This is a genomic window from Aneurinibacillus uraniidurans (assembly GCF_028471905.1).
In the GTDB taxonomy this organism is placed as follows: Bacteria; Bacillota; Bacilli; order Aneurinibacillales; family Aneurinibacillaceae; genus Aneurinibacillus; species Aneurinibacillus uraniidurans.
Window position 1 is genome coordinate 3,180,001 of the sequence record NZ_CP116902.1, and the last position, 47,500, is coordinate 3,227,500.

Below are 47,500 nucleotides of genomic sequence, written 5' to 3' on the forward strand. Positions count from 1 at the left end.
TATCTCAGCGGCGACTTTATTATCTTATAACATTCCACAGTGTTTGGCAAGTACTTTTTTAAAAAGTTTTTTGCTGTTTGTCCTGCTTCATGTTACCGTCGCTTTTGATTAGCGACAAAATTTATCTTATCACAACACAAGCATATCTTGCAACAAAACTTCATAAAAAATTAAAAACTCTAGGCTATACTATTTATTTGTACTTTTTTCGCAGTTATTTATGATAGTACGGAAAGGGGATCGATAAGTCTCATTCCCCTTTCTGCATACTAATGTGAAAAATCTATACATCTATACTTATGTTCTCACTACTTTTACATGCCCTAGCCTTAGCCATCCTATACTTCTGTAAATCATCATGATTTTGAAACACTGGAAGACTAATATGAAAAGTAGTTCCTTTACCAACTTCGCTTTCTACCTGAATATCCCCTTGATGGTTTTTTATAATATTGTAACTTACCATCATTCCTAGACCTGTTCCCTTTTCTTTCGTTGTATAGAACGGTCGTCCAAGTTTCGCTATTCTGTCCCTTGGTATCCCACAGCCTTGATCGCTCACAGAAACGATAACATTCTCACGCTCTCCTACTTTCACTCTAACCGTTACTTTTCCCTGACCTTCCATAGAGTCAATTGCATTCTTTAACACATTAATAAAAACTTGATTTAAGTGATTCGCCTCACACTGAATATTATGAATATTTAGTTCGAAATCTAGTTCTACCTCAATATTCTTGAGAATAGCCTGCTGATTTACAAGTGTGATGCTTCTATTTATTATGGAAATTATATTTTCTTGTTGGTACTTGATCTTTTGTGGCTTAGCCAGCATCAAAAACTCAGTAGTAATCTCTTCGATGCGCTTTAGCTCTTCCATCATAATTTGAGCATAGTCCTTTCTTTCACCTATATCCCTATGAAGCAATTGCGTAAACCCTTTTAAAGAAGTTAATGGATTTCTGATTTCATGCGCTACCCCTGCCGCTAATTCCCCAATAATGTTTAAAGTATGTACCTTTTGAATAACTTCTTCCGCATGCTTTCGTATTGTGATATCACGGGAGATAACTAAAAGGAATTGTCTTTCACCATTATGATGAAAAATAGGGATTTTAATTACATCAAAAATGGTCGTTTCCCCATCCTCATTTACAAAAACCTCTTCAAATCGAGTTTCTCCTCCATTCTTCCATGCCTGCTCATCTGTTTTTTCACAATGGAGAAGTTCATCATATGAAAGAGCGCAATAAGGCTCTAACTCCACATCGGTTTTTCCTTTATAAATATCACCTTCCATTCGAAAAGTTCGAATAGCAGCCTGATTGGCAAAAAGCCAACGACCGTCTTTATCCTTAAGATTCACAAAATCAGGAATCGAATTCATAATAATCTGTAAAAATTGTTCCTGCCCCGTTTCAGAAGCAATGTTTTCTATTATCCGCTCCTTCATTATATGATCCACCTACACATTAACGAGTAGTTTCAAGAAACTCGATCCATTCCCCATCTACCCCCGCGAAGAAAATATATCGGGAACCGTCTGGAAGCGTTTCGATCTCCTCTGTCAACAAGAACTTTACATTTAAACTTTTCAAGCGCTCGATTTCCTCATCAAGGTTGTCCACTTTAAAACAAATATGATGTACTTTTCCCTCTGTAGGCAAATCACTGTTATAGCCTTGAATTAGCTCCACGATTGTTTCTTGCGATTCTTCAAATCCGAGAAACGCTAATGTAAGATTGGGATTAGGATGACCCATTCTTTTGATTAGTTCTAGGCCAATAACCTCCTGATAAAACTGAATGGATTTCTCAATATCTTTTACCATAATTCCAACATGTTCGATTCTTTTCACAGCCATTTTCTTTATCTCCCTTTCTTTTTTCCTTTTATATCCTTTATATTAACATTTACTTACATAGAATATGAACATTTTTTACAAGAATTAAAGCATGGTACTCGTTCTTTTTACATGCGATAAGCTATAAGTTCATGTTGAATACTTGCAACCATCTTCATGAAAAAAGCCGCCTATCTATGTAAGCGGCCTTCTCCTCTATAAAAATCTCCGATGACACTTCTTTCCATCATACGTGAACAGCACACGTCGATCTTCAATCCGCGTCTCGATATGCACGGACTTCCCCCACAACTTATACACATACGGTAGTGTTTTTTCCAAGTATTTCACATCCAGTTCCATTCCCTCGAACTGATGCAGGAGATACAGTTCCCCATTCTTCAAATAGTCTCCGTCCTGTACGAGAATGTATGGGAATCCTCCGTTTACTCGGCTTGTGATTAGCTGATCTCGCACCGTCTCCCATGTTTTACTTGAAATGGACCAATCATTTCCCTGCTTCGCAAACACGTACATATCCAGTTTATCGACCAGGTCTTTCGTCAAGTAATTGCGGATAAATGATGTATCACTGTCCATTTCCCGCACTTCAAAGATTTGCTTCCGCCCGCTCCCCGGATTACGTCCAAACCGTTCCTGCTCTTCCTGGGTCGGATTGTTCCAGCGTTCTTCGATGTCTTCAAAGATTTTTACACCCAGGTAATACGGATTGATGCTAGTACGTGATGGCTGCACGACACCTGCGTTCAGTTTGGCGTATTCAATCGTCTCTTCTTCGGTTAAATTCATTTCACGTAAGATGCGCTGATGCCAGTAGGACGCCCAGCCTTCGTTTTTCAAAAGTTCTTATTTTTTCTTTATATACATAGATATTTCTATTTTTGCTTCTCATTCCTCGACTAAATGTCTTCTTATAAATCCGGTAATTACATAAAAAAGAGGTTATCCCTCAAGCGGTTCAATTGCTTGCAAGATAACCTTGTTCCTCTTTACTTAAATTAGCTCGGAATTCTGGAGAAGTCGCTGAACAAGAGCGGCAACCTCAGATCTTGTGATGTATTCTTTTGGTGCCAATTGCTTTCCGTTTCTACCAGATATAAGCCCTGCCTGCAGGCAATCTGCCAGGCTGCTCTTCGCCCACTCTGACGCTTTGTTCGCATCCGTGAATGGCTGCAACAGTTCTCCGGCTTCTTTCGCCTGAAGTTTCGTTTGAAGACCGGTTGTTTTCATCGCCTTTGCGATAATCACCATCGCCTGTTCCCGTGTGATTTTATCATTCGGACGGAATGTACCATCTGTAAATCCACCGATTAATTTCGATACATAGGCCGTTTGAACCGTGCTACTGTACCAATCCGTAGTCTTTACATCCGTAAATGGACTGGAACTGCTCTCTGGTTTAAGTCCAAGACCTCGAACGACAATCGCTGCAAACTCCGCACGTGTAATATCTTGGTCAGGATTAAACTTATCGTTACGTACGCCGCCTATCACCATCCGGGAGCCCATATCATTTACGGTTGCTTTCGCCCAGTGATGCTCGACATCCTGGAATGCGACCGGATGCCAGACGACAGAGTACGTACTGTTCGTCAAGCTGTTCACCTTAACATAATACTTCCCATCGATCGCAACAACTTTCGTTGGAACATGGCGTACGGTTCCATCAGAGTCCACTACAATCGCCGTTGTAATTTTATTCGGGTCTACACCATCTGGAATCGCAATCGTCCGTTCCACATACGCGTTAAATTTAGCAACATCAATCGTTCTATCTCCATATGTGCCTGTGACCGTAAAATTGAGCGGCGGGGCAACAATCGTAAATTTTCCTTTCGCTGCGGCGTTTTCCACCACTTTCATCGTTTCCGCTGTCGGTTTGGCGATTTCGATATGGATTTTAATATCTTGAAGAGCAACACCCTTTCCAACTTGATCGGATATCGCATCAATATTAATTTGCTGGGCAGGTAGAGTATACGTCGCATTCTCGGTTTTAATTTCCACAACCGCCTGCTTTTGTTCCATGTTTTTAACCATCTGGCCCGTTAGTTCGCCGACTACGACATCGTTCTTCGTATTAACCGGAATCGTAATCACGATATGCTGCCCTTCCGCTGCCAGTTTCTCTTCTAACTTCTTCGCATCCACTGCGACAGTCGTTACCGTCTGACCATTCACTTTGGTTGTGGTTGCGGTTCCTACATTTTCAACCTTTTCATTGACCAACACGTCAACTCCGTTGTTTGGCGTACTTGGAGTAGAGCTACCGCCACCACTTCCTCCACCCGTAGATGGTATAACAACTTTTGTAATCGTAATCGTGTACGTCTTCGTTGTCATGCCATCCTGAGCTTTAACCACCACAGTGATGGTGTTTGAACCGACGGTCAAAGCGATCCCACCAGAAGCAGTACCATTCGTCACCACAGTGCCGTTCACCGTAACCGTTGCGTTCGAGTCCGACAGAGTCGGCGTGACCGTCAGACTGGTAACCGAGTTCCCTACGCTGACGGTATACGAAGTCGTACCGGAACTAAAAGCTGGTGACAAGGTGCCTTGACTGAAAACGAGATTGCTCAAGTCTGCATTAGTAGAAAGAGCCTCTGCACGCGTTACCGTAATCGTGTACGTCTTCGTCGTACCATCCTGAGCTGTAACCTCCACGGTGATGGTGTTTGAACCGACGGTCAAAGCGATCCCACCAGAAGCAGTACCATTCGTCACCACAGTGCCGTTCACCGTAACCGTTGCGTTCGAGTCCGACAGAGTCGGCGTGACCGTCAGACTGGTAACCGAGTTCCCTACGCTGACGGTATACGAAGTCGTACCGGAACTAAAAGCTGGTGACAAGGTGCCTTGACTGAAAACGAGATTGCTCAAGTCTGCATTAGTAGAAAGAGCCGCTGCACGCGTTACCGTAATCGTGTACGTCTTCGTCGTACCATCTTGGGCTGTAACCACCACGGTGATGGTGTTTGAACCGACGGTCAAAGCGATCCCACCAGAAGCAGTACCATTCGTCACCGCGGTGCCGTTCACCGTAATCGTTGCGTTCGAGTCCGACAGAGTCGGTGTGACCGTCAGACTGGTAACCGAGTTCCCTACGCTGGCGGTATACGAAGTCGTACCGGAACTAAAAGCTGGTGACAAGGTGCCTTGACTGAAAACGAGATTGCTCAAGTCTGCATTAGTAGAAAGAGCCGCTGCACGCGTTACCGTAATCGTGTACGTCTTCGTCGTACCATCTTGGGCTGTAACCACCACGGTGATGGTGTTTGAACCGACGGTCAAAGCGATCCCACCAGAAGCAGTACCATTCGTCACCGCGGTGCCGTTCACCGTAATCGTTGCGTTCGAGTCCGACAGAGTCGGTGTGACCGTCAGACTGGTAACCGAGTTCCCTACGCTGACGGTATACGAAGTCGTACCGGAACTAAAAGCTGGTGACAAGGTGCCTTGACTGAAAACGAGATTGCTCAAGTCTGCATTAGTAGAAAGAGCCGCTGCACGCGTTACCGTAATCGTGTACGTCTTCGTCGTACCATCTTGGGCTGTAACCACCACGGTGATGGTGTTTGAACCGACGGTCAAAGCGATCCCACCAGAAGCAGTACCATTCGTCACCGCGGTGCCGTTCACCGTAATCGTTGCGTTCGAGTCCGACAGAGTCGGTGTGACCGTCAGACTGGTAACCGAGTTCCCTACGCTGGCGGTATACGAAGTCGTACCGGAACTAAAAGCTGGTGACAAGGTGCCTTGACTGAAAACGAGATTGCTCAAGTCTGCATTAGTAGAAAGAGCCGCTGCACGCGTTACCGTAATCGTGTACGTCTTCGTCGTACCATCTTGGGCTGTAACCACCACGGTGATGGTGTTTGAACCGACGGTCAAAGCGATCCCACCAGAAGCAGTACCATTCGTCACCGCGGTGCCGTTCACCGTAATCGTTGCGTTCGAGTCCGACAGAGTCGGTGTGACCGTCAGACTGGTAACCGAGTTCCCTACGCTGGCGGTATACGAAGTCGTACCGGAACTAAAAGCTGGTGACAAGGTGCCTTGACTGAAAACGAGATTGCTCAAGTCTGCATTAGTAGAAAGAGCCGCTGCACGCGTTACCGTAATCGTGTACGTCTTCGTCGTACCATCCTGAGCTGTAACCTCCACGGTGATGGTGTTTGAACCGACGGTCAAAGCGATCCCACCAGAAGCAGTACCATTCGTCACCGCGGTGCCGTTCACCGTAATCATTGCGTTCGAGTCCGACAGAGTCGGTGTGACCGTCAGACTGGAAACAGCATTCCCTACGCTGGCGGTATACGAAGTCGTACCGGAACTAAAAGCTGGTGACAAGGTGCCTTGACTGAAAACGAGATTGCCTAAGTCTGCATTGGTAGAAAGAGCCGCTGCACGCGTTACCGTAATCGTGTACGTCTTCGTCGTACCATCTTGGGCTGTAACCACCACGGTGATGGTGTTTGAACCGACGGTCAAAGCGATCCCACCAGAAGCAGTACCATTCGTCACCGCAGTGCCGTTCACCGTAACCGTTGCGTTCGAGTCCGACAGAGTCGGCGTGATCGTCAGACTGGTAACCGAGTTCCCTACGCTGGCGGTATACGAAGTCGTACCGGAACTAAAAGCTGGTGACAAGGTGCCTTGACTGAAAACGAGATTGCTCAAGTCTGCATTAGTAGAAAGAGCCTCTGCACGCGTTACCGTAATCGTGTACGTCTTCGTCGTACCATCTTGGGCTGTAACCACCACGGTGATGGTGTTTGAACCGACGGTCAAAGCGATCCCACCAGAAGCAGTACCATTCGTCACCGCAGTGCCGTTCACCGTAACCGTTGCGTTCGAGTCCGACAGAGTCGGCGTGATCGTCAGACTGGTAACCGAGTTCCCTACGCTGGCGGTATACGAAGTCGTACCGGAACTAAAAGCTGGTGACAAGGTGCCTTGACTGAAAACGAGATTGCCTAAGTCTGCATTAGTAGAAAGAGCCGCTGCACGCGTTACCGTAATCGTGTACGTCTTCGTCGTACCATCTTGGGCTGTAACCACCACGGTGATGGTGTTTGAACCGACGGTCAAAGCGATCCCACCAGAAGCAGTACCATTCGTCACCGCGGTGCCGTTCACCGTAACCGTTGCGTTCGAGTCCGACAGAGTCGGCGTGATCGTCAGACTGGAAACAGCATTCCCTACGCTGGCGGTATACGAAGTCGTACCGGAACTAAAAGCTGGTGACAAGGTGCCTTGACTGAAAACGAGATTGCTCAAGTCTGCATTGGTAGAAAGAGCCGCTGCACGCGTTACCGTAATCGTGTACGTCTTCGTCGTACCATCTTGGGCTGTAACCACCACGGTGATGGTGTTTGAACCGACGGTCAACGGAACCATGTAAGCAATTCCGCTGGTCACTGCATTTCCGTTCACTGTCACGGTTGCATTGCTATCTGCTAGCGTTGGTGTGACATTGATGCTGGACGTACTGTTGCCCACACTTGCTGTGTAGCTCGTCATACCTGCCGTAAATGTCGGACTAAGGGTACCTGCACTCAACGTTAAACTGCTCAAATCCGCATTGCTCGACAACGAGGCAGCACGCGTGACGGCAATGGTATAGGGTTTGGTCGTACCATCTTGAGCTGTAACGACGACCGTGATGGTATTCGATCCCTCATTTAGAGGAATGGATCCGGATGAGCTACCACTCGTCACCGTAACCCCATTTATCGTTACGGTTGCTGTTGCATCCGCTACCGTAGGAGTAACAGTAGTGCTACTTGTACTGTTCCCTACACTTGCGGTATAGTTGGTCGTCACCGGTGAGAAGGCTGGGCTTAACGTGATATCAGAAAGCGATAGGTTACTTAAATTTGCATTGCTACTTAAGGGAGAATGAATATTACTGAGGTTAATATTGTCAAACCCTAGAAAAAAAGTATTATCTCCTACATCTGGTCTGAACGCTGTAATTTCAACACTAGTGATATTTTGGAATCTGGCGTTATTTGAAGCGCTAATACTAGTACCGCCTCTACCTCCAATGGGATAATATATAGTGCCTTTACTTGTCGAACCGTTTTTGGCATCTATATAGACATACTCTGATTGCCCAATAACCTCTAGAATATCCATTGAATCCAGATTAAACAAGTTTCCACTCTGAAGAGAAATAACCACCTTGACAGCCCCAGGGCTATAAGGATCAACATAGGCAAAATTTCCAGTAACATTGCCCGCTCGATTAACTCCATAATTTGAGCCGTCATCACTTATCAGTGCTCCCCCGGTAGTCTTTAACTGAATCGTTTCTCCAGATTTGGTCTGAGATACTGTTTGTGATGAATCATAGTTAGACCCTTCAAAGTCAAAAATTAAATTGCTCGATTGTACTTTTGATACAGTCACTTTGTAAGTCTTGGTTGTACCGTCTTGAGCAGTAACGACAGCCGTGATGGTATTCAATCCCACATTTAGAGGAATAGATCCGGATGAGCTACCACTCATCACCGTCGCGCCATTGACTTTTACTGTTGCTGTAGGATCAGCAACTATTGGTGTGACTGTAATGCTACTTATACTGTCTCCTACACTTGCGGTATAGGTAGTCGTGCTGGAGTCAAAATTAGGGGTTAATGTCCCGGCACTCAACGTCAGGGTACTTAGGTTCGCGTTTAAAGATCGTGTGACCGTTACCTGATACGTCTTCGTCGTACCATCTTGAGCTGTAACGACTAACATGATGGTATTCGATCCCTCATTTAGAGGAATGGATCCGGATGAACTCCCACTCGTCACCGTCGCGCCATTGACTTTTACTGTTGCTGTAGGATTAGCAACTGTTGGTGTAACTGTAATGTTACTTGTACTGTTCCCTACACTTGCGGTATAGGTGGTCGTGCTGGAATCAAAATTAGGAGTTAATATCCCGGCGCTCAACGTCAGGGTACTTAGGTTCGCGTTTGAAGACAAAACTGTAGCATCTCGTGTGACCGTCACCTGGTACGTCTTCGTCGTACCATCTTGAGCAGTAACAACGACCGTGATGGTATTTGATCCAACATTTAGAGGAATGGATCCGGATGAGCTACCACTCGTCACCGTAACCCCATTTATCGTTACGGTTGCTGTTGCATCCGCTACCGTAGGAGTAACAGTAGTGCTACTTGTACTGTTCCCTACACTTGCGGTATAGTTGGTCGTCACCGGTGAGAAGGCTGGGCTTAACGTGATATCAGAAAGCGATAGGTTACTTAAATTTGCATTGCTACTTAAGGGAGAATGAATATTACTGAGGTTAATATTGTCAAACCCTAGAAAAAAAGTATTATCTCCTACATCTGGTCTGAACGCTGTAATTTCAACACTAGTGATATTTTGGAATCTGGCGTTATTTGAAGCGCTAATACTAGTACCGCCTCTACCTCCAATGGGATAATATATAGTGCCTTTACTTGTCGAACCGTTTTTGGCATCTATATAGACATACTCTGATTGCCCAATAACCTCTAGAATATCCATTGAATCCAGATTAAACAAGTTTCCACTCTGAAGAGAAATAACCACCTTGACAGCCCCAGGGCTATAAGGATCAACATAGGCAAAATTTCCAGTAACATTGCCCGCTCGATTAACTCCATAATTTGAGCCGTCATCACTTATCAGTGCTCCCCCGGTAGTCTTTAACTGAATCGTTTCTCCAGATTTGGTCTGAGATACTGTTTGTGATGAATCATAGTTAGACCCTTCAAAGTCAAAAATTAAATTGCTCGATTGTACTTTTGATACAGTCACTTTGTAAGTCTTGGTTGTACCGTCTTGAGCAGTAACGACAGCCGTGATGGTATTCAATCCCACATTTAGAGGAATAGATCCGGATGAGCTACCACTCATCACCGTCGCGCCATTGACTTTTACTGTTGCTGTAGGATCAGCAACTATTGGTGTGACTGTAATGCTACTTATACTGTCTCCTACACTTGCGGTATAGGTAGTCGTGCTGGAGTCAAAATTAGGGGTTAATGTCCCGGCACTCAACGTCAGGGTACTTAGGTTCGCGTTTAAAGATCGTGTGACCGTTACCTGATACGTCTTCGTCGTACCATCTTGAGCTGTAACGACTAACATGATGGTATTCGATCCCTCATTTAGAGGAATGGATCCGGATGAACTCCCACTCGTCACCGTCGCGCCATTGACTTTTACTGTTGCTGTAGGATTAGCAACTGTTGGTGTAACTGTAATGTTACTTGTACTGTTCCCTACACTTGCGGTATAGGTGGTCGTGCTGGAATCAAAATTAGGAGTTAATATCCCGGCGCTCAACGTCAGGGTACTTAGGTTCGCGTTTGAAGACAAAACTGTAGCATCTCGTGTGACCGTCACCTGGTACGTCTTCGTCGTACCATCTTGAGCAGTAACAACGACCGTGATGGTATTTGATCCAACATTTAGAGGAATGGATCCGGATGAGCTACCACTCGTCACCGTAACCCCATTTATCGTTACGGTTGCTGTTGCATCCGCTACCGTAGGAGTAACAGTAGTGCTACTTGTACTGTTCCCTACACTTGCGGTATAGTTGGTCGTCACCGGTGAGAAGGCTGGGCTTAACGTGATATCAGAAAGCGATAGGTTACTTAAATTTGCATTGCTACTTAAGGGAGAATGAATATTACTGAGGTTAATATTGTCAAACCCTAGAAAAAAAGTATTATCTCCTACATCTGGTCTGAACGCTGTAATTTCAACACTAGTGATATTTTGGAATCTGGCGTTATTTGAAGCGCTAATACTAGTACCGCCTCTACCTCCAATGGGATAATATATAGTGCCTTTACTTGTCGAACCGTTTTTGGCATCTATATAGACATACTCTGATTGCCCAATAACCTCTAGAATATCCATTGAATCCAGATTAAACAAGTTTCCACTCTGAAGAGAAATAACCACCTTGACAGCCCCAGGGCTATAAGGATCAACATAGGCAAAATTTCCAGTAACATTGCCCGCTCGATTAACTCCATAATTTGAGCCGTCATCACTTATCAGTGCTCCCCCGGTAGTCTTTAACTGAATCGTTTCTCCAGATTTGGTCTGAGATACTGTTTGTGATGAATCATAGTTAGGCCCTTCAAAGTCAAAAATTAAATTGCTACTTGCCTGAACGGGAAAAGCAGTAATAAAAAACATAATTGAAAACAACACCATGAGAATAGCGAGATTTTTCCTCATAAATGCAAATGAGTGAAATATCTTCCACCTATTTTCTATTAATCTTCTTATTAAATTCATATATTCCTCCGATAGGCTGAACCTAATAGATCATTGTGCATACCACTGGGCCCCCAGGGCTCCTACCTGCTGCGCCTAGTGAGTTGTAGTTGCCTCCTAGGGCACGAGTAGTAACGTATTAACTACCAGTGCGACAGTCGTTATGTGTGACTAATTCACACTATCGATAGACTTTATAATATTTCCACTGTACGTTACGTCGGTCCATCTACATTGCCCGTATGTGACTCTCGAGATCCCATCAGTCACACCTGAATTCACTTTAGATTAATACCCAGCCAACGCTGCCAATATAATATAAACACTAAAGACTGATACAGAACATGCCCCCCTCCAAGATATTGAGTTTTGAAAGAACAGCACAATCGGATTGAAACGCCTCCTCCCCCTTGTCGCATGATGTCTGTTCAATCCCGAATCGGCTAAATCCCCCAAGTTGCGAAAGTTGAGTTAGGTAAAACAAAAACCCACAAACTCTCATCCGTAAATCACTTTTAATTCGACCGGACACCTTCTTTTTCAACTTTCATTGTAATAAGTTCAAAAGCTGATCCATTAAATGGAGCCAATCATTCAATGCAATGTTCATAATTTTCGATAAATGGTTTCTAAAATCCTGCAATCAATCTACGATGCTTTTTGCCGCGAAAGAAAAGCTACTCATCTAACTTCAAAACCGAGTGGAGCTATTATATACATCGTTGAACCGGCTAGACATTAATTCTTACTTATACTCCCTAGTTTTAAGTATATATAAAAATATAGATGCCCCCTCTATATTCAAAATGCACATTACTTTTTTGAACAAGAAACCCCTAATAACCAAGATAGAAATATTATAAAAATGAAATTCTTCACCTAATCACCGAGAGCGTTTATTTATTGAAATCACCGTCTATAATAATAAACAACAACAAGTCCAGAATTTCCTAAGGACAAGGCTTCATTCAGTCATACCAATCTCGGTAACTGGGTAGGGTCGGGATAGCTACCCTCACCTAAAACCGAGATTGTGCAAATTACTTTTACTTATTTACACCTAACAACCGAGAAAAGCAGCAAAAAATAAATCCCCCGTTTTCCATACGGAGGATTTAAAACAACAGCTCAAGTTGCGTCGTATCGACTTTGCGTCTGTCCAGATCATAACGAGTTTTAAATTCAATGTTATGGTTCTTATCAATTGAAATGTATTCAACCAGATGGGTAAGCATTCTTCGCAATGTAGTCTGATTGATTTCATCACGCGGTTTCAAAATATCCTGGATAATAAATCCCCAGGATTCCGGCTTTAGGTCAACCTGTTCAATAGACTGAATCTGTTTTGTTTTCGTCTTAATTTGCTTCTCCGTCATTTCAATACGCTTGCTTATATCTATCCGATACATTGTGATAAGATTAATCATTTTTTTGCTCTTATCATCTGGATTACTTCTCATACGCTCTATAAGTTCAGCTTTAATTCGGTTTAGCTGAATGTTGTATTCACCAAGCTCTTGTTCCAACTTAGAAACCTCGTCTTTCATTCTTTGTATATCGATTTGGAAGCTCTTTTGGATATGAGAAAAAATATACGAGGCATTAATCCGAATATCATTCAGAATTTTGTCGATAGCGTATTCGTGAAAAGAATCGGCTTCAATCTTTAATCTACAAGTTTGGCAAAAGTATATCCGTTTCCCGTACTTCTTTCCGTTATTTCCGGATGAAGTTTGATCTTTTGGTTTTAGCTTTACATTGCATTCTTTACAGATTGCAATATTCGCAAAAAGGTAAGAGGTTTTATATTGCTTGGGAGGAACCTTTCTCTCTCGCCTTTCACAGTACAGCTTCCAGCAAAGCTCCCAATCTTCTTTTGAAACAATCGGTTCAATATATTCAGAGTGAACAATAATCCAGGTCTCTCGGTCAGCGAATGTTCCTTTTCCGGGTCCTGTTCGTTTACCCCAGCTCATATAACCGGCGTAGAAAGGATTGGTTATAATGCTTCGTACTTTTTCTTTTGTCCATTTATCATCGCTGTTTTCTAGAGAAAGAGAATTTGCAATGGATGCAAATCCTTCATTCTTTTTGTACATATCAAAAATTCGCCGAATGAACTCAGACTCTTCTTGATAAGGAGTGAATCGATATTCGTTTTTAAGGTAGCGGTAGCCGTATGGAGGATTTCCGCCTGTCCAGTATCCCTTCTTGGCACGGACGATTAACCCTGCTCGCGTCCTTTTAGAAATTTGGTCTACTTCATATTTGGAGATACCATCCTGGGCAAGTTGGGCGATAATATCTCCTTTTTCATCATAGAGTGTTTCCGTACTGCTGATTACAATGGGAATTCCATAGATCCTTATGGTTTCCCGAATGTATTGGTGCTCCAGAGGATGCCGGGCAAGACGATCATTATTATAAACAGCGATAAACTCAAAGCGGCGCTGCTCCGCATCTGCAAGTAGTTCCATTAGCTGCTTTCTTTGTGTTACTTTATTTTTCTTTGCTGATACTCCAGCATCCAGGTACTCCTTTTCAATGGTACAGCCATATTTTCGCACCATTTCATAAACAGAAACCTGTTGCATATCCATCTCCTGTTTATTTGTAGAGTGCCTGCCATAAAAAACACCACGCATTCCTGGTTTGAGCACAGTAGACAAGTTCATGGCGAAACAATCGCCTCCTTGATCTGAAGAAATGGATGCTTAAATGTGATTTCAATATAGAGAGGATAAACCATGACCTGATGGATGACATCGGAGAATAGCTCTTTTACTACTTTCTCATCGAGTTCCTGAATATTTTCCTTACTTGCAAAGTGCTCGTCCTGCTGTTTGATTTTATTTCTGATTTCTTCAAGTTCACCTATACAGAACTGAACACGTTCTTTTAGACGTTTTTGTTCTGCAAATTTGTCATAACCATTTACAAGCGCTTGCTCTAGCGATTCTTTTTTAGAAGGGTCTTTTTCACAAAACCATTTTTCTGTTCGAGTAATCAGGTGCCTTCTTGTTTCACTCAATTTGTTTTCAATACCGCGTAACTGATCTTCAAGAGCAGCACGGTTGCTCTTTTCAAAACGAACAAACAAATCCTGAAGGTGACTGGAAAGTAGCTCTCCAAAAAAGTTATAGCATCGATCTAGCATTTGTTGCTCAATATCGGCCTTCTCGAGTTTAATCGCGTTGTGCTTTTTGCAGATGTACCGAGCATTTTTAGCTTTTCCGACAAGTGGCTGCAACAGAAGAGATTGTTCCTGTCTTTTTACTTCTTCATGACATTCTCCACAAAATAAAAGCGATTCTAAAGGGAAAAACACTTTCGGAATCTGTGTTCGGTTTTTAGCCTGCTGGATTAATTCCAGTTGATACTGAGCTTTTTCCCAGTCTTCTTCATTAATGACGGCGAGGTGGTCCACTCTTTTTTGTAGCGTTTCATCCTCATAATTCATTACACGCAACCCCATATAAAGCGGGTTGGTTAAGACACTGCGAACACTTTGAGATGTCCATGGCTTGCCATCGCGAAGCTGGTTATTCTCATTCAGGTCTTTGGCGACTTCTCCTGTTGAATGACCATCATTAAACCGTTCATAAATTGTTTTTACAATAGAGAGTTTTTCTTCATCTCGGGTAATTTTCTTCGATGCAGAGTTGTAGGAGTAGCCGAACGGAAGGGTTCCAATATATTTACCATTTAGGAAATTTGCTTTTGTTCTTGCTCGGATACGCTCAATAATTTGTTCGCCTTCACGCTGTACCATCCCGGCCATGATGTATTCAAATAACTCACCGACTGGAGTGTAATAGATGGGGATTTCATTTTCAGCCGTGAAAATTACTTGTACATTTTTCTCTTTTAACAGTTCATAAATCTCAAGGTATTCAATCGCTTTTCTCGCCAAGCGATCTCGTTTGAATACAAATAACGTACTTACTTTATCATTCCGAATGTCCTGTAAAAGCTTTTTCAATCCGGCACGCTGGACAATTGTCGTTTTTCTGGCTGACACTGCTTTATCTACATACTCTTCTTCAATGGGGATGATATGATGAATTGAACTTTCAAATGCCATGTATTGTTGCATATCAATGGAGTTCACCTGAATTTCTGTTGAACTTCTATAGTAGGCGACAGCTTTCATAGCAACCTCCTTTACTCTGCCTAGTTCATTTTATGTTTGGTTGCTTTTAGCTAGTCCACTTTATCAGCCTGTTTTAACAAGGTCTGCTTTATGAGATCGATATAAATTTCAAACCACTTCTGCGCCGCTTCAGGGTCATGTACATAGCTTACGGAACGAACTGTATACGTTGGTGTCTGCTTTTTCTTGTCTGATTTCTTCACAAAAACTTTCCTTTCAGGAGGAATACGATGATAAATAAATTCGGTCAAAGAGTTCGTACCTTGCGACTTCAGCAGGGAATTGGTCTAAATGCTTTAGCTAATCGACTCAATGTTTCACCGGCTTATCTTAGTAATCTGGAGAACGGAAAGACGGAGACCGTTAACCTTTCTTTTTTACATCAGTTACAGGAAGAACTAAACCTAGATATTTCTATACTGCTGGGATCGGCTGATGTGGAAAACCATCGAGACTACGATGAATTTGGCTTTCGTCTTCAACATGCTAGTCTTGCACTAAACAAGCTACAAAAACTTAATCCTTCCTTTGCCGAGTACTTACTTGCCAGTATCGAGCGGGGTGTTTCCTTGTTCTCAGGCCAACAAGAGCACCCGTCTCAATCTGAAACATCCCAGGACTATCACTAGGATTCACTACACGAGAAATTTTATTCATAATAAAAAACAACTGTTTACCATCATGAATAAAACAACCAAAAAGAAGAGAGTCTAACCAGTAACCGGTTGACTCTCTTTTCTGTCTGTAAACATTACTTTAATTCGACTGGCTTCTGCTTCTCCGAGCTCATTCTCTAATAAATGTGCTGCGGCCATTTCCTTGCAAGTCTGTTCCCAAAGCAACATTCTTTCTTTAATTCTGCATAAAAGTAATTCGTCTGCTACTTCATATATGTTACAGAAGGAAAGCATTTCAGATTCGTCACTAATCGAGAAACGAACTTTTACATCTCTCATGGCTATCCCTCCCTTGTCTACATGCTATGTAAGAACAGCTAAGGGACAACCCTTAAATTTTTCTCATTTCATGTTAAAGGGGAGTGAACCATATACATAGGACAAGAACTCAAAAAAAAGCCTGGTGAACTCATATGAAACATGAATTTGAACAAATCAACGCGAAAAGTATCGCCCTATATTGTCGAGTTTCTACGGACGAGCAAGCACGAGAAGGCGTTTCCCTTGATGAACAGCAGGAGCGACTGAAGGCTTATTGTCGAGCTATGGGATGGAGTACAGAGCCAATTTTGTTTGTGGATGATGGATATTCAGCTAAAAATATGGACCGTCCTCAATTAAATCGTTTGCTCCAAGCCGTTGAAAAAGGAAGCATATCTCGAATCCTTGTTACGAAGCTTGATCGGTTAAGCAGACGCCTTCTTGACTTGTTGAAGCTGATTGATGTATTTCAGGAATATGATGTTTCTTTTGCCTCTATAAGTGAATCATTCGATACGAATACTCCATCTGGACGCCTCACTCTTCAAGTCTTAGGAGCCGTCGCAGAGTTTGAACGTGAACGTATACGTGAGCGCGTATTTGAAAATATGATTCACGCAGCAAATCAGGGGAAGTGGCTAACACAAAGCCCTTATGGTTATCGGTTAGAAAATAAAGAGCTAGTTATTTATGAACCTGAAGCGCAAATTGTCCGTGATGTATATGATATGTACTTGAATCAGGGGATCGGTTATCGAGGGATTGCCAGGAAACTGAATGATGCTGGCATTCTATCTAAACAAAAAAAGGAATGGTCGCTCCGGGCTATAAAACTGATGCTGACCAATCCAGCTTATAAAGGAACCCTTGTCTGGAATCGGGTAGATACAAGCAAGTCAAAGCGCAATCTAAAGGATAACAGCGAGTGGGTAGTAGTCGATGATGCACTCCCAATTATTATTGATAAGAAGACCTGGGAACGTGTACAGCATCAAACCAATAAAAAACAAATGGCTCCCCGTGCTCAAACAAGTCCACACCTTCTTGGTGGACTTTTGAAATGTGGGAAATGTGGTTCTGGTATGAGCATTGGCTGGTCGGGATCAAAAAATAAAAGATATCGTGTATATGTTTGCTCTGCCCATAAAAATAAAGGTACCTGTACAAGTAAACAATACCGAGCAGACGAAGTCGAAGAATGGTTTAAAGAAGGATTGCAGCAGTTGTTAAATATGATCGGTTATCAATCATTTCCTCAGTTGATCCAAAAAGCAACTCAACAAAACGAAGAAAATTTAGAGCAAAAAATTCGTACAGCGAAAAACCGCTACAAACGAAAAGTAGAGGCATACACCGCCGGATTGATTGAACTTGAGGATCTAAATGAGGAAAAACAGCGTTTAGAAAAACTTATAGAGGAAGCAGATCAAAAAAGTTCAGTGTCTCAAATCGATATTTCAGATGTAGAGGAAATGGTTAAAGAAAAAATTAAAAATGCTCTCGATGCTATTGATATATTACCCGTTCCAGAAGCGAAGTCTTTAATCAAAACTATCGTTGAAAAAGTAATTATACCCGGGGAAAAAGATATTGAAATCGTTCTACGTATAAATTAGCTATCTATTTAATCTCTTCTAACCAAAAAGGGATATCCCGCAAGCTGCTCTATTGATGGCTTGCTGGATATCTCTTTTGTTTTACGCATCTTTTGGTAACTAAATCAACTCGGATTTCTGTAGAAGTCTTTGAACAATCGCAGCAACCTCAGCTCGAGAGATGAACGCTTTCGGTGCCAATTGCTGACCATTTCTACCAGATACAAGGCCTGCTTGCAAGCAATCTACACCCCCATTCTTCGCCCAGTGCTTCTCTACATCTTTAAATTCCAGAGGATGCCAGACAATCGAATACGTACTGTTCGTCAAACTATTGATTTTAGCAAAATACTTTCCATCAATCATAACTACTTTAGTCGGTACGTGACGAGCCGTTTCATCCGGGTCAACAACGACGCCTGTTGTAATCTTGTTCGGGTCTATTCCGTCCGGAATGGCGATGGTTCTTTCTACGTACGCATTGAACTTAGAGACATCGATTGTCTTATCTCCATATGTTCCTTTTACCGTGAAATTGACGGGTGGGGCTACAATGGTGAATTCACCTTTTGCTGCCGAGTTCTCCACGATCTTCGCCGTTTCCGCTGTCGGTTTGGAAATCTCGATCTTTACTTTAATGTCTTGCAGATTCACACTCTTACCGATTTGCTCGGATACGGCGTCAATGTTAATCTGCTGGGCATGTGGTGGGACCCCTCTATAAGACTTATGACTGCTCGCTATACCCTTCTTGTTACATATCCTTATGCCTGGCAATTTAAAAAAGCTGACGTCGGTAATCTACGACGTCAGCTTGCCGCTTAGGGGCTTTTTTCAATTTCTATAAAATAGGGTCTTAACTACGAAGGGATGGTTCTTTTTTGACTTATGGAGTGTGACCTCCGAGGTACTGCGGCGTGCTCGGGAAGATGTTCCATTCCCCGTACAGGTTGAACGAGCCCGAACCTGCATGAATGCCAGACTTGCGGATAATCGTTCCACCATTTGGCATGAATTGACTGTGCGAGGTCGGATCACCAAGCACGTCGATTACGACTCCATTTTTCTTCAGAACAAAGCCTGTAGTAACAACATCATTGCCCAGATCGTACATCGCTAGTTCATCATTGAAGTACGTGACAGCAGGGGCAATGTCGAACAGATCATAAAATATCCGGTCAATGAAGAGATACGGCATACCCTTCCAGAGCGGAAACAACGCTTTGGTATATGAGCTTTCCTGTCCAGTCTTGAGCTTATATTGATGGACTTCCAGTTCATAGCCGGACACTTTCTGCGAGGTGTCGCCAACAGGGTTATAGAACAACTGAATCGCCGTGCGCCCGTTACCCAGGTCCATATATTGTGAGAAGTACAAGTCCTCAGCTCCTTGTGGATTGACAGTGACATGCAGCACGACTGCCGAGCCGTTTGCACCGATCACCCACACCGACCGCGAAGCGTCGCCGTTCCATGTCCAGAGCTTTCCGTTCAGCGCCACGGGTCCGATCAGGGTCGAGTCAGGGGTGCCTTCGTATATTTGGAACTTGGTTTGGTCCGGGAAGATGCTCGATAGATCGTAGCTGATACTGTCCTTCACACCCTGTTTCGTCCGAATCTCCACCTGTCCGTTCGGAGCAAGCGGCGCGTTGCGCACGGCGAGGTCGTAGGTCGTCGTGCCTCCCTTGCCATCGTCTGCGGTGATCTGTACCTTCGTGCTGCCCGCGGTCGAATCTGGTGTCAGCGTGAGGAGATTTCCAGAAACGGATGCAGCGACGATGCCAGACGTTTGCGGAACGGCGGTAAAGGTCAGTGCATCGCCGTCCGGATCTTCAAACAGTTGAGTCAGGTCGAACGTCCGGGCATTGGTCACTCCGGCAGTCAGGACTTGTTCGTAGATGGAGCTGACAACTTCCGGGGCTTGGTTTTGCCCCGTTGGAGCCGCTTTGACCTCTACCAGAATGGATGCCGTTGCGGTTCCCCCTCTGCCATCACTCACCATCAAGGTTACCTCTGTTTGGCCTACACCGACCGGTGTTAATGTCAGTGTATCTCCGCTCACCGTTACCGTTGCGATGCCATGGTCGTTTGTATCTGCTGTCAACGTCAGCGGATCATTATCCTCATCATGCAAGTAACTCGATAAATCCAGCTGCTGTGCATTCCCTCCCACTTGTAGGGTTTGCTTCGCTATCGAGTCAACCGCCGGATTGTGATTGGTTACAGATGCTGCCTTCACCTCTACCGGAATGGATGCCGTTGCGCTTCCTCCTCTGCCATCGCTCACCGTCAAGGCTACCTCTGTTTGGCCTACACCAACTGGTGTTAATGTCAGTGTATCTCCGCTCACTGTTACCGTTGCGATGCCATGGTCGTTTGTATCTGCTGTCAACGTAAGTGGATCATTGTCCTCATCGTGCAAGTAATTAGATAAATCCAACTGTTGGGCATTTCCCCCTACCTGCAGAGTTTGCTTCGCTATTGAGTCAACCGTCGGATTATGATTCGTTACAGATGCCGCCTTCACCTCTACCGGAATGGATGCCGTTGCGCTTCCTCCTCTGCCATCGCTTACCGTCAAGGTTACCTCTGTTTGACCTACACCAACCGGTGTTAATGTCAGTGTATTTCCGCTCACCGTTACCGTTGCGATGCTATGATCCTTTGTATCTGCTGTCAATGTCAGTGGATCATTATCCTCATCATGCAAGTAACCAGATAAATCTAGTTGTTGTGCATTTCCCCCTACCTGTATGGTTTGTGAAGGAATAGTACTAATAGAAGGTTCGGCATTCGGTAATGCGGTTACGTTTAGTTTGAATACTTGCGTAATACTACTGCCAGCATTGGATGCTGTAACTGTCACTGTTGCGATACCCACCCGCAAAGGATGTAGAGTTAATGTACTGTCTGACAAACTTAATGTGGCAATATCAGTATTATCGATAATTGCTGTATAGTTTAAAGGATCATTAGTCGTATTTACAAACAAAGAGTTAAGATTAAGAGTGGGATTACTCGATCCTAACTGTACAGATTGATCAGGAATCGAATCGTTAACGGACAGAGTGAATGAAGCCGTCGTTTTCTTTCCAACTTGATCATCGGCAACAACTGTAATTTTCGATGTCCCTTTCCCTTGCGGCATAACTGTAAGAATATTTCCTGTAACAGACACCTTGGCAACACTATTATTCTGGGAAGCAGCCCCAAATTTCAAAGTAGGTTGCTCATCATCTTTCAGATACTGAGATAAATCGATCGTATAATTTCCATTTGCAAGTAAAATGAGTTGAGGGTCAACAAAATTCTTAATTAGCTTTGGTGCTGTGTTCCCTCCACTAGAACCACCAGATGAACTACCTCCCGATGAACTTTGTGAGGCAGATGATGACGTAGTTACCCCGCTAACCGCTGATGAAGGTACACCCGTAGCAAGTGTCACGCCTCCCACTTTACTTGATGCTCCTGTCGTTACCTGAGACTGCGGATTATTAACTTGAAGTTGCCCGACTGAACCAGAATTATTTAGCGCCACTGATCCAGAACCATTCACTGTTACAGTAGCAATATCTGCATTACCAGCTACTGTTACTGGGCTTGAACTCGCTACAACAACTTGCTGAACAGTTCCTTGCACGTTAACTGTTTGTGCACCCTCACTAATCGTCATTTGTTGTAGCTTCGCTGTCGGGTCTACTTCAATCGTTGCATTCGTTCTTACATCCATACTTTGTACCGTTGTACTACCTGAAGAGACGACATGTACGTCCTGCTTCGTAACATTAACAGATTGCAGCTGTGAATCCTCAAACTCGACTGTATTTTCATCCCCACCTTCAATTCTTGCCATGCCTTTCACTGTTAATTTCTTAGCGTAAAAATCGTTTTGAAGCATCTTTTTAATGGTGAAATTATTCAATACCGTCAGATTCGATACTGTAATATAATCACTCGCAACGATCAAATCCCCGTCTACTATCGCTCCATTTCCGTTTAAAATAAGGTTCCCAGCAAATTCTTTTTCGCCTGTCTTCGCTGGACTTCCACCCGCCACAAGCTCTAGGTATGTGATTTTCGTGATCGTTTGATTTGACGATTCAAAGTCAATGTTTGCCTTCTGGAGAACCTTCGCATTCTCTTCATTTAATAGCCCTTTCAAACTTTCAGATACTTGATAGACGGAGCCGTTAATCGTAACCGTATCTTCCTTAATCGTGTCAATTACCATGTGATGAGGAGAAGATGTCACGATATCTACTAATCTAGACAAAACAGAAGCTACCTCCTGGCGTTGAACAAATTTCGCAGGGTTGAAATTTTCCCCATCCCCTTGAAGTAACCCTTGTTCCAGTGCCACTTGAATCGCTGGTTTCGCCCAGGTACTTACCTTACTTTTATCTGCAAATGGGAGATTGTCCCCTTTTCCTTTTGTATCTGCTTTAATCGCATTGACTAATAACACAGCAAGTTCTTCCCGGGTCATGGGGGTATCCGGATGAAAGTCTCCCTTTTCATCCCCCTTCATAATCCCAGCGGTTTTCACTGCTTCAATAGCATCTCTGGCCCATGCAGTTGTTGAAACATCTCGAAAAGGAGACGAACTGCTATTTTGTTTCGTCAGATGTAATACGTTTGCTATCGTTGAAGCGACTTCCTGGCGTGTCATCTTATCCAGTGGTCGAAAACGACCTGTTGGATCTCCGACCATAATCCCTTGTTCTTTCATTTTCCCTACAGCATCTCTTGCCCATGCACTGATTTGATTAGAATCTACAAAAGAAGTGTCCACCGTATTTTGGGACGCTGGTTTTTCCTTACTGGAATTAGGAGCTGCCACAACATGAATCGGTCCAAACAACATAGAAAGAACGACTGTAGTAGATAACACTTTATGGCATTCCCTATATATATTTTTGCTCATGATTTCCCCCTACTTACGAAATAAGTAAAAGTTACTGTAATTACTGTATTAGTTACATATTAATTTAGAATATTTCGTAAGAAAAACTCATAGATGCTGCCGATCTCATTTGCTTACAGCACCATATATTTTCTTAACTTATAAGAAGAGTGTAGAGAAATATGGACCTTCCCTACACTCTAAACATTACCAATTTTCATACTACGTCAGAATGCTTTAATCATCTGCTACGGTGTGTACGAATTTAAGTCATCAGTATAGCCTTGCCCTTTATTTATCCATTCTGCAGAATCGTAGGAGTTCGTATTTCCACGAACAGTACCACTAATACGTCCTAAGGATTGGTAAGGTACAAATTCGGCAATATCGAGAAGCTGATCCCCATAGTATAATTTAAGCTGAATTGATTGCGAATCATCATTATAAAAACCCATCATCTCGTAATAATCGAAGTTTACCTCACCAGAATAGATAGATTCCCCAATAGTAAACGTATTCGCGCTGCGGATAACGGCCCCGCTTTCCGGACTAAAGGTGATATCATCTCCACCATCACTGCGTTCAATATGTACCTTTGTAGCATCAATGTCTTCATCGGTAGGGTTATACAACTCGATACCTTGTAGAAAACCATCGCCCCATACCACTTCAGAAATGAACAAAGTCTTTGTGACTATCTTATTTGCCGCACTAACAACAGGAGCTCCTGTTGTTGTTCCTGTACTTGCGACAGGCGTCACTTCAAAGAAGATGTACTGCCCTTCGTCCTTACTCACAAGTGTATACGTCTTGGAGGTCGCTCCGGTAATGGCTACTTTATTCGTTCCAGCTTCATCATCTGCACGGTACCATTTAAACGTAGACGTTCCTTCCCCATCACTCTCTGCATCGTTGTACGTGTAGCTTCCCGTCAAGGTTTGACCCACCATTGTGGTTCCTTTGATCACCACATTGTCTGCTGTTGGTGCCTGGTTGGCTGCTGATACGTACGTGTACCCATTCGTCAAGTTCGCCGTTCCAATAGGTGTCGTGATGGATACATTCACTGCGCCTGCTGTTCCGGCTGGTACTGTTGCCGTAATCTGGGTGCTAGAATTTATGGTAAAGGAAGTTGCGTAGGTTTCACCAAACTTCACTGCCGTTGCACCTGTTAGTCCTGTACCTGTGATTGTTACCGTATTTCCCCCTACTACCGGACCGGACGACGGGCTAATCGAAGTAATGCTCGATGCCGTAGCATACGTATACCCGCCAGTCAAACTCGCCGTTCCATTCGGCGTTGCGACGGATGCAGTTACTGCACCTGCGCTTCCTGCCGGAACTACAGCTGTGATTTGTGTATCTGAAACAACGGTAAAAGAAACAGCTGAGGCTTCACCAAATTTCACCGCTGTCGCACCTGTTAGTCCTGTGCCTGTGATTGTTACTGTATTTCCACCGGCTGTAGATCCGGACGATGGACTAATCGAAGTAATGCTAGGGTTCGATGCAGCAACATACGTGTATCCACCTACTGAATTTGCCGTTCCATTCGGCGTCGTAACCGATACTGTTACTGTATCTGCAGTAGTTGCGGCTGGTACTGTTGTCGTAATCTGCGTATCAGAATCCACTGTAAAGGACACCGCATCGACTCCACCAAATTTCACTGCTGTTGCACCTGTTAGTCCTGTACCTGTGATTGTTACGGTGTTTCCACCGGCTGTAGATCCGGAGGACGGACTAATCGAAGTAATGCTTGATGCCGCAGCATACGTATATCCACCAGTCAAACTCGCCGTTCCATTCGGCGTTGCGACGGATACAGTTACTGCACCGCTTCCCGCCGGAACTACGGCTGTGATTTGTGTATCCGAAACAACAGTAAAGGAAACAGCTGAGGCTTCACCAAATTTCACCGCCGTTGCACCTGTTAGTCCTGTACCTGTGATTGTTACCGTATTTCCCCCTACTACCGAACCAGAGGACGGGCTAATCGAAGTAATGCTTGATGTCGCAGCATACGTATATCCACCAGTCAAACTCGCCGTTCCATTCGGCGTTGTGACGGATACGGTTACTGCACCTGCGCTTCCTCTCGGGACTACGGCTGTGATTTGTGTATCTGAAACAACAGTAAAAGAAACAGCTGAGGCTTCACCAAATTTCACCGCCGTTGCACCTGCCAGTCTTGTACCTGTGATTGTTACTGTATTTCCACCTACTATAGACCCTGAAGATGGAGTAATGGAAATAATCATTGGAGAAACAGCTGGAGTACTTCCTCCATGCCCCCCGCCTCCACCTGTATTTCCATTTGTAGGTGGTGGTGTTTGTTGGCTGGGTGTAGGATTATTCGGATTATCTGGTGCTTTATGTTTTTCGACTGCCTTGAGGAATTTACTCGTTACTAAAGCAACAGCCTGTCTATCAGCGATTCCCTTAGGATTAAAGCTATTTTCCGAGTCTCCAACCAATAAACCCAATTCCACAGCATAGGCAACTGCATCTTTTGCGTAATCTGATATGGAAGCTGCATCACTAAATTTTAAATTCGCTGCTTTTCCAGTTGCATCTACACCTAGAGCTCGTACGAAAATAACAGCCATATCTTGTCTTGATAAATTCTGTCCATTACCAAACGTGCCATCCTCATTTCCCTTTATAAGACCAGCTTTTACTGCTGCTTCTATATACTTGAAAGCATAATGGTTTGGTGGAATATCCGAGAATGTAGGGGTTGAAGGGACATGATTTGTATCGAGGTTTAAAGCTTTTGCTAAAACGATAGCAAAGTCCTGACGTGTAATTGTACCCGTAGGAGAGAATTTCCCCTCCCCTATCCCATTTAGAATCCCTTCATTCACCAGCTTTTGAATGGCGTCTTTTGCATACGAATTATCAATATCAACAAAGGAAGTAGCTGCCTGTACAGGAAGAGTGAAAGAACTCAACAACGTCACTGTCGTCACTACGTTAATAATATTTTTCTTAATCAAAAAGTTTCCCCTCACAATCGTTCAAATGAATGACCTTGCATTTTCCCTGTATTGTATCATTTCATTCTGAACAAATTCTGAACAAATAAAAGGCCTGACATACTCCCCTACAAGAGAATATGTCAGGCCTTTTAAAATTACTCTATAAACCCTGTCTCTTTCATTAAATCAACTCAGATTTCTGTAGAGGTCGCTGCACAATTTCCGCAACCTCTGCTCTTGGGATGAACTCTTTCGGTGCCAGTTGCTGACCATTTCTGCCAGACACAAGACCTGCTTGCAAGCAATCTGTAACCCTGCCCTTCGCCCATTCCGATGCCTGATTTGCATCTATGAACGGACGTAATAGTTCTTCTGCATCTTTAGGCTGAAGCTTTGCTTGAAGACCTGTGATTTTCATTGCTTTGGCGATAATCGTCATAGCCTGCTCCCGGGTAATCTTATCATTCGGACGGAAAGTTTCATCTTCAAATCCGCTGATTAGATTGTACCTGTACGCGGCTTGAACAGCATCACTGTACCACTCTGTTGCTTTTACATCCGCAAACGGTGCGATACCATCCTCTTGCTTAATCCCTAACCCACGAACCATAATGGCCGCAAACTCTGCACGCGTAATATCCTGGTCCGGATTGAAGAGATCATGACCGACACCGCTAATCACCATCCGTGAGCCCATATCATTTACCGCTACCTTCGCCCAGTGATGCTCAACATCCTTGAACTCTATTGGATGCGAAACAACGGAATACGTACTGTTCGTCAAACCATAGTTTTTGATTGCGATCAGCCTAAATGCATAGACTCATTCATAGTAAATCTTCATATTCTTTGTATTAATAACAAGCCCAAGTTCACACATAAAGTCAAATCCAATGATACCATCCAATTCAAGTCCATAATCCATAGCTCCAATTTCAACCTGGAAATTCTGAAGCTTCGTATCCCCGATCTGGATCGCATCCATTGTTTTGGAATATACAAATTCTGCACCGCCGACTCCATAAATTGTATGTGTCATATCATTCGGCTCAGGCTTCACACCGATTTCAATAAGCTTATCTACATTAAATATCGTTCCTGCCGAACCCGTATCCAGCAGAACATTTTCACACTTTATCGTTTGACCACGGAACGTAACAACTGCTTCAACAAACGGCAGGTCATGCTTTATTGTAATAGAGATCATATTCTGCGCAGCCCTGTCCATTTCTTCTCCCTGATATCGAGGTCCTCACGGGATGTATGGAAGAAATAATATTCCCGTCCTGGGTTCTCCTTATGGAGAGCTGTATAGCGTCGTAGCGCATCCATTGAGTCCTTGTAGCGGTCAATAACAGCCAGATCATCCACAATCCGTTTATCATCCTCGGAACGGGCTTTCAACGCTTCAAACACAACCCATTCGTCCTGATAGGCCTGTCTCACTTCTTGCCACTTCACGACATCCCATCCTTTCCGCATCCTTTTTTACTGATTATACCACATACATCTGGACATCCATATCTCACCGATTTAAAATAAAAGCATGCGCCTGACACTAATGTCATCGCATGCTTTTATTTTAATTTTAAGCACCTTTGCGAAACGAAGCCCAGCCTTCGTTCATGATCTTCGTCTCGATCTGCGGCCAGAAATACAGCATCTCTTCGCGCATGATCGTAAGTACATCACGCTGCCACGGCTCCAGACTTGGGCTGAACTCCTCAATAAACAACAACAAATCCTTCTCTGGCTCCGGAGGAAAACGTTTCGCATGATGCTTCCGTTCCTCATCCGCTGCTTCCCGCTTTTTCCGCTCCTCCTCATCAATCTCCCACAGATCATCATACGGTCGTGCTATTCTGGACGTAAACTCCGGCAGGTCCTCCCTATTGTCCGCCCACGTAAAATGCCGATGCAGCAAACTCGGATCAATATGCTCCTGAATCCCAAGAATCGCATCCAGAAAATCCTCCACCGTTTCCTGCCCATATCGAATCTCATACTGACGCAACCGCTCAGCCGTAGCCGACATGCTCTCTACCATATCACGATTCGTTCGACTAAACCGAACATTGTTCTTAAAGAAATCACAATGCGCCAGCACATGCGCCACGATGAGCTTATTCTGAATCAAACTATTGCCGTCCAATAGAAATGCGTAGCACGGATTTGAATTAATCACCAGCTCATAAATCTTGCTTAATCCGAGATCATACTGTAGTTTCATCCGGTGAAACGATTTTCCGAAGCTCCAGTGCGAGAAGCGGGTCGGCATCCCATACGCGCCGAATGTATAAATAATATCTGCTGGGCATACCTCATAGCGCATCGGATAAAAATCAAGACCGAATCCTTGTGCAATCTCCGTAATCTCATCAACAGCTCGCTCCAATTGCTTCATCTCTTCTTCCGTCATCCCGCACTCTCCTTTCCGAAAAATCCAGTCAGCGCCTTATACACCTCACCCTTCTCCCGAACAATTGAGTATTTGAACTTCGGATCTTTAATGTGCTTGTAAGCTGACATTAATGTAGAGTGTCGATTGTATTGATTAACCTCGCCGTATCCAAATATATTGCACTTCTCCATCAATTCCCGCACCAGCTTCACACAGCGGTCATTATCCGACGTCAAATTATCCCCATCCGAAAAATGAAACGGATAAATATTATACCTCGACGGTGGATAGCGTTCATCAATAATTTCCAGCGCCTTACGGTACGCAGACGAACAAATCGTCCCGCCGCTCTCTCCCTTAGAGAAAAACGCCTCCTCCGTCACTTCCTTCGCCTCCGTATGATGGGCGATAAACACAATCTCCACTTTTTCATACTTTGTGCGCAAAAAGCGCAGCATCCAGAAAAAGAAACTGCGCGCGACATACTTTTCCATCTGTCCCATCGAACCAGACGTATCCATCATCGCAATAATCACCGCATTCGAATGCGGTTCGACAACTTCCTCCCACGTCTTAAATCGCAAATCATCATTTAAAATATCTTGAATCCCCTCGCGACCTGCCAGCCCATTCCGCCTGAGCGCCTCAAGCAATGTCCGCTTCTTATCAATATTGCCCATAAGACCTTTTTTACGAATGTCGTTAAACCGTATATCCGTCACGATAATCTCATCCTGATCTTTCTGCTCAAGATTCGGCAGCTCCATCTCAGCAAACAGCATCTCCTGCAGCTCTTCAACCGAGATTTCTGCTTCATAATAATCTTCGCCTGCCTGATCACCCGCTCCTTGCCCTTTGCCCGGCCCCTGTTTTGGGTCCCCATCCCGCGCCACCACATCGCCTACCTTTGATTCCCCGTCCCCCTGGCCGACGTGCTGGCTCTTATTGTAGTTGTAGCGAATACGATACTCGTCGAGCGAGCGGATCGGGATTTTAACCATATCCCGCCCGTTCGACATAATAATACTTTCTTCACTCACAAGATCGGGGAGGTTTTTGCGGATTGCATCTTTCACTTTTTGCTGATGTCGCATCTGGTCCTGATGCCCTTTGCGGTGCAGCGACCAGTCCTCCCGTGAAATGATAAATGATGGCTCATGTTTCACCGTGAATCCCCCCTGACCTGCCTATCGATTCAGGAGGCTGCCAACATAGCGCAGTAATTCATTCGCGCAGATCGGGCAGTATCCGTGTCCATCGATAAGACGGGCGGTCACTTCGTTTACTTTTTTCAGCTGCATTTCATCCGGGGTTTTGCTTGAGGTTGTAATCTTCACGACATCTTTCAGATCAGCGAACAGCTTCTTCTCAATCGCTTCACGCAGGCGCTCATGACTGTTGTAATCAAAACGCTTACCTTTGCGAGCATAGGCCGAGATACGAATGAGAATCTCTTCGCGGAACGCTTTTTTCGCATTTTCAGAAATGCCAATCTGTTCCTCAATCGAACGCATCAGTTTTTCGTCTGCTTCCATTTCCTCACCCGTAATCGGGTCACGCACTTTTGACTTATTGCAGTACGACTCCACATTGTCAAGATAGTTATCCATGAGCGTTTTTGCGGACTCTTCATATGAGTAGACGAACGCTTTCTGCACTTCCTTCTTCGCTAGCTCATCATACTCTTTGCGGGCGATGTTAATAAACGTTAAATATCGTTCTTTCTCTTCCTTCGATACTGTGGCAGTCTGGTCGAGACCGTCCTTAAGTGCCCGTAAAATATCCAGCGCATTGATGCATTCTGTATCGCGACGAATAAGCGCACTGGAGATACGGTTGATCACATAACGCGGATCGATCCCGCTCATTCCTTCATCAATAAATTCGTTCTGCAGCTCTTTAATATCCGATTCTTTAAATCCTTCAACGGCCCCTCCGTCATAAAGACGGAGCTTCTTCAACAAATCGACTCCCTGCTTTTTAGAATCTTTTAGACGAGTCATAATGGAGAAGATGGCTGCAGCTCGGAGCGCATGCGGTGCGATGTGTACATGACCAAGATCGCTCTGCTTAATAAGCTTATCGTAAATTTTCTCTTCATCTGATACACGCAAGTTATACGGTACACGCATGACGATAATCCGGGACTGTAATGCCTCGTTTTTCTTATTAGAGATGAACGTTTTGTACTCCGATTCATTCGTATGAGCCACAATCAATTCATCTGCCGAAATAAGGGCGAAGCGACCAGCTTTGAAGTTGCCTTCCTGTGTCAGAGAAAGTAAGTTCCAGAGGAATTTCTCATCACACTTCAGCATTTCCTGGAACTCCATCAAGCCGCGGTTTGCCTTGTTCAACTCTCCATCAAAACGATACGCACGCGGATCGGACTCCGAACCGTATTTCGTAATCGTTGAAAAGTCAATGCTTCCGGTTAAATCCGCGATATCCTGGGATTTTGGATCAGACGGACTAAATGTTCCAATCCCCTTGCGTTTTGCCTCCGAGAACAAAATACGTTCAATCGGCATATCCTCCAACCGGCCGCCGTATTCTGTCTCGAGGCGCATCTGGTTATACGGGGACAGATTGCCTTCTATTTTGATTCCGAGCTCTTTTTCAATATCCGGGCGCAAGTCATGCGGAACCAGGTGCAGGGGATCTTCCTGCATCGGACATCCCTTAATCGCATACACTGCCCCTTCCTCTGTACGTGAAAACTGTTCCAACCCGCGCTTTAACATCGTCACAAGCGTTGATTTTCCGCCACTAACCGGCCCCATCAGAAGCAGAATCCGCTTTCGTACATCAAGACGCATAGCCGCCGAGTGGAAATACTCCTCTACCAGCTTTTCGATTGCGCGATCTAAACCATAAATCTCTTTACTGAAAAAGTTGTATGTTCTGCTTCCATCTTCGTTATGTTCAATCCCGGCATGTTTAACCATGTTATACACCCGGGAGTGTGCAGTTTGAGCCACATGAGGATTTTTGCGTACGATTTCCAAATACTCGGCGAACGTGCCTTCCCACATCAGTTGTTCTTCACGGGCGCGATAGTCTGCGATCCGTCTTAGGATATCCATTGGGCACTCCTCTCCTTTTCCTCGTTCAGAATACGTATGTCTTGGGGGGTGAGTTTTTACTATCCTATTCCGTGACCATTACTGACATGCTAAGAAAAACAGGCATCGGCTCAAGCATTCGTTATTTGTCTGTCCAAACAAAAAAGCCACAGGCGAGTTGACCTGTGACTTCTTCATACTTTTATTTATTATCGTATACGGCTCCATGCAGCACTTCATAAATTTCAAGCTGTGAACCTGTCGCTGGATTATTTTCATTCGAATGCGCATGTGCACGGCGGAAGGAGTCACTCTCAGTCCAAGCGCGGAATGATTGTTCACTATCCCACTTCGTATACACAATCTGCTTGTCCATATCCAGGCTACCAAGGAATTGGAATTCCAGACAGCCTGGAACTTCTTTCATTCGCTCCGCGCTCTTGCCAAACATCTCAGTCATCCGACCTTGCATTGCTTTGGGGACTTGCAGGACATTCATTACTACATACATAGAAAGCACCTCCTGTAAAATGACTTCGCCTTCACTATACCAAATCAGGAAGACAGATTCCAATTCAGGGGTGCAAAACCACTTTATAAGTTGGTAAAATAAAGATAATTATTTTTAATAAGGAGGCGTATGTATGAACGCTGAATCGTCTGAATCCAGCAAACAGGAGCAAGACCATCTGGAACGAACCATTCGGGAGCGTGATGAACGCATTACACAAATGATGCGTGAAAAACAGGAAACCCGTATGCTTCTTGCCTCCGCAGAGCAGCCGTCCTTCTGGCGCCGCCTTTTTCGTCGAGTATAAAAAAACGCACAAGAGCAGGTGTTCCGGTATGGAACGGTATGCTCTGTGCGTTTTTTTGTGTGGTATTAAAATACCGGGATAACGGAGCCTTTGTATTTCTCTTGGATGAATTTCTTCGTATCCTCGGATTTCAGCACTGCGATCAGCTTTTTGATCTCGTCACGGTTCTCATCGCCTTCTTTAACTGCGATGATGTTTGCGAATGTTTTCGCTGCTTCAGAATCTTTCTTCTCCATTGCGATCGCTTTGTCTGGCGTTAGGCCGCCTTCCATTGCATAGTTACCATTAATTACAGCGTAATCAACTTCACCAACCGCACGCGGCAGCATAGAAGCTTCCATTTCTTTAATCTGAATGTTGTTCGGATTTTCTACAATATCCTTTTGTGTCAGCTCGTTGAGTGGCTTGCCAGCTTTCAGCTTAAACCAACCTTGTGCTTCAATCAGTTTTAATGCGCGTGCACCGTTGGATACATCATTCGGAATTGCGATCACAGCGCCTTTTTTCGGTTGCTTCGCTGTTTCTTTACCAGGGTATAAGCCCATCGGCTCAAGGTGAATACCGTCTAACGCTTTAATGTGTGTACCATGCTTTTTGTTAAAATCATCGAGGTAAGGTGTTGTCTGGAAATAGTTTGCATCAATTTGCTTGTCTTCAAGCGCTTTATTCGGAAGTACATAGTCGTTAAATACGCGGATTTCCATATCCACGCCTTGTGCTTTCAGCTTGTCCTGCACGCTTTTCAAAATCTCGGCATGCGGAACTGCACTTGCCCCTACAATAATCTTCTTTGTTTCTGCTTTTTGCTGGTTACCTCCACCGCCGCATGCTGCGAGCAGGCCTACAACCAGCGCAAGAATTGCCATTACAATCCACTTCTTCATGTGCAAAAACCCCTTTTCTTTTTTTGATCGTACAAAAAACTCCCTCGCCGGCAGAAAACCGAGAGGGAGTTGGTACTAGCAACCTCATCATCTCTTATCTGCCAGGAATTTCATCCTGCTGGATTTGGCACAAAATTTTCTTATAAGCAAGAAAATCCGCTGCCGGGCTTCATTGGGCCAGTCCCTCCGCCGCTCTCGATAAGCGAGTTTTATTTAATTACTGAAAATTATATTACTTCCCTTTAAAACGTTTGTCAAATATTTTTTCAATAAAATATTATTCAGACTTTTTTATGAAAGGTCCCTGCTGGCTTACAAGCATATCATACAGCTGTTTCATCATTCCTGACGCTGTAACGCGGTGCTGTGGTACACCACGATCGATTTTATAATCTTCCACCAAAAAAGTTTGCATTCCAACTTCTTCTGCGACCATATCCTGCTGCATATCATTCCCGATCATAATACAGCGTTCAGGTGGAATGCCGATAGATTCACTGATCTCCCGGAAGTAATTCGGATTTGGCTTGCAGTAATGAGCCTCTTCAAATACCGTCACATGCACGAAATCTTCCGCAGCAAATCCTGCCCAGCGCAGGCGTTCAATAATTGAAACACCTGGAAATACCGGATTCGTAGCGACAACAACATGATACCCCTGCCGCTTCGCTTCTTCCACCACTTTTGCGGCATATGGATGCGGGCCGCAGTCTTCCTGCAATACCGGAAACTCATCCGCATAAAACTGATCGAATACTGGCCACACCGTATCATACGCCAATCCAGTCAGATCAAGAAACTTCTGTTGGAATACTTCAGCATTCGTTTTCGTGCCATCATCGTCTTGCATGACATGCTTTGTCGCTTCCCAAAGTGATGCGCCAAGCTTTTGCGGCTCGATAATATGCGCCGTATAGGCTCCGAGACGTTCTATGTATCGCTTTACGAACGCTTCCGTATCCATCGTCAGCAGTGTCCCATCTAAATCAAATAAAATTGCACGCGGCTCCGTCATCGCCACTCCTCCTTTTAGCTGGTATTAACTCATACCGGGATATCCGATCTGGCGCAGCGCTTCGTACAAAATCACAGCTGCCGTGTTAGACAAATTGAGCGAACGCGTCGCATCGCTCATCGGAATACGGATAATCTGGCCGGGGTACTTCTCCATAATGTCGACTGGAATCCCGGTCGTCTCCTTCCCAAACACAAAAAAATCACCATCCCGATATTCAGCTGCGGAATGGTATATAGCTCCGTTCGTTTCGATAAAAAACAGGCGGCAATCTGGATTCTTGTCCATAAAGTCGTCAAACGACTCATAATAGGTCAAATCAACCGCATACCAGTAATCGAGTCCAGCCCGCTTTAAATAGCGGTCATCTGTCGAGAACCCAAGCGGTTTAATCAGATGCAGCCGGGTTTTCGTTGCGGCGCACGTACGCGCGATATTCCCTGTATTGGCTGGAATAAGCGGCTCGTGCAACACGATATTAAACGCCATGTCGTCTGTCACCTCATCTGTAATAATACCATATTCTGTCCTGAAGCAAAACGGCCGCACAAAGCGGCCTGATCAGCTACAAAATATGGTAGAATGAATATTTGATATTCTTCGTATATGCCGTTGAATCTGTATAATCCCAGTATCGCATGCGGCTATTTACCGTATGTGCATTCACAAGCGGGTTCCCAAAAAAATCTTTCGCGACAATAATAGTCGAATGATCCCATCGTCCATTCCCTTCAAAATCATAGCAAATAATATCGCCGATGGTAAGCTCATACGGCGACTCTTTTTTCTCGGTGTAAATTGGGCTGCCACGCTCAAGCATCCAGCGGAAGATGTTAGCCACAGTCCAGCTATAACTCCACACAGCACCCGGACTATCTCCCCCTCGATACCACCAGCCCGTTGCGCGGTTTCCCGTACTTTTCATAGGAACCCCGCCTGCGTGCAAACACTGCGAGATGTAATTGGTACAATCATCCTCAAAATAACGATATTCTGGATTGTGGCTGTTCCACCACAGCTCCGCATACCGCACCGCCGCAATCCTGTCGTATACGTACGTCTGCGGTTGTTGCTTAGTAGCCACTCCTCGCTCATCTTCCTCACGTGCCCATAATAGATCCCGCTCTGCGATTTCTACAGATTGAGGACCCCGCACTGTCTCATCGGCGGCAACGCTCCAGCATCCATCTTGATAGATGAGCGTAATACGAGATTCTCGTACTTTCTCCTGCTCTCCCGTATGATCTTCCCAGGCATACATATACCATTCTCTTGCTTTTACACGCACGATGACCTCTCTCACCGTCTGTCGCTCCACACCTAATTCGAGCACATCGAGCCTGCCTCGCACCGGCTGCATATTGTATGACTTAAGCCGATTACGCTGGCGGTTGCATGCCTCAATTATCGGCAGAGCAGCATTCTTTACTTGCGCAATTTCGCTAATCTCATGACTGTCCTCCACCAGCAGCTTCGCCCGGTAGGACAAATATTGCGCGAGCGTTTTTTGCCATTGTGCCATCTCTTTCCTCCTCGCATATAAATTGCTCTTATGTATATGCGAAGAAATAAAAAGAGAGAAGCCCGCTGCTCCTCTCTGTTCATTGCTATACCATGCCAACTTCTGTTTTCTCCAAGATGCCCTCTAACTGTAGCAAACTTTCTTTTATATCCAGGCCGCCGCCATATCCGACGAGCGCACCATTGGAACCGATCACACGATGACAAGGAATAAAAATAGACAACGGATTCTTATTGTTCGCTCCGCCAATCGCTCGCACTGCTTTCGCGGCGTTAATCGCAAGCGCAATATCCTTATAAGAGCGCGTCTCCCCATATGGAATGCAGCGCAACTGTTCCCATACAATCTTCTGAAATTCTGTGCCATACACATCAAGTGAAATGTCAAATTCACGACGCACACCCGCAAAATATTCGTCCAGCTGCCGGATAACATCTACGAATAGTTCCGGGGCATGCAGCACACTTTCCGTTCGCAGCCATTTCTTCGCCCAGCGCTTTAACGAAAGTATGACAGAATCTCCCTCCCCGAATTCCACCAGACATAGACCTTTCTGTGTCGCTGCCAGCGTAATCGGACCGAGGGGGCTGTGATACACGGTATAGTACATTTCCGGCTTCACGCAATCCCTCCCTTGTACATCTCCCCCCATCTTACATCGGAGCTCTTTCGAAAAGCCAGCATTATTATTCGACATTTTCTAGCTTAGAAAGCGCTTTTTCGATTTCAGAGTAGACGGAGTTGTCCCGTTCGTTGTTTTTCGCCATTTCTAGCGCAGCCCTTGCATCTTCTCCGCCAATTCGCCCAAGTGCCCAGGCAGCTGTACCGCGAATAGCAGGTCTTTCATCCCGACGCAGTAACTGTATAAGTGCTGGAACAGCCGTCACATCCTTAAAATGTGCTAGTGCTAAAATCGCATTGCGCTGGATCGGCTTTTTGCCACGCCAGGCAGCCGATGAACGTCCGAAGCGAGCGGTAAACTCTTTCTTGCTAATCGACAGAAGTGGCTGTAAAAGCGGCTTAGCGGCTTCCTTATCCGGGACGAATTCTAGGTGTAGATTGACATGTTTTTTACGGTTTTTCGGACATACCTGCTGACATGTATCGCAGCCATATAAGCGGTTGCCAACGGCTGTACGGAACTCGTCTGGAATGTAGTCTTTTATCTGGGTAAGAAAAGCAACGCAACGCGTAGAATCGAGCTGCCCGCCCTGCACAATCGCACCAGTCGGGCACGAATCGATACAAAGCGTACAATCGCCACATTCATCCTCAATCGGTGTATCCGGTGGAAATGCTACATTCGTCAGCATCTCACCCAAGTACACCCATGAACCGAATTCATGGGTAATAAGTGACGTATTTTTCCCAACCCAGCCAAGTCCAGCACGTGCAGCTACCGCTCGATCAGACAGAGCTCCTGTATCGACCATAATGGCCGTCTGCACACCCGGGACGTGCGCCTGAAGAAATTCCTCCAGCTTTTTTAGTCGATCACGCAGTACATTATGATAATCTTCGCCCCAGGCAACCCGTGCCAGTACACCGCGATATGCACCCGGCTCTGACTTTGGCGGTGCTTCCATACGCGATGGATAGGCGAGCGCAATCGAAATAATCGAGCGTGCTCCTTCCATGCTAAGCTCGGGATAGACTCGCTTCTCAATGTCTTTCTCTTCAAAGCCTGACTCATATCCACGTTCCCGATGTGTATACAAACGCTCTTTTAACGTCAAAAACGGGTCTGCGGCCGCAAACCCGATCTTATCAATGCCGATACTGTATGCATAGGCGATTACTTCCTGTTTGAGCTGCTCTACGTTCATAATTCCTCCTTGCACCAAAGCAGACTAACGACGCTGAATGGCTCCTGTTGCCAGTTCATCACAGCGATTGTTCAGCTCATTATCCGCGTGACCTTTCACTTTAATATACTCCACACGGTGCGTCTCCATAAGCCCAAGTAGTTCTTTCCATAAGTCCTGATTCTCCACAGGCTGTTTCTTGCTGTTTTTCCACCCGTTGCGCACCCAGTTTTTATGCCAGCCCTGCTTGAAGCAGTTCACCATATAGGCGCTATCACTGTGCAGCTTTACGATACACGGCTCTGTCAAAGCTTTCAGTGCTTCTACCGCCGCTTTCAGTTCCATTCGATTATTCGTCGTATTGTCTTCACTGCCCGACATTTCCCGGCGATGCTTGCCATACAGCAGCACTGCGCCCCAGCCACCTGGCCCTGGATTCCCCGAACAAGCGCCATCTGTATAAATAATAATTTCTTTCATCGTCTCCCCTGCTTTCCGCTATTTCTTCCCCTCAGTATATCAAAAAGCCCGATGTCGGAAAAACACTCCAGCCAGTGCAAATAAGAACAAGAAGCTCCCAAGCATATAGAACAAAGATGCCCTACCGAACGCTTCCATCGCCAATCCGCCAAGTCCTGGACCGATCAAACTGCCACTGTCAAAATGAAGGGAAGCAAGCACATTTCCAGAGGCGAGCAACGTGCGCGGCAACAACATCGCCACATAGGCAAGTCCCAGGCCAAAAAATGAGCCAACAAATATCCCGGCCAACGCAAACAAAATGATCAAACCATACACATGGTCGCCAACAAACGGCACGATAAAAAAGACAAGCCCGCCAATTACCGCACATATACGCAAAATAGGTCGCGGTCCAAACCGATCACTCAGCATACCAAGCGGCACTTGCAGCAGCAGACTCCCCAGTACAAACGATGGTAAAATCAAAGAAATCCAGCCATCTGAGATGTGCAGCTCCGTCGCATAAATGGGGAAGCTAACATTGAGCGCAGCCTCCATTAAGCCATACAAAAATGGCGCAAGCAGCGGTAACCAAACCAGCACATACACACGCCCATATGTCTTCGAAGAACTTCCTCCTTTTCTGGCAGGTGGTCGTTCATTGCGAATCGTATACAACAAAAGGCCTGTCATACCAAACATGCTACCCATTACGATAAACGGAACCCAAGTTCCATACGCCAGCAGGTTAATGCCCAGCGGCCCGATACTAAACCCGAGACTATACATCAAACCATACAGTGACATATACCGCCCGCGCTTATTTTCCGGGCTTCGATCCGCAATCCACGTCTGGGTCGCATAATGCAGAATGCTATCCCCTACTCCGACAAGAAAACGCAGAATAAGCCAGATAACAAAGGAATATCCAATAATAGCAAATAAAACTGTACTGCTGACGACCATGACCAGTCCGACAACAAGCAGCGCTTTGTACCCATAGCGAACAAGCGGCTTTTCCACAAAAAAAACAGCGAGTAGCGCACCGACATAAAGCGCGGCCGCACTCAAACTGTTTACAGAAGCAGCAACTCCCTGTTTTTCTAACAACAATGACAGCAAAGGCAAAATCAATCCCTGACTCGCCCCTGCTACCAGCACAAGAATAAGTAATACAAAAAATCGATTCATTACAGTTTTCTCTTCTCTCTTAATACAATTTGCTCCAAGAAAATAATGAGCAGTACACCCATGACAAGCCCATTCCCGAAAATATAACTCACAAACGGCGGCAGCGTCAGCATCGCTTCTGGCGGCACAAACATAATACCGATCCCAGTTAGAAGCCCGAATCCAATGATCATAATGGTGCGCTCATTCCACGTTACTTTCCCCAGATCTTGCAGGCCAAATCCAATAAGCTGCGTAAAGCTCACAAACGATACGGCATAACCGACTGGGGCCGGCAGCCCCGACAGCACTCGACTCACCTGCGGCAGCATACCAAGAAGCATAAACAGCCCGCACGCGATCAAAAAAGGCAAGCGCGATGCAATGCGCGTTACTTGAATAACCCCGGCTGTAATGGACAACGGGACAAGTCCAACAATGCCAAATGTTCCCGACAGCATGTGCGCTATCCCGGTAAAAATACCGCCGCGCCGATAATCTGCCTCCCCTGCCTGTACATGAACAACTTTGCCCACGACAACAATGCTCGCCACCAGATTCGTTAACAAAATCAATCCCGTCAGCATCGAGATCATGATGGTCCCAAGATCAAATTCTGGAGTCCCCCAAAAGAACGGCGTAGGAAGCGACACAAGTCCATGCATTTCTGGAAGCGGCTTCGTCCAGCCGAGCAGTCCATATATCAACCAGCCTACAAGCATACTAATCAGAATCGCAAAGCTGCGGATGTATTTATACTTTGAGCGAATCATCATAAAGGTAAACACAATCAATCCGATCGACACCAGTGCGATTTTAGGCGGAATACCTGTCTGCCCTGGTGTATAACCCATGCCTAACAGTCCTTTCATAAGCGAGCTGCTTAATGATACCGCCAGAAGCAAAATATAGCCGCCTGTGACAAGCGGGGTAAACAACTTTTGAATTTTACCAATAATACCTGTTACCCCGAGACCGACAAGCATAATGCCGGTAATGATCAATCCCATTTCCAGCGAACGTCCGATATCCTGTGGAGATTTACCTGCTGCCATACCCAGATTGGCTAAAATGATGAAAATCCCCCACCACATGCCAGCCGGGCCTTCCGTGAGCGGAAGTCGATGTCCGAACAGTACTTGTAGAATAGACGCCAGCCCGATCAAAAAAAACGTCTGCTGCATAAATACGCCGATATCGGCCGGTCCAAGTCCGTACGCTTGCCCGACAACGAGCGGCACGACCAAAGAACTTGACAGTATAACAAAAAACCATTGCAGTGCTGCGGTTACCGTGACCGATAACGGTGGCTTATCCTGTAATTCATATATATTTGTTGATGCTTTTTCTTGTTGTGCTTCCATCTCATCACCTCACTCATTACTTCGTACACATTGAAGGGCTACCTGCAAATCTGCCCATACTTCTCGCTTCGTTTTCGCAAGTGCATCCCCACGCTGACGAATGACGTAGGCAGGATGCCAGGTTGGTACGATTTTAATGCCTTCATATTCATACACATTCCCTCGAAACTGGGACATCGTCTTCATATCCGGGAAGAAATACTGAAGGGATACTTTACCGAGCGCTAACACGACTTTCGGACGGATCATCTCTAGTTCATACTGCAAGTACTTGCTGCACTCCTTTGTTTCTTCCAGCATAGGCGTGCGATTTCCACCCTTCTCATTCGTTACCCGACACTTTACCACATTTGTAAAATATACGTGTTCCCGTCGAATCCCGGCTTTATTCAGAATCAGCGTAAGAAGTGATCCGCTAATTCCAACCAACGGCAATCCCCAATTCTCCTCGTCTTCTCCCGGTCCTTCTCCGACAATCATCAATGGCGTATCCGTATTTCCTGTCCCCGGCATACGGCCCTGGACATACTCACCGAGGGGGCAATCCGTACAGGCAAGAATCCGACGGCGCATCTGTTCCATACGTGCTGCTTTCTCCACCTGCTTTAGTGCCGGATTTACGTCTTCCGCGTGATAACCGTCGCTTGTTAATCGACGATAAAAGTTAGTCATGCCTTCCGAGATGCTTTTCATCTGATTCTCTCCCATCCAGACAACGTCTTTTCTACGATACCATACTTTTATAAGTGCCTGAAATGAAACATGCAAATAAAAATAGCGAAGCGGCTCTCCTTTTTACAGGATAAGCCGCTTCGTTTTCGTATCTCTTTATCGATTATTCACTGGTTTTTTCATTCATTTGGGCCGACCATGCTTCGTATAGCTGGTCTTTTGTTTTCAGTCCCGTTTGTGGAATCGCGTGATTTACAACGTAAGAACTTCCTACATGGCGATTCTCCCACATTTCCTGATGCGCTTCTGGTAACTGATCGAACTCAACGAATACAGGCTCCGTGATTTCAAGCATACCAGCATCAATCATCTCATTCATGCGGATGACTTCATAAGCATTCGAGAGGTGTGTACCCCAGATATTTGCTGTCGGCATGTAAACACGGCGTTGACGCATCCATACTTGCGGCGCATAGAAGCTGTAGCGACGTGCACCCATGTCCTCGCTAAATACGACACGGCCCGTATACGGCTTCAGAAGCGTCGTGCTCACACCAAGCGCATCATGTCCAGCACGGTCAAAGATCAGGTCTGGATAGCCGCGCGGGTTGTCAGGAGAGCGCAGGTATTTCGCCACGGCACCGCCGAATGGCTTGAAGATGTAATCCGTGAAGTAGCGAACAGCTTCCTTGAATGCTTCCGTTTCCGTTTTCGGATTCGGGAAGTCCGGCATTGTATCCGGCCACACAAAGTTCTCGCCTTCGCGACGTTTGATCTCTTCGATGCTTAATACGCCGCGTACTGCATCACCGTAACCCAGGCTTTGTACAAACTCTTTCTGAGCATCCGTGTACGTTGCGACTACGATGCGTGCGCCCATATCACGTGCTGCTTCAATGGCAACAAGCCCAGTCTGATCCACAATGCCATCTTCTTTCGTATCGGTTCCATAGTAGATCAGGACCGATTCACCAGCACGTAGTAATGCTTTCTCATACATGTCACGCGGTGTGCTGGTACCTTCTTTTCCCATGAAGGTAAAGTGGTAACCGCTGGACGCACCATAGAACGTCAGAACTCCATTTTTCTCCATCATCTGGAACGAACGTGGGAATGCTACTTCCCCAGCGTGAGATACAACATAGTCTGCCAAACGACCGTTGTTTTGTGCACGATAGTCATCCAAAATTTTCTGACCTGTGGCCTCCCACGCTGCCCACTGTGATGGGTCAGCCGGTACCTTGGTGAATGCGTTGCCGTATTCTGGATTTCTCCGGTTAATCACGCCCGCAGCACCTTGCTCACGGATGTACGAAGCACGCTCTTCATTCGATACCATACCCGTTACCGCTAGGCCATTACGAGCTGCCGATTTGAGCGCTTCCAGACCTGTACCAGTCGCCGCCCCTTCTACGAACATTGTTTTGTTCGGCTCAATCGACAGTGTCGTGAACAGAGCGCGATAGATCGTACCCAGATTCAAAATGTAGCTACCGGCTGCTTCCAATGTTGCATCTTGCGGTTTCACATGAACCTGCGGTGCCTGTGCGATCATGAACTGCTGATGCGAGCCATCTGGACCTTGATAACCCTGAATGCTGAAATCGGCAAACATTGGATCAAGGCCAACCGTTGGCGACAGCAGATTGTTCTGTCCCGAGTAAATTGTAACGAGGTCGCCTACTTTCACACGGCCTTCTCGCTTCACTTCTGGACCCACCGATGCTACAAGAGCGATACCACCGCTACCTGTTACGTGATAATCCAGATCATGATCATCTAGCGTAGAAACTGGGATACCGGTCAGCGCCCAGATGTCATTGAAGTTTACTTCACTTGCCAGTACGTACAGCAGTACTTCATTTGCTTTCGGTTTTTCAACCGGGATGACGATTTTCTTCTCGGCATCAATTGGATCACCGTGATCAACCGCACCTGTTTCATCATTTTTCACAACCGCATAGGCATACTGCCACTCAGGAATCGGCGTGAAACCCGGGAAGTACGGCGCACCGACTGGAAGCAGTTCACCCTGTTCGATCAGCTCGTTCTGCTTCTCTTCCGTTGGTTGGAAGCGCGGACGAGTTGGTAGTGGCATGCTCTTCTTGTCGAGGAATGCCTGAATGCCACTTTTGCCGCCATTCGGATCGATTACTGCTTCCGCAAATAGCTGGGCTTCGCGCTCCATTCCTTGCTTAATTCCCTGTTCATAGCCTATGCGTGCTGCTTCCAATGCACGATTGGCTGCTTGCTCACGTCCTGCCCATTTGGATTGGCGCAAAATACGCTGGATTTCCACACTGTTAGCAATGGCTTCCTGCGGGAATGCCTGCGGTGTATTCCACTGCTGAACAAGACTGTTATGGCGATCGAATGCCTCCTTAAGCGCTCCCTTGCCACGCAAAATGTATTCACGAGCCAGTGCAGCAGCACGAACGAGCACATCATCACTTTCTTGAATGATTTCATCAATCAAACCAATCTGCTTCGCTTCTTCTACATCGATCTTGCGGCCATTCAGAATGATTTCCAGTGCTTTGAGGAATCCATCCACGCCTGTGCGATCCTGCAAGAGACGCGGTAAGCGCTGCGTGCCACCATAACCTGGAATGAGATTCAGGTTAATTTCCGGTTGACCGAATTCAGCATGCGGCTCAGCAATCCGGTAATGAGTTGCCATCTGGAACTCGTTTCCGCCCCCGAGTGCGACCCCGTTTACAGCGGCAATAACTGGTTTGCCCAGTTTTTCGATTTTACTAAATGCCATATGCGCTTTATTCGCAAGCGGCAATACGTCCTCCACATCGAACATCTCTTCAAGGAACTGCTTCACATCGGCACCGGCAACAAACGAGCCTGTTCCTTGACCGGTAAAGATGACAACCTTGATCTCATCACGGCGTTCTAAATGACTAACGATTGTATTCAACTCATCCAGCGCCCGTTCGTTCAACGCGTTAACCGGTGGATTGGTAATCGTAACCGTTGCGACACGCTGACCCGGCAGTACGTCATTATACTGCACGCGGAAGAAACGATAAATTTCGAAAATCTTCTGCTCTTCTTCCATTTTTGTTTTCATGCGCCACTGCTCGATTTTTGGACGAATCTCATCAATGGACTCCGGATTACGCAAGGTCGATGTATCACCTAGCTCTTCTCCATTAAGCAGATTGCTCAAGAAACGACGCATGTATTTGCCGCTTCGTGTTTCCGGGAACTGCTGCACTTCGATATAATCGCTCGGAACTGCCACTACCCCTTTTTCTTGACGCACAAGCTCAGATAAGCGACGCTGATCCTCAAGCGTCAATTTTGCGCCCGGTGCTGTCTGAATGAATGCAACCGGCGTCAGTCCTTTCTCACGGTGCGGCGCTCCGATTACAATTGCATTTCCGACTGGAGAATCCGGGTTGATCTGTTTATCGCGCAGGATTGCACCCTCGATCTCCTCCGTGCCCATCCGGTGACCGGACACGTTAATTACGTCATCTGAACGACCGTGGAGGGAGAACGATTCATCTTCGTATTTCATAGCAAAATCGCCCTGTGTATACGCCCATACGCCATCCCACTTACCCCAGTATGTGTCTACATACCGATCCGCATCACCTTTCCAGTTCGGCTGGCCAAAATTCGTCTCATCTCCCCAGATGTAACGTGCCAAGTATGGATACGGCTTCGTAATTACAATTTCACCTTTTTCTTCGAAGTCAGCTGGACGATGCTTTGTCTTTCCGCCTTCTTCACTGCTTTCTGAAATCCATACATCCCCGAAAATCCATGGCAGCGGGAATGTATGTGCATCTGGCTTGAGCTGAAAATCATTGTTGCCAAAGAAATGCGTCCATACAATGCCGCCATGTTCCGTTGCCCAGTACGAGTTGATGTACTGCGGCGTCATCAAATCCATACCAAATTGCTGAACAGCCGGGCTAGTCGGCTCAGCACAGAAGGTTGCAACGCGAAGTGTATCCATGCTGTATTGTTCAACGTCTGCCTTATTCTGCGGATTGGACATAATTGTTTTCAAGAACGTTGACCCTGCTTTAAAGATGGTCACCTTATACCGCTCGATAATGCTCGCATAACGTCCTGCACTCGGGAATACCGGCGCCCCCTCTGCGACGATGCTTGTTGTACGTGTCGTTAACGAAGCGGAGATCAGATACGATTGGCCAGTAATCCAGCCCGGATCAGCAATGACATACATAATATCTTCGCCCGGTGTCGCATCGAACGAAACTTTCATCGTGTGTGCAAGACCAGCTGTATATCCCCCATGAACATGCACGACGCCTTTTGGCTTGCCTGTACTTCCGCTTGTATAGATGATAAACAGCGGATATTCCGCATCTACTGGCTCAGGCTTAGAAACCGCATACATAACGCGAATAAAGTCTTCTGTCGGAAGAGCAAGAAGATCCTGCTCAGTCGCTACATTAGCACCTTGCTCACGTGCTATCGTGAGAATTTGCTCTACTGCCTCACCAATTAATTCATGTGACCAGCGATCACGCTCTGGACGCCAGTTCAAATCCTGCTGGCGTGTATGACGTACAACGATAACGGCTTCGACACGTGGCGGCGCATCTACCAGGCCTTTTGCAATTACGGTACGAATGTGCGACTTCTGCTCAGCATCCATATCATGGAACTGGGCCAGTGCCATACCGACACCACGCATGGCATCTGATCGCTCAACTGTAATCTCGCTTCCGATTGTCTGCATTACTTTTTCCTGAATGAGCGCAGACTGCTGCTCGTTCAGGTTTAGTTCTTTTAACTTTTCCTCAACGATCTGAACAGCGATTTCTTTTGGTACATAGTTATCCAACGCTGGGTCGGTATACGCTTCTTTAAACTCTACGATCTGTGCATTGCGATAGCCGCCGTCTGATGTAATAACAACTTTAGCTCCGGCGTTATGGATACGATCACTCAATGTTTTATCACTGAATCCACCAAATACAGCGGTATAAACAATCCCAAGGCGTTTCGCCGCTTCTGTATAATAAATCTGCTCCATAATATTCGGCATGTTCAGCGCAATTCGATCACCTTTTTTCAAGCCGAGATTTTTAAATACCTGTGCAGCTTTCAACGTTTCAAGCATCAGTTGTTTACGTGTTACTGTAAATTCAACAACCGGACCGCCCCGGCCATCGTTCTTCGCTTGATCCCAACGGTCGCCCTCGAAGTAAAACGCAATCTCATCCCCATGTCCATTCATGACATGGCGGTCTACCTCGTTAAAGCAGGCATTCGTTAAACCGCCGCTGAACCATTTATAGAAGGGGGCATCACTGTCGTCAAATGCAGTCTTCCACGGCTCGTATGCCGGAGAGTGGGTCACCGTAACAGGTGCTCCTGTATCAGCATCAAGTCCCATCCATTGATTGTGCTCGTCATTCCATATCATCCAAGCATTTGCCTGCTCGTCATACCAGTGAATTTCTCGTTTTGCGATATCACCATGGAATTTTCCTGGGTCCTGCTCCGCCAAATGACGCTGCTTATTCCAGTCCTCCCGAGTCAATATCGGATTACTTTTAGCTTTCTGCGTTCGTACATCCATCAGTCCTTGCCCCCTCCTGTGTGCGTGCATGAATTTTTTGCCTCCTAAAAGGCTCTACTCTCCTACCACTGTTCATCTAATGACCTATTGTATTAGTACAGTTGTTGGTAATTAATTCTTTGTTATATAATAACGCACTACATTTTAGATGACAAGACTTTTTATTAATTATTACAACTTATTAAAATGTTTTGATAATTATTTCGTTTTCTAAAGAAAAAAGCCTCCTATCTACAGACAGATAAGAGACCTTGATTGTCATACGATTACACTTGTAATTTTCAATTCCTCGATTGTCCGCCGGAGTTTACGCATGTCCTCCTGAAAAACTTCTTTCAGTTCACGGCGATAAATAATGGCAGCAGGATGATATAGCGGAAAAATATGATACCGCTCGTCCGACCAGAAAAACTCACGACTGTTTTCTTTTTCTTCTGGGCGCTGTATTGATACAGTAAGCAAATTTCCGTGTACTTCAGAAATAGAGCACTCTCCAACAAGTCGTTTAAGCGGAGTGGAGCCAAGTGTAATAATAAGCTTTGGCATAAGCAGTTGAATCTCCATATCCAACCAGGCTGCACATGATGCAATCGCATGTTTAGAAGGAGGACGATTTGATTTTGTAATTCGAACCGTTCCGTTCTTAAGCAAGGTTTCTTTTTCTTTATAAGGTCGGCAGCGCGTTGCATTCGCAATATACATTTGATCTCGATTCAAACCGACATCTGCAAGAAATTGATTTAAGTTCTCACCTGCCTTCCCTTGAAAAGGACGTGCATGTTTCATCTCTTCCGCGCCTGGGCTCTCACCGATCAACATAATTTCTGCATTGGGAAGCCCATAGCCTGGCACAGGAGTTTGTCCTTCTTCCCGGCGCAGCCCATCCTCACAGCGCACACATGTCAAAAATTTTTCCGGAAGTAGCATCGTATCATCTCTCTTCTTAAGTATGGTATGTACCCTTATATATGTTCTTCCTCAAAACAGACGTAAATAAAAGTAAAAACGCGATCCTTCGTCCTTTATG

At 45.4% G+C, this 47,500-nt stretch carries 31 protein-coding genes, 2 pseudogenes and 1 riboswitch; of the genes and pseudogenes, 3 read left to right on the plus strand and 30 right to left on the minus strand.

Going from position 1 to position 47,500, the window contains the following annotated elements; all coding sequences use genetic code 11:
- Positions 1–283: 283 nt before the first annotated feature.
- The 7 genes and pseudogenes from PO771_RS15900 to PO771_RS15930 form a co-directional block, all read right to left on the minus strand.
- Positions 284–1,453 carry an ATP-binding protein gene (locus PO771_RS15900; RefSeq protein ID WP_272560641.1) on the minus strand — a complete coding sequence of 390 codons (1,170 nt, stop codon included), beginning with the start codon at positions 1,451–1,453 and terminating at the stop codon, positions 284–286.
- Between the two features lie 19 nt (positions 1,454–1,472).
- The gene (locus PO771_RS15905) at positions 1,473–1,865 is read right to left on the minus strand and encodes a VOC family protein (RefSeq protein ID WP_272560642.1); all 393 of its coding nucleotides are present in this window, start codon (positions 1,863–1,865) and stop codon (positions 1,473–1,475) included.
- Positions 1,866–2,060: 195 nt separating this feature from the next.
- Positions 2,061–2,705, minus strand: a pseudogene (locus tag PO771_RS15910) (SpoVR family protein); the annotation flags it as partial.
- Between the two features lie 153 nt (positions 2,706–2,858).
- Positions 2,859–11,066, minus strand: coding sequence for a cadherin-like beta sandwich domain-containing protein (locus PO771_RS15915; RefSeq protein ID WP_272560643.1), 8,208 nt, complete (start codon positions 11,064–11,066; stop codon positions 2,859–2,861).
- A gap of 1,196 nt (positions 11,067–12,262) precedes the next feature.
- Positions 12,263–13,822, minus strand: a complete 1,560-nt coding sequence (locus PO771_RS15920) for a recombinase family protein (RefSeq protein ID WP_272560644.1) — start codon at positions 13,820–13,822, stop codon at positions 12,263–12,265.
- On the minus strand, positions 13,819–15,300 hold the full coding sequence (locus PO771_RS15925; RefSeq protein WP_272560645.1) for a recombinase family protein: 1,482 nt from the start codon (positions 15,298–15,300) through the stop codon (positions 13,819–13,821). Before PO771_RS15925 ends, PO771_RS15920 begins: the two co-directional genes overlap by 4 nt.
- A 50-nt stretch (positions 15,301–15,350) precedes the next feature.
- Entirely contained in the window at positions 15,351–15,503 is a 153-nt protein-coding gene (locus tag PO771_RS15930; protein WP_272560646.1) for a hypothetical protein, read from the minus strand.
- 27 nt (positions 15,504–15,530) lie between these two features.
- Between PO771_RS15930 and PO771_RS15935 the strand changes: the two genes are divergently transcribed.
- Positions 15,531–15,929 carry a helix-turn-helix domain-containing protein gene (locus PO771_RS15935; protein ID WP_272560647.1) on the plus strand — a complete coding sequence of 133 codons (399 nt, stop codon included), beginning with the start codon at positions 15,531–15,533 and terminating at the stop codon, positions 15,927–15,929.
- Between the two features lie 81 nt (positions 15,930–16,010).
- On the opposite strand, the gene PO771_RS15940 is transcribed toward PO771_RS15935, so the two are convergent.
- Positions 16,011–16,256 (minus strand): hypothetical protein, encoded by a 246-nt coding sequence (locus PO771_RS15940; RefSeq protein WP_272560648.1) that lies wholly within the window; start codon positions 16,254–16,256, stop codon positions 16,011–16,013.
- A gap of 134 nt (positions 16,257–16,390) precedes the next feature.
- On the opposite strand from PO771_RS15940, the gene PO771_RS15945 reads away from it, so the two are divergent.
- Positions 16,391–17,854 (plus strand): recombinase family protein, encoded by a 1,464-nt coding sequence (locus PO771_RS15945; RefSeq protein ID WP_272560649.1) that lies wholly within the window; start codon positions 16,391–16,393, stop codon positions 17,852–17,854.
- Positions 17,855–17,953: 99 nt separating this feature from the next.
- Here PO771_RS15945 and PO771_RS15950 read toward each other — a convergent pair whose 3' ends face one another.
- The 10 genes and pseudogenes from PO771_RS15950 to PO771_RS15995 form a co-directional block, all read right to left on the minus strand.
- On the minus strand, positions 17,954–18,487 hold the full coding sequence (locus PO771_RS15950; protein ID WP_272560650.1) for an S-layer homology domain-containing protein: 534 nt from the start codon (positions 18,485–18,487) through the stop codon (positions 17,954–17,956).
- Between the two features lie 232 nt (positions 18,488–18,719).
- Positions 18,720–22,757 (minus strand): S-layer homology domain-containing protein, encoded by a 4,038-nt coding sequence (locus PO771_RS15955; RefSeq protein ID WP_272560651.1) that lies wholly within the window; start codon positions 22,755–22,757, stop codon positions 18,720–18,722.
- A 227-nt stretch (positions 22,758–22,984) separates the two neighbouring features.
- Positions 22,985–25,735 (minus strand): IPT/TIG domain-containing protein, encoded by a 2,751-nt coding sequence (locus tag PO771_RS15960; protein WP_272560652.1) that lies wholly within the window; start codon positions 25,733–25,735, stop codon positions 22,985–22,987.
- A gap of 163 nt (positions 25,736–25,898) precedes the next feature.
- Positions 25,899–26,501 (minus strand): S-layer homology domain-containing protein, encoded by a 603-nt coding sequence (locus tag PO771_RS15965; RefSeq protein WP_272560653.1) that lies wholly within the window; start codon positions 26,499–26,501, stop codon positions 25,899–25,901.
- Between the two features lie 39 nt (positions 26,502–26,540).
- The gene (locus PO771_RS15970) at positions 26,541–26,945 is read right to left on the minus strand and encodes a retropepsin-like aspartic protease (protein WP_272560654.1); all 405 of its coding nucleotides are present in this window, start codon (positions 26,943–26,945) and stop codon (positions 26,541–26,543) included.
- Positions 26,921–27,178, minus strand: coding sequence for a hypothetical protein (locus PO771_RS15975; protein WP_272560655.1), 258 nt, complete (start codon positions 27,176–27,178; stop codon positions 26,921–26,923). The genes PO771_RS15970 and PO771_RS15975 overlap by 25 nt, the downstream gene beginning before the upstream one ends.
- A gap of 142 nt (positions 27,179–27,320) precedes the next feature.
- Positions 27,321–28,136, minus strand: a pseudogene (locus PO771_RS15980) (SpoVR family protein); the annotation flags it as partial.
- Entirely contained in the window at positions 28,133–29,284 is a 1,152-nt protein-coding gene (gene yhbH / locus PO771_RS15985) for a sporulation protein YhbH (RefSeq protein WP_272560656.1), read from the minus strand. The pseudogene PO771_RS15980 and the gene yhbH, both read right to left, overlap by 4 nt.
- Before the next feature lie 21 nt (positions 29,285–29,305).
- Entirely contained in the window at positions 29,306–31,204 is a 1,899-nt protein-coding gene (locus PO771_RS15990; protein WP_272560657.1) for a PrkA family serine protein kinase, read from the minus strand.
- A gap of 181 nt (positions 31,205–31,385) precedes the next feature.
- Positions 31,386–31,694, minus strand: coding sequence for an antibiotic biosynthesis monooxygenase family protein (locus PO771_RS15995; protein ID WP_272560658.1), 309 nt, complete (start codon positions 31,692–31,694; stop codon positions 31,386–31,388).
- 133 nt (positions 31,695–31,827) lie between these two features.
- Between PO771_RS15995 and PO771_RS16000 the strand changes: the two genes are divergently transcribed.
- The gene (locus PO771_RS16000; RefSeq protein WP_272560659.1) at positions 31,828–32,001 is read left to right on the plus strand and encodes a DUF3967 domain-containing protein; all 174 of its coding nucleotides are present in this window, start codon (positions 31,828–31,830) and stop codon (positions 31,999–32,001) included.
- 65 nt (positions 32,002–32,066) lie between these two features.
- On the opposite strand, the gene PO771_RS16005 is transcribed toward PO771_RS16000, so the two are convergent.
- From PO771_RS16005 to PO771_RS16060, 12 genes are all read right to left on the minus strand, one after another.
- Positions 32,067–32,885 (minus strand): MetQ/NlpA family ABC transporter substrate-binding protein, encoded by an 819-nt coding sequence (locus tag PO771_RS16005; protein WP_272560660.1) that lies wholly within the window; start codon positions 32,883–32,885, stop codon positions 32,067–32,069.
- Positions 32,886–32,976: 91 nt separating this feature from the next.
- Positions 32,977–33,090: riboswitch (SAM riboswitch) on the minus strand.
- 72 nt (positions 33,091–33,162) lie between these two features.
- Positions 33,163–33,900, minus strand: coding sequence for an HAD family hydrolase (locus tag PO771_RS16010; RefSeq protein WP_272560661.1), 738 nt, complete (start codon positions 33,898–33,900; stop codon positions 33,163–33,165).
- 24 nt (positions 33,901–33,924) lie between these two features.
- Positions 33,925–34,389, minus strand: a complete 465-nt coding sequence (gene trmL, locus PO771_RS16015) for a tRNA (uridine(34)/cytosine(34)/5-carboxymethylaminomethyluridine(34)-2'-O)-methyltransferase TrmL (RefSeq protein ID WP_272560662.1) — start codon at positions 34,387–34,389, stop codon at positions 33,925–33,927.
- 76 nt (positions 34,390–34,465) lie between these two features.
- Positions 34,466–35,422 (minus strand): amidase domain-containing protein, encoded by a 957-nt coding sequence (locus PO771_RS16020; RefSeq protein WP_272560663.1) that lies wholly within the window; start codon positions 35,420–35,422, stop codon positions 34,466–34,468.
- Positions 35,423–35,507: 85 nt separating this feature from the next.
- Positions 35,508–36,044: a methylated-DNA--[protein]-cysteine S-methyltransferase gene (locus tag PO771_RS16025; protein WP_272560664.1), complete on the minus strand. Its 537-nt coding sequence runs from the start codon at positions 36,042–36,044 to the stop codon at positions 35,508–35,510.
- 64 nt (positions 36,045–36,108) lie between these two features.
- Positions 36,109–37,248 (minus strand): tRNA epoxyqueuosine(34) reductase QueG, encoded by a 1,140-nt coding sequence (gene queG / locus PO771_RS16030; protein ID WP_272560665.1) that lies wholly within the window; start codon positions 37,246–37,248, stop codon positions 36,109–36,111.
- A gap of 24 nt (positions 37,249–37,272) precedes the next feature.
- A complete protein-coding gene (rnhA, locus tag PO771_RS16035) occupies positions 37,273–37,707 on the minus strand; it encodes a ribonuclease HI (protein ID WP_272560666.1) in 435 nt (144 codons plus the stop codon).
- 39 nt (positions 37,708–37,746) lie between these two features.
- Positions 37,747–38,880 (minus strand): MFS transporter, encoded by a 1,134-nt coding sequence (locus PO771_RS16040; RefSeq protein WP_272560667.1) that lies wholly within the window; start codon positions 38,878–38,880, stop codon positions 37,747–37,749.
- Positions 38,880–40,223 carry a purine/pyrimidine permease gene (locus PO771_RS16045; protein WP_272560668.1) on the minus strand — a complete coding sequence of 448 codons (1,344 nt, stop codon included), beginning with the start codon at positions 40,221–40,223 and terminating at the stop codon, positions 38,880–38,882. The genes PO771_RS16040 and PO771_RS16045 overlap by 1 nt, the downstream gene beginning before the upstream one ends.
- Before the next feature lie 9 nt (positions 40,224–40,232).
- Positions 40,233–40,916 (minus strand): uracil-DNA glycosylase, encoded by a 684-nt coding sequence (locus PO771_RS16050; protein ID WP_272560669.1) that lies wholly within the window; start codon positions 40,914–40,916, stop codon positions 40,233–40,235.
- Positions 40,917–41,058: 142 nt separating this feature from the next.
- Positions 41,059–46,473: an AMP-binding protein gene (locus tag PO771_RS16055; protein WP_272560670.1), complete on the minus strand. Its 5,415-nt coding sequence runs from the start codon at positions 46,471–46,473 to the stop codon at positions 41,059–41,061.
- A gap of 258 nt (positions 46,474–46,731) precedes the next feature.
- The gene (locus PO771_RS16060; RefSeq protein ID WP_272560671.1) at positions 46,732–47,400 is read right to left on the minus strand and encodes a uracil-DNA glycosylase; all 669 of its coding nucleotides are present in this window, start codon (positions 47,398–47,400) and stop codon (positions 46,732–46,734) included.
- Positions 47,401–47,500 lie beyond the last annotated feature (100 nt).

What these genes read in the sequence shown, in the direction of transcription:
- PO771_RS16000 (WP_272560659.1), top strand. Translation starts at nt 31,828, where the DNA reads ATGAACGCTGAATCGTCTGAATCCAGCAAACAGGAGCAAGACCATCTG.
- PO771_RS15995 (WP_272560658.1), bottom strand. Translation starts at nt 31,694, where the DNA reads ATGTATGTAGTAATGAATGTCCTGCAAGTCCCCAAAGCAATGCAAGGT.
- PO771_RS15900 (WP_272560641.1), bottom strand. Translation starts at nt 1,453, where the DNA reads ATGAAGGAGCGGATAATAGAAAACATTGCTTCTGAAACGGGGCAGGAA.
- PO771_RS16060 (WP_272560671.1), bottom strand. Translation starts at nt 47,400, where the DNA reads ATGCTACTTCCGGAAAAATTTTTGACATGTGTGCGCTGTGAGGATGGG.
- PO771_RS15945 (WP_272560649.1), top strand. Translation starts at nt 16,391, where the DNA reads ATGAAACATGAATTTGAACAAATCAACGCGAAAAGTATCGCCCTATAT.
- PO771_RS15920 (WP_272560644.1), bottom strand. Translation starts at nt 13,822, where the DNA reads ATGAACTTGTCTACTGTGCTCAAACCAGGAATGCGTGGTGTTTTTTAT.
- PO771_RS15990 (WP_272560657.1), bottom strand. Translation starts at nt 31,204, where the DNA reads ATGGATATCCTAAGACGGATCGCAGACTATCGCGCCCGTGAAGAACAA.
- PO771_RS15955 (WP_272560651.1), bottom strand. Translation starts at nt 22,757, where the DNA reads ATGAGCAAAAATATATATAGGGAATGCCATAAAGTGTTATCTACTACA.
- PO771_RS16010 (WP_272560661.1), bottom strand. Translation starts at nt 33,900, where the DNA reads ATGACGGAGCCGCGTGCAATTTTATTTGATTTAGATGGGACACTGCTG.
- PO771_RS15940 (WP_272560648.1), bottom strand. Translation starts at nt 16,256, where the DNA reads ATGAGAGATGTAAAAGTTCGTTTCTCGATTAGTGACGAATCTGAAATG.
- PO771_RS15905 (WP_272560642.1), bottom strand. Translation starts at nt 1,865, where the DNA reads ATGGCTGTGAAAAGAATCGAACATGTTGGAATTATGGTAAAAGATATT.
- PO771_RS16005 (WP_272560660.1), bottom strand. Translation starts at nt 32,885, where the DNA reads ATGAAGAAGTGGATTGTAATGGCAATTCTTGCGCTGGTTGTAGGCCTG.
- trmL (WP_272560662.1), bottom strand. Translation starts at nt 34,389, where the DNA reads ATGGCGTTTAATATCGTGTTGCACGAGCCGCTTATTCCAGCCAATACA.
- PO771_RS16045 (WP_272560668.1), bottom strand. Translation starts at nt 40,223, where the DNA reads ATGGAAGCACAACAAGAAAAAGCATCAACAAATATATATGAATTACAG.
- PO771_RS15925 (WP_272560645.1), bottom strand. Translation starts at nt 15,300, where the DNA reads ATGAAAGCTGTCGCCTACTATAGAAGTTCAACAGAAATTCAGGTGAAC.
- PO771_RS16050 (WP_272560669.1), bottom strand. Translation starts at nt 40,916, where the DNA reads ATGAAAAGCATCTCGGAAGGCATGACTAACTTTTATCGTCGATTAACA.
- PO771_RS16040 (WP_272560667.1), bottom strand. Translation starts at nt 38,880, where the DNA reads ATGAATCGATTTTTTGTATTACTTATTCTTGTGCTGGTAGCAGGGGCG.
- PO771_RS16020 (WP_272560663.1), bottom strand. Translation starts at nt 35,422, where the DNA reads ATGGCACAATGGCAAAAAACGCTCGCGCAATATTTGTCCTACCGGGCG.
- PO771_RS15915 (WP_272560643.1), bottom strand. Translation starts at nt 11,066, where the DNA reads ATGTTTTTTATTACTGCTTTTCCCGTTCAGGCAAGTAGCAATTTAATT.
- PO771_RS15935 (WP_272560647.1), top strand. Translation starts at nt 15,531, where the DNA reads ATGATAAATAAATTCGGTCAAAGAGTTCGTACCTTGCGACTTCAGCAG.
- rnhA (WP_272560666.1), bottom strand. Translation starts at nt 37,707, where the DNA reads ATGAAAGAAATTATTATTTATACAGATGGCGCTTGTTCGGGGAATCCA.
- queG (WP_272560665.1), bottom strand. Translation starts at nt 37,248, where the DNA reads ATGAACGTAGAGCAGCTCAAACAGGAAGTAATCGCCTATGCATACAGT.
- PO771_RS15970 (WP_272560654.1), bottom strand. Translation starts at nt 26,945, where the DNA reads ATGGACAGGGCTGCGCAGAATATGATCTCTATTACAATAAAGCATGAC.
- PO771_RS16055 (WP_272560670.1), bottom strand. Translation starts at nt 46,473, where the DNA reads ATGGATGTACGAACGCAGAAAGCTAAAAGTAATCCGATATTGACTCGG.